At 44.2% G+C, this 52193-nt stretch carries 48 protein-coding genes and 2 tRNA genes; 28 read left to right on the top strand and 22 right to left on the bottom strand.

The genetic code is table 11. The features are described 5' to 3' along the window. Nucleotides 1-128 precede the first annotated feature (128 nt). Nucleotides 129-503 carry a 5-carboxymethyl-2-hydroxymuconate Delta-isomerase gene (locus AAEY79_RS12065; RefSeq protein ID WP_025651101.1) on the top strand — a complete coding sequence of 125 codons (375 nt, stop codon included), beginning with the start codon at nucleotides 129-131 and terminating at the stop codon, nucleotides 501-503. Between the two features lie 14 nt (nucleotides 504-517). On the opposite strand, the gene AAEY79_RS12060 is transcribed toward AAEY79_RS12065, so the two are convergent. After that, nucleotides 518-994, bottom strand: coding sequence for a hypothetical protein (locus tag AAEY79_RS12060; protein WP_352288485.1), 477 nt, complete (start codon nucleotides 992-994; stop codon nucleotides 518-520). A gap of 277 nt (nucleotides 995-1271) precedes the next feature. Beyond that, a complete protein-coding gene (locus AAEY79_RS12055) occupies nucleotides 1272-3092 on the bottom strand; it encodes an acyl-CoA dehydrogenase C-terminal domain-containing protein (RefSeq protein ID WP_025651099.1) in 1821 nt (606 codons plus the stop codon). Between the two features lie 418 nt (nucleotides 3093-3510). Here AAEY79_RS12055 and AAEY79_RS12050 point away from each other — a divergent pair, with 418 nt between their 5' ends. Further along, nucleotides 3511-4650, top strand: coding sequence for an FUSC family protein (locus AAEY79_RS12050; protein ID WP_201566279.1), 1140 nt, complete (start codon nucleotides 3511-3513; stop codon nucleotides 4648-4650). Between the two features lie 82 nt (nucleotides 4651-4732). Here the strand turns inward: AAEY79_RS12050 and aroE are convergent, their stop codons facing one another. Beyond that, on the bottom strand, nucleotides 4733-5593 hold the full coding sequence (gene aroE / locus AAEY79_RS12045) for a shikimate dehydrogenase (protein WP_101212186.1): 861 nt from the start codon (nucleotides 5591-5593) through the stop codon (nucleotides 4733-4735). 373 nt (nucleotides 5594-5966) lie between these two features. Here aroE and AAEY79_RS12040 point away from each other — a divergent pair, with 373 nt between their 5' ends. Beyond that, nucleotides 5967-6641, top strand: a complete 675-nt coding sequence (locus AAEY79_RS12040; RefSeq protein ID WP_101212174.1) for a hypothetical protein — start codon at nucleotides 5967-5969, stop codon at nucleotides 6639-6641. Between the two features lie 15 nt (nucleotides 6642-6656). Further along, nucleotides 6657-7646 (top strand): aminotransferase class IV, encoded by a 990-nt coding sequence (locus AAEY79_RS12035; RefSeq protein WP_352288482.1) that lies wholly within the window; start codon nucleotides 6657-6659, stop codon nucleotides 7644-7646. A gap of 18 nt (nucleotides 7647-7664) precedes the next feature. Here AAEY79_RS12035 and AAEY79_RS12030 read toward each other — a convergent pair whose 3' ends face one another. After that, complete coding sequence (locus tag AAEY79_RS12030; RefSeq protein ID WP_265088506.1) at nucleotides 7665-8336, bottom strand: site-specific DNA-methyltransferase; 672 nt, start codon at nucleotides 8334-8336, stop codon at nucleotides 7665-7667. 118 nt (nucleotides 8337-8454) lie between these two features. Beyond that, a complete protein-coding gene (locus tag AAEY79_RS12025; RefSeq protein ID WP_227502332.1) occupies nucleotides 8455-8628 on the bottom strand; it encodes a DpnD/PcfM family protein in 174 nt (57 codons plus the stop codon). Between the two features lie 195 nt (nucleotides 8629-8823). Here AAEY79_RS12025 and AAEY79_RS12020 point away from each other — a divergent pair, with 195 nt between their 5' ends. Continuing rightward, a complete protein-coding gene (locus AAEY79_RS12020) occupies nucleotides 8824-9348 on the top strand; it encodes a hypothetical protein (RefSeq protein ID WP_201582487.1) in 525 nt (174 codons plus the stop codon). Here AAEY79_RS12020 and AAEY79_RS12015 read toward each other — a convergent pair. Beyond that, nucleotides 9340-10104, bottom strand: a complete 765-nt coding sequence (locus AAEY79_RS12015) for a DpnI domain-containing protein (RefSeq protein ID WP_352288477.1) — start codon at nucleotides 10102-10104, stop codon at nucleotides 9340-9342. The two genes, AAEY79_RS12020 and AAEY79_RS12015, sit on opposite strands and share 9 nt — an antisense overlap. 169 nt (nucleotides 10105-10273) lie before the next feature. On the opposite strand from AAEY79_RS12015, the gene mltG reads away from it, so the two are divergent. Together mltG and tmk are read left to right on the top strand one after the other, a co-directional pair. After that, entirely contained in the window at nucleotides 10274-11569 is a 1296-nt protein-coding gene (gene mltG / locus AAEY79_RS12010) for an endolytic transglycosylase MltG (RefSeq protein ID WP_025651089.1), read from the top strand. Between the two features lie 133 nt (nucleotides 11570-11702). Further along, complete coding sequence (tmk, locus tag AAEY79_RS12005) at nucleotides 11703-12335, top strand: dTMP kinase (RefSeq protein ID WP_025651088.1); 633 nt, start codon at nucleotides 11703-11705, stop codon at nucleotides 12333-12335. Between the two features lie 148 nt (nucleotides 12336-12483). Here the strand turns inward: tmk and AAEY79_RS12000 are convergent, their stop codons facing one another. Further along, nucleotides 12484-14781 carry a sodium:proton antiporter gene (locus AAEY79_RS12000; RefSeq protein ID WP_025651087.1) on the bottom strand — a complete coding sequence of 766 codons (2298 nt, stop codon included), beginning with the start codon at nucleotides 14779-14781 and terminating at the stop codon, nucleotides 12484-12486. An 816-nt stretch (nucleotides 14782-15597) separates the two neighbouring features. On the opposite strand from AAEY79_RS12000, the gene AAEY79_RS11995 reads away from it, so the two are divergent. The 5 genes from AAEY79_RS11995 (at nucleotide 15598) to purC (ending at nucleotide 21137) form a co-directional block, all read left to right on the top strand. Then, complete coding sequence (locus tag AAEY79_RS11995; RefSeq protein ID WP_374189992.1) at nucleotides 15598-16962, top strand: Do family serine endopeptidase; 1365 nt, start codon at nucleotides 15598-15600, stop codon at nucleotides 16960-16962. Nucleotides 16963-17229: 267 nt separating this feature from the next. After that, nucleotides 17230-18438, top strand: coding sequence for a hypothetical protein (locus AAEY79_RS11990; RefSeq protein WP_025651085.1), 1209 nt, complete (start codon nucleotides 17230-17232; stop codon nucleotides 18436-18438). 487 nt (nucleotides 18439-18925) lie between these two features. Next, nucleotides 18926-19831: a 4-hydroxy-tetrahydrodipicolinate synthase gene (dapA, locus tag AAEY79_RS11985; protein WP_025651084.1), complete on the top strand. Its 906-nt coding sequence runs from the start codon at nucleotides 18926-18928 to the stop codon at nucleotides 19829-19831. A 131-nt stretch (nucleotides 19832-19962) separates the two neighbouring features. Beyond that, nucleotides 19963-20283 (top strand): hypothetical protein, encoded by a 321-nt coding sequence (locus tag AAEY79_RS11980; RefSeq protein WP_227502331.1) that lies wholly within the window; start codon nucleotides 19963-19965, stop codon nucleotides 20281-20283. A 140-nt stretch (nucleotides 20284-20423) separates the two neighbouring features. Next, entirely contained in the window at nucleotides 20424-21137 is a 714-nt protein-coding gene (gene purC, locus AAEY79_RS11975; RefSeq protein ID WP_025651082.1) for a phosphoribosylaminoimidazolesuccinocarboxamide synthase, read from the top strand. Nucleotides 21138-21371: 234 nt separating this feature from the next. On the opposite strand, the gene AAEY79_RS11970 is transcribed toward purC, so the two are convergent. Then, nucleotides 21372-21773, bottom strand: a complete 402-nt coding sequence (locus AAEY79_RS11970; protein ID WP_025651081.1) for a hypothetical protein — start codon at nucleotides 21771-21773, stop codon at nucleotides 21372-21374. A 438-nt stretch (nucleotides 21774-22211) separates the two neighbouring features. Between AAEY79_RS11970 and AAEY79_RS11965 the strand changes: the two genes are divergently transcribed. Together AAEY79_RS11965 and AAEY79_RS11960 are read left to right on the top strand one after the other, a co-directional pair. Beyond that, a complete protein-coding gene (locus AAEY79_RS11965; RefSeq protein WP_201577913.1) occupies nucleotides 22212-22844 on the top strand; it encodes a DNA-3-methyladenine glycosylase in 633 nt (210 codons plus the stop codon). A gap of 70 nt (nucleotides 22845-22914) precedes the next feature. Then, nucleotides 22915-23226, top strand: a complete 312-nt coding sequence (locus tag AAEY79_RS11960; protein ID WP_173239562.1) for an NGG1p interacting factor NIF3 — start codon at nucleotides 22915-22917, stop codon at nucleotides 23224-23226. Between the two features lie 34 nt (nucleotides 23227-23260). Here the strand turns inward: AAEY79_RS11960 and AAEY79_RS11955 are convergent, their stop codons facing one another. Both AAEY79_RS11955 and AAEY79_RS11950 read right to left on the bottom strand, forming a co-directional pair. Next, nucleotides 23261-23623, bottom strand: coding sequence for a hypothetical protein (locus AAEY79_RS11955; protein ID WP_201577915.1), 363 nt, complete (start codon nucleotides 23621-23623; stop codon nucleotides 23261-23263). A gap of 245 nt (nucleotides 23624-23868) precedes the next feature. Further along, on the bottom strand, nucleotides 23869-24357 hold the full coding sequence (locus AAEY79_RS11950) for a hypothetical protein (protein WP_201577917.1): 489 nt from the start codon (nucleotides 24355-24357) through the stop codon (nucleotides 23869-23871). A gap of 321 nt (nucleotides 24358-24678) precedes the next feature. Here AAEY79_RS11950 and AAEY79_RS11945 point away from each other — a divergent pair, with 321 nt between their 5' ends. Continuing rightward, nucleotides 24679-25386, top strand: a complete 708-nt coding sequence (locus tag AAEY79_RS11945; RefSeq protein WP_025651847.1) for a ZIP family metal transporter — start codon at nucleotides 24679-24681, stop codon at nucleotides 25384-25386. A gap of 552 nt (nucleotides 25387-25938) precedes the next feature. Here the strand turns inward: AAEY79_RS11945 and AAEY79_RS11940 are convergent. Both AAEY79_RS11940 and AAEY79_RS11935 read right to left on the bottom strand, forming a co-directional pair. Further along, complete coding sequence (locus AAEY79_RS11940; protein WP_101211315.1) at nucleotides 25939-26142, bottom strand: CsbD family protein; 204 nt, start codon at nucleotides 26140-26142, stop codon at nucleotides 25939-25941. 456 nt (nucleotides 26143-26598) lie between these two features. Continuing rightward, entirely contained in the window at nucleotides 26599-27828 is a 1230-nt protein-coding gene (locus tag AAEY79_RS11935) for an NADH:flavin oxidoreductase/NADH oxidase family protein (protein WP_201567074.1), read from the bottom strand. 288 nt (nucleotides 27829-28116) lie between these two features. Here AAEY79_RS11935 and AAEY79_RS11930 point away from each other — a divergent pair, with 288 nt between their 5' ends. Together AAEY79_RS11930 and AAEY79_RS11925 are read left to right on the top strand one after the other, a co-directional pair. After that, nucleotides 28117-28899, top strand: a complete 783-nt coding sequence (locus tag AAEY79_RS11930; RefSeq protein ID WP_025651850.1) for a TetR/AcrR family transcriptional regulator — start codon at nucleotides 28117-28119, stop codon at nucleotides 28897-28899. Nucleotides 28900-28984: 85 nt separating this feature from the next. After that, a complete protein-coding gene (locus AAEY79_RS11925) occupies nucleotides 28985-31183 on the top strand; it encodes a molybdopterin oxidoreductase family protein (protein ID WP_350588404.1) in 2199 nt (732 codons plus the stop codon). Nucleotides 31184-31239: 56 nt separating this feature from the next. Here the strand turns inward: AAEY79_RS11925 and AAEY79_RS11920 are convergent, their stop codons facing one another. Beyond that, nucleotides 31240-32565: a D-amino acid dehydrogenase gene (locus AAEY79_RS11920; RefSeq protein WP_350588405.1), complete on the bottom strand. Its 1326-nt coding sequence runs from the start codon at nucleotides 32563-32565 to the stop codon at nucleotides 31240-31242. A 64-nt stretch (nucleotides 32566-32629) separates the two neighbouring features. After that, nucleotides 32630-33382 (bottom strand): folate-binding protein YgfZ, encoded by a 753-nt coding sequence (locus tag AAEY79_RS11915; protein ID WP_201578136.1) that lies wholly within the window; start codon nucleotides 33380-33382, stop codon nucleotides 32630-32632. Between the two features lie 261 nt (nucleotides 33383-33643). Between AAEY79_RS11915 and AAEY79_RS11910 the strand changes: the two genes are divergently transcribed. The 3 genes from AAEY79_RS11910 to AAEY79_RS11900 all read left to right on the top strand — a co-directional run bounded on the left by AAEY79_RS11910 (nucleotide 33644) and on the right by AAEY79_RS11900 (nucleotide 37335). After that, complete coding sequence (locus AAEY79_RS11910; protein ID WP_307783209.1) at nucleotides 33644-33997, top strand: zinc ribbon domain-containing protein YjdM; 354 nt, start codon at nucleotides 33644-33646, stop codon at nucleotides 33995-33997. A 53-nt stretch (nucleotides 33998-34050) separates the two neighbouring features. Continuing rightward, nucleotides 34051-35352, top strand: coding sequence for a glutamate-1-semialdehyde 2,1-aminomutase (hemL, locus tag AAEY79_RS11905; RefSeq protein ID WP_201578135.1), 1302 nt, complete (start codon nucleotides 34051-34053; stop codon nucleotides 35350-35352). A gap of 228 nt (nucleotides 35353-35580) precedes the next feature. Continuing rightward, nucleotides 35581-37335, top strand: a complete 1755-nt coding sequence (locus AAEY79_RS11900; protein WP_350588406.1) for an AMP-binding protein — start codon at nucleotides 35581-35583, stop codon at nucleotides 37333-37335. Between the two features lie 89 nt (nucleotides 37336-37424). On the opposite strand, the gene AAEY79_RS11895 is transcribed toward AAEY79_RS11900, so the two are convergent. Then, a complete protein-coding gene (locus AAEY79_RS11895) occupies nucleotides 37425-37757 on the bottom strand; it encodes a DUF962 domain-containing protein (protein ID WP_227502370.1) in 333 nt (110 codons plus the stop codon). Between the two features lie 433 nt (nucleotides 37758-38190). Here AAEY79_RS11895 and ppx point away from each other — a divergent pair, with 433 nt between their 5' ends. The 3 genes from ppx (at nucleotide 38191) to tilS (ending at nucleotide 42662) form a co-directional block, all read left to right on the top strand. Beyond that, entirely contained in the window at nucleotides 38191-39717 is a 1527-nt protein-coding gene (ppx, locus tag AAEY79_RS11890) for an exopolyphosphatase (RefSeq protein WP_201567053.1), read from the top strand. A gap of 198 nt (nucleotides 39718-39915) precedes the next feature. Continuing rightward, nucleotides 39916-40719, top strand: coding sequence for an acetyl-CoA carboxylase carboxyltransferase subunit alpha (locus AAEY79_RS11885; RefSeq protein WP_173239550.1), 804 nt, complete (start codon nucleotides 39916-39918; stop codon nucleotides 40717-40719). A gap of 362 nt (nucleotides 40720-41081) precedes the next feature. Next, entirely contained in the window at nucleotides 41082-42662 is a 1581-nt protein-coding gene (gene tilS, locus AAEY79_RS11880; RefSeq protein WP_352288469.1) for a tRNA lysidine(34) synthetase TilS, read from the top strand. 33 nt (nucleotides 42663-42695) lie between these two features. Here the strand turns inward: tilS and AAEY79_RS11875 are convergent, their stop codons facing one another. Continuing rightward, a complete protein-coding gene (locus tag AAEY79_RS11875; protein ID WP_201567036.1) occupies nucleotides 42696-43193 on the bottom strand; it encodes an N-acetyltransferase in 498 nt (165 codons plus the stop codon). Nucleotides 43194-43420: 227 nt separating this feature from the next. Here AAEY79_RS11875 and proC point away from each other — a divergent pair, with 227 nt between their 5' ends. Next, on the top strand, nucleotides 43421-44254 hold the full coding sequence (gene proC / locus AAEY79_RS11870) for a pyrroline-5-carboxylate reductase (RefSeq protein ID WP_201578449.1): 834 nt from the start codon (nucleotides 43421-43423) through the stop codon (nucleotides 44252-44254). 165 nt (nucleotides 44255-44419) lie between these two features. Continuing rightward, nucleotides 44420-44989: a YggT family protein gene (locus tag AAEY79_RS11865; protein WP_201577339.1), complete on the top strand. Its 570-nt coding sequence runs from the start codon at nucleotides 44420-44422 to the stop codon at nucleotides 44987-44989. An 80-nt stretch (nucleotides 44990-45069) separates the two neighbouring features. Here AAEY79_RS11865 and AAEY79_RS11860 read toward each other — a convergent pair whose 3' ends face one another. Next, nucleotides 45070-45876 (bottom strand): hydroxymethylpyrimidine/phosphomethylpyrimidine kinase, encoded by an 807-nt coding sequence (locus tag AAEY79_RS11860; protein WP_201606540.1) that lies wholly within the window; start codon nucleotides 45874-45876, stop codon nucleotides 45070-45072. Nucleotides 45877-46230: 354 nt separating this feature from the next. Here AAEY79_RS11860 and AAEY79_RS11855 point away from each other — a divergent pair. The 3 genes from AAEY79_RS11855 to AAEY79_RS11845 all read left to right on the top strand — a co-directional run bounded on the left by AAEY79_RS11855 (nucleotide 46231) and on the right by AAEY79_RS11845 (nucleotide 47535). Beyond that, nucleotides 46231-46320: transfer RNA gene (locus AAEY79_RS11855), tRNA-Ser, on the top strand. A gap of 184 nt (nucleotides 46321-46504) precedes the next feature. Continuing rightward, a tRNA-Arg gene (locus tag AAEY79_RS11850) sits at nucleotides 46505-46581 on the top strand. 300 nt (nucleotides 46582-46881) lie between these two features. After that, nucleotides 46882-47535 carry an RDD family protein gene (locus tag AAEY79_RS11845; protein WP_201577334.1) on the top strand — a complete coding sequence of 218 codons (654 nt, stop codon included), beginning with the start codon at nucleotides 46882-46884 and terminating at the stop codon, nucleotides 47533-47535. 42 nt (nucleotides 47536-47577) lie between these two features. Here AAEY79_RS11845 and AAEY79_RS11840 read toward each other — a convergent pair whose 3' ends face one another. The 5 genes from AAEY79_RS11840 to AAEY79_RS11820 form a co-directional block, all read right to left on the bottom strand. Beyond that, nucleotides 47578-48555, bottom strand: coding sequence for a calcium/sodium antiporter (locus AAEY79_RS11840; protein WP_025651867.1), 978 nt, complete (start codon nucleotides 48553-48555; stop codon nucleotides 47578-47580). A gap of 169 nt (nucleotides 48556-48724) precedes the next feature. Further along, the gene (gene panD, locus AAEY79_RS11835; protein WP_025651868.1) at nucleotides 48725-49105 is read right to left on the bottom strand and encodes an aspartate 1-decarboxylase; all 381 of its coding nucleotides are present in this window, start codon (nucleotides 49103-49105) and stop codon (nucleotides 48725-48727) included. A gap of 159 nt (nucleotides 49106-49264) precedes the next feature. Then, the gene (pth, locus tag AAEY79_RS11830; RefSeq protein WP_101211331.1) at nucleotides 49265-49846 is read right to left on the bottom strand and encodes an aminoacyl-tRNA hydrolase; all 582 of its coding nucleotides are present in this window, start codon (nucleotides 49844-49846) and stop codon (nucleotides 49265-49267) included. 205 nt (nucleotides 49847-50051) lie between these two features. Further along, nucleotides 50052-50741, bottom strand: coding sequence for a 50S ribosomal protein L25/general stress protein Ctc (locus AAEY79_RS11825; RefSeq protein WP_025651870.1), 690 nt, complete (start codon nucleotides 50739-50741; stop codon nucleotides 50052-50054). Between the two features lie 322 nt (nucleotides 50742-51063). Continuing rightward, on the bottom strand, nucleotides 51064-52011 hold the full coding sequence (locus AAEY79_RS11820) for a ribose-phosphate pyrophosphokinase (protein WP_025651871.1): 948 nt from the start codon (nucleotides 52009-52011) through the stop codon (nucleotides 51064-51066). Between the last annotated feature and the right edge of the window lie 182 nt (nucleotides 52012-52193).

The raw sequence follows: 52193 nt of genomic DNA, 5'->3' as shown, positions 1-52193 counted from the left end.
TGTGCTTTGTACTCAACAAAAAACTTGGTAATCCGCCTCTTCAGTTTGATTTGCTTATTTCAAGTTGAGAGTGGGGTATTTTTAAGGTGCTTATATTTTTAAGGTAATTATATTCTAAGGATAGTCTCATGCCACATTTAACCATTCAAGTCACGCCCAATGTCAGTATCCCTCATGCAGAATCCTTACTTAAATCTTTGAACAAAGCGCTTTGGGATAGTGGACATTTTGGCAAGCCGACGGATATCAAAGCACGCATCATACCTATTGAGACATTTTTGGTGGGTGTTGAAGACGACGAACAGGCATATGGCTTTGTTTATGCGCATCTAAAAATCATGACCGGTCGTGATGAGGTCATACGCCATCAGCTTGCTGAGCTATTAACGGCTACCATAGAAGAGGTGTTAGATACCGAGCAATCAGAGCGCGTAGGCATACAAATCTGTGTTGAGGTGGAAGAAATCAGCGCGATTTATCATAAGAAAATGCTAGGTGACTAGGGCGTATTGAATACTTACAAATACTCGCACAGTGACTCGCTAGCATACTTAGGTAAGACAATCACTTCAACGCTATAACCTGCGGTGCGACCTTGAGTGGCCATCAGATTACGAGCAATGCGCAATCGATACGTGCCAGTGGCAGGCAAGCAGCCTTGATAAATGATACCGCCTTTGGTGCCATCTTGTGTGCCATTCGGCATATGCAGTACGCCGACATTGGCAGTCTCTGGGGTGCCGGTAAGGGGCGCAATATTAATAATGGCATATTGCCTGCTGCTGGCATCAAAGCGATACCAGCGCTCGTTTTCATTAGGCTTAAGCTGTCCCGTCACTGTACTACTAAGCGCGCCTTTGGCAAAACGAATCGGGGTGTCACTATTTTTAGCCAACGCACTGTGTGCGCTAACGCCTATTAATGTGGCACTAAGCAACAGCGTTTTTAGCACTTGCGCGGTTGTTAAAGTAGTTTTATTTTTAACCAAAAACATCGTACCTCCTAACTGACTTTGTTATTTATCTACTATAGTCAGTGAAAAGTAATATCGGCACCTCACGCACTGCTGATATCCATTTTTCTTGCTTGCTGTGCCTGCGCAGACAGAGGCGACAAAAAATTGATATCAGCAATACCATAGCCATTTTTAGCCCATTTAGATACAAGCGTTTGAAGTGAGGACACCCCCTAGTTAAGCATAAAAAAGCGCCTAATAAATAGGCGCTTTTTTTATTAATAATCAAGTAACTCGTACAGTCTTAGTCATGATTTTAGTCTAAGAAAGCAAAGTTTTCGATTTTCATGGCAGTCATGCTTTCGCTTGGTGCCACCATACCTTCGGCGTGGCCTGAGGTACGTGGTAGAATCTTATCAAAATAGAACTCAGCCGTTTGGATTTTAGCTTTGTAGAATTCTGGTGACTCAGTGCCGCCATTTTTTAGCTTGTCATAAGCGACAGCCGCCATACGCGCCCAGTGGTAACCCATCATGACATAGCCTGAGTACATCAAGAAATCTTCTGATGCGGCTGAGATGATTTCACGGTCTTTACGTGCCATTAGCATCAAGCGTACGGTTAGGGTGTTCCACTCAGCACAAAGCTTGGTCAATGCCCAAACGAATTTACGCATGTCTTTATCAAGTGCGTACTCGCCACACCATTTCATGATGCTTGAGGTGTAATCACGGATGATTTTACCTTTAGACTGCAAGATAACCTTACGACCTAACAAATCAAGTGCCTGTACGCCAGTGGTACCTTCGTACATAGTGGCAATACGTGCATCACGAGCGATCAGCTCCATGCCCCATTCTTTGATATAGCCGTGACCGCCATATATCTGCTGACCATGCTTGGCCGCTTCGATACCTAGCTCGGTTAAAAAGCCTTTTAGGATAGGCGTATAGAAGCCTAATTTGTCATCCCACTTTTCAAACTCAGCATCATCACCGTTGGCAACGCCTTGCGACATTTTGTCGGCATAACGCGCTGAGTGATAAATCATTGAGCGACCGCCTTCAGCAAAGGCTTTTTGCGTCAATAGCATACGACGAACGTCAGCGTGATGAATGATAGCATCGGCTACTTTTTCAGGATCTTTGGTCCCTGACAACGTACGCATTGAACGACGATCTTTCGCATACGGTAGGGCGTTTTGGAAAGACAGCTCAGTGTGTGCCAAACCTTGGATACCAGTACCGATACGGGCGGTGTTCATAAAGGTGAACATGGCTTTTAGGCCTTTGTTCGGCTCACCGATGAGATAACCTAACGCGCCGTCGAAGTTCAGTACACAAGTCGCTGATGAGCTGATACCCATTTTGTGCTCGATAGAGCCACAAGTAACGCCATTGCGCTCGCCTGCTTCGCCATCGGCATTTGGCAAGAATTTTGGTACGATAAATAATGAGATACCACGAGTGCCTTCTGGTGCATCTGGTAGGCGTGCTAAGACGATATGGACGATATTGTCAGTCAAGTCGTGCTCACCACTTGAGATGAAAATCTTAGTACCGCTAAGCTTGTAGCTACCGTCTTCTTGCGGAATCGCTTTTGACTTTACTTGTCCTAAATCGGTACCACACTGTGGCTCAGTCAAGCACATCGTACCTGCCCACGTGCCTTCAACCAATTTATGCAGGTACGTTTCTTTTTGCTCATCAGTACCGTACTGCATGATGGTATTGATACAACCTGTCGATAGGCCAGGATACATTGCCCACGGCCAGTTCGCCGTACCCATCATTTCAGACTTAATGAGGTTGATTGACATAGGCAAGTTCATACCGCCGTACTCTTCAGGGTACGAAATACCTTGCCAGCCGCCGTCTACAAACTGATCGTAAGCTTCTTTAAAGCCTTTAGGGGTAGTGACAACACCCTCTTCAAAATGACAGCCTTCTGCATCTGCTGGCTGGTACAAAGGGGCTAAGACATTTTCAGAGAAGTCAGCAAAGCTTTGCAAAATCATATCGACCGTTTCAGGATCAGCATTTGCGCCGTTGTCTAAATCTTTGTAATGCGTCTGAAAGTCGAAAACATCATTTATTAAAAACTTGATATCACGTAAAGGTGCTTTGTAAGTTAACATAGTTGGTCTCTTTGGTTGGTTCACTGTCATAGCACTAGGATTCAAACCTAAGTGTATTCAAGTGAATGTTTGCTTATTTTTTGTGGCAAATGAATGATCTTATGGAGGATCGATGGGACTTATGAATAAATTCTTGTCCGCTATAGGTATGGTCAAGCGTTACTTAATAAAAGTCAACTACTATGACGGTGATACGAGTATAAGACTTCTACAGCCACAAATATATAACGTATAACTAATATTCATAATTCGTAAAATTATACATTAAATTAAGTTATAAGTTAATAAAGTAATTTGTGAAGTAGTAGCACCCCGAATGATTTCTGTATAAACAGCCTGCAAAGTCATATAAAACAAGTAATGTCCCATGAATCGAAAAAATCTCGATGCAATGTCAGTAGAATAAGGAAAGCGATTTATGAGCGCATCAAAGCACAAGGCAGGTCTAGCATCTTGGTTAACAGCACTGTTTGCCTCTATTAAGGCTTTAATTGCAGGTGAGCTGGCGCATTTGTTAACGATTAACCGCAGTAAAAGACCTTGGCATATGCCGATTATTGCGGCCATTGCGATTAGCTTTCCAGTCTTTGTCGGTGCTTATTTTGATGCTTTATCCTCAGGTATCAAGGCCTCGTTGGGTGCGATGATTATCCTCAACTTACCATTGTCAGGCACGCTACCGTATCGTCTGGTGACGGTCATGGCGTGGGGCTTTGCCATGGTATTGAGCTTTGCGCTCGGACTTATCGCTCAGCAGATACCTGTGCTCAGACTGCCTATATTTGCGCTGCTTGCTTTTGCTATTATCATATTAGGTCGTTACTATCGGCAGCCGCCACCGGCAGGATTGTTTGTGATGATGGCGGGGGCGATTGCGTTATTTATTCCTGTGCCATTAGCGCAAGTACTGTCAGCAACAGGGCTGGTGATGTTGGGTAGTGGCATTTCGATGTTGTTGGCGCTGCTTTATAGTCTGTTTTTATTGGCCACGCGTCCTATAGTACCTGCGCCGATTTATATCTATGAGCCGGACATGATTAGCGACAGTCTCATTGTGGCTGGCTTTGTGAGCTTGGCGTTGGCAATCGCAATATTGCTAGAGATGCCCTATCCGTATTGGGCGGCTATAAGCTGCTTTATCATTATTCAGGGTATGCAGCTACGCACGATGTGGATCAAACAAGTGCATCGCTTACTCGGTACTTTGGTCGGAATGGCAGTCGCAGGTTGGATGCTGTCGTGGGGGCTATCGATATGGGGCGTTGCGATAGCCGTTCTGATGATGATGCTCTGTATCGAGTCGTTGGTCGATCGTCATTATGGCTTAGCAGTGATATTTATTACGCCATTAACGATATTTATCGCTGAATATGGCAGTGTGTCGCTGGTACAGCCCGTGGCCGAGGAAGTCATTCGTGTGCGCATGCTTGATACCACGATTGGCTGCGTCGTCGGTCTTAGCGGTGGTCTGGCGATTCATTCAAACCGTTTGCGCGTACCGTTACGCCAGATAGAAAACTGGATGCTGGCGCGTTTTGGTCAAACAACGAAACACTAAATCAACACCATAAATTCAAAGCATATGAGAGCGCTTTGTAATTCTGCTTTTCTTACAACAAGTCACTAAATGGTCGTGTAAGTCATTTGACGTTGAGGGCTTTAGTGGCTTGCACTACATCGATACTGTGACCCGTCCAACGCTCAAAACTTAAGGCGGCTTGACCGATAAGCATGCCGTAGCCGTCTGATATTTGCGCACCACGTGCCGCGAAATGCTCCAAGAACGGTAGCGTGCGACCGTACATCATGTCGTAAGCATAGTGACCGTGTAGGGTGTCGCTCAGTGGCAAAGTCTCACCTGATAGACCAATCGATGTGGCATTAATAATAATATCGAACTGTCCGCGCAGCTCGCTAGTGGTACAAGCGGTAATCTGCTGCTGACTAATAGAGGTACTGGCGGCGCTAAGCTCGCTGACTAAGTCACAGGCTTTGCTCACTGTGCGATTGGCAATTGTCAGGGTTCCGATACCTGCTTGAATCAGGGGTAGTATCACCCCGCGTGCCGCACCGCCCGCGCCAATGAGGGCAACGCGTGCACCCTCTAGCGGCCAACCCAAGCTACTGATATGATTGACCAATCCTTGCCCATCAGTATTGTCGCCGTATAGTGCCTCTGCTATTGGCGCGCCGCTTTTTAATAGCGCTTTATTGAGCAGAATCGTATTGACCGCACCAGCGACTTTGGCGTGCTCTGATAAGCCACCACGTGCCTGACAGCACGCATAAGCGACTTGTTTAAAAGGAACCGTCACGTTAGCACCCACACCGCCACCATGAAAAAACGCCTCAATAACCGCCATAAAACTGGCTGCCTCATCGGGACAATACTGGCGCTGATAGCTAATTTCAATCCCTGCCTGCGCGGCGAACTGGGTATGGATTGCAGGGGATTTGCTGTGGGCAATCGGATTGCCAATAACAATAAAGTGCTGGGTCATAAATAGTCCGCTGGCAGTAAGGGCATGGAGTGGTCAGATTGGTAAGCATTCAAACCCACTCATCATAAGGGATAACGTTATGTTTGACAAATGGAGCGGTTAAGGAATAAATACACGATTAAACACAGCGTTTTAAGACGTGAGGTCTTTAACAAATCTGTACTGTCTGGGAGCGGTATCCGTAACCTAAAGGGTAGTCAAGCGTTCAGCAGTTGGGTAAACTAGTGAGCATAAAAATCGATATCAATAGACGCCAGGAACTGCTAGGTTACAACCAAGCTTTTTAATAACAACATTCTTCATTATCAGTGGCACATCTGCCAGCTCGTTAATACTATTTTGAGACCAATCTAAAAGTGTGAGTAAATTGTCCATGTTGAATAATAACCTACAGACCTTGATGGTCAGTATGATAATGGCAGTTGGCGTGACGTTGAGTGGCTGTGATAGCACCAAAGAAGACGCCCAAAATCCAGAGGCCAGTGCGGCAAGCACTAGCGAACAGAGCGCTGCGGATACCTCTACGCAAACCACTCCGACCAAAACCGCCGACTTAGATGGTGCCACTGCTCAGCAAGGCATACCAGTAAAATATGAGGTTGCGTCGTGGAGCGCTGCCCCAGTAGACCCGCTTACGGTTGATGCGTTGGATGATATCAAGTCGACCTTTGGTAAAGTGGTCAGCACGGACGAAAACAGCCTAGACTACGCCAGTAATTCGGCCTCTAAGTATCGCTTTATGGATACCGATGCGCCTTATTTAGACCTTATCGACTCCGAAAAATATCTGGAGCTTGGTTGGTATTACGCCAATCCAACCGACTCAAAAAAAGAAAAAGAGCTGAGTCAAAACCATGCCAAAAAATCCTATATGCTAGCGCGTCAGCTGATGGGTGATGAGGGCGGAAAATTAATCGCTGATATGCTGGGCGGTCAAATTATTAAGAATAAAACCGTCGGTGGACAAAAAATAGAGCTGGCGAAATGTGAGTTTTACAGCTGTATGCTGGTGCTGAATAAAGCCGATGCGCAAACAGACAATAGCTAAACGGTGGCCGCCATTATGCCGCCGCCCAACAGCTGGCTACGTCTGCAACCTCTAAGCGCGGCGAGCGATGACGCAGCAGTAACAGCGCTAACCATGCCATTAGACAATCGCGGACTGGCATATGGTGATGGCTTTTTTACCACTATGGGCGTCATCGACGGGCGGATACTGTGGTCGGACTATCATCAGCAGCGTCTTGACTCTCATGCCAGTGCCTTGCATCTCGATATCGATAGCCGAACACTGTTAGCTACCTTGCATAGACAGGCCAAGCACTTGCAGCAAGGCATGCTTAAGCTTATCGTCACCCGCGCGGTGCAAGATGTCCGTGGTTATGGTTATACGCCAAGCACGTCCGGCAGTGCGTGTGAGATCTGGCTCAAGTCTTCCGCCATGCCTCTCGCCACTGCTGAGCAGATGTCTTTACCTGATGGGTGCTTAGTGCCTGTGCAACCAGTGGCTTCTGCCATTTGTTTGTCTTCTCAAATTGCTTGCTTACCGCCACCGCTGGCCGGACTCAAAAGCTTAAATCGCCTCGATACTGTGCTGGCAAGCGCCGAGCTGCAACGCATCAAAGCCCAAGAATTGACGTCCCATTCATTACAAACCAAGCATTTACCAGCCAATACAGAGCCAAATATTGGCGAAGGTCTGCTGCGTGATATGAGCGGGCAGTGGGTTGAAGGAACGATGAGTAATGTGTTCTATCAATTATCAGAATCGCCATTCGCAAAATCGTCCAATCCTTCACATCCTCAAAACAACGGCAACTATCTGAGCACTGGTCAATGGTACACGCCGTCGATGGCACAATCGGGCGTCGCTGGCGTGATGCGTCAAGTGCTTATCGATGGGCTATCCAGTACAGAGCAGCCAGCCATCATAAGACCATTACAAGATGAGGATTTGCCGCAGTTAAGCCAACTGTTCTTTTGCAATGCGTTACGTGGCATCATGCCGATGAGCAGTCTGACGTTATTGTCGGGTGAAGTGGTGGGGTTATAAAGTGAGTGAGTTACTATCTTATTTATTCAATAAACGATAAAAATGCTGTCTAAAAAAATCTTTCCTGCCTTCGTTTTGAAGATCTTCATATCGAGCTTGGCTCAATTTCAGATATTCAGTTTCTTGCTCGATACCAATAAAGCGCCTTCCTAGTACACTGCTTGCAATACCTGTTGTGGAAGAACCTGCAAAAGGATCGAGAACTAACGCATCTTTTTGGGTGGAAGCTAAAATAATTTGCGCTAGTAATGCCATAGGCTTTTGTGTTGGATGTTTACCACAAGATTTCTCCCATTTGGCAATAGCTGGCAAACGCCAAACATCTTTCATTTGCTTGTCATTATTTAATCGTTTCATCAAATCATAGTCGAAGTAATGCGGTATTTTAGGGTATTTTCTTGCCCAAATGATAAACTCTGTCGAATGAGTAAAAAAGCGGCAAGAAAAATTGGGTGGTGGATTGGTTTTCTCCCACGTAATGACATTGAGTATTTTGAAGCCTAACTCAGGTAGTATACGACCTAGAGTGAAAATATTATGATGTGTGCCACTGACCCATAAAGTTGCATTATCTGCCATTTTTTCACGGACAGTAGATAACCATTGATAGGTAAAATTATAAGCATCATTGTCACTGATGAGCTTGTCCCACTGACCTTTATTGACTGACTGGACTTTACCGTTTTTCACTGTTAGACCATTATTGAATGTACTGGTTAAGAGCCAGCGCTCTACTATTATCTATACGCTTATCCATTAAGGTTCACAAGTACTGAGAGCTACTTTATGTTTGAGCTAGCTACTCATTCTATTCTACGCCAAAGATAATAAATTCAGTATCAAGCATATCATCAGGTTCTAAAGTAATATTCTCGCTTCTATATTCTTCTCGCGCTTTTAGCAGAGCAGTTTCACCATCTTCTGCAACCACTTCTATAAGTGCACTCATCGTTTCGATTACTTCTATTTGATAAATATTCAAACCGTCTGTCCTTATCATAACTATTCTCAACAATTACAAGTTGTCATATTCAAAATCTATTTTTGTTATCTATACCAACTAGATTAGCAAAAGCGCTCAAAAGAAGTGATCGTCTTTTGTTACGCAGACTTGTGTCATAAAGCAAATCGATCAATGATCCTTTTTCAATAGAAATGATTAAAAGGACAATACTGCATGCATTCCATATATGAAAAAGTAAGGGTTCCAATACAAATCAGACGTTTAATGGTTTTTGATGAAATTTGTAGATTGGCCAAAGCTAAGCCTAATGAAATTGTGCATTTGTCGCCTTACACCCAACTGGCTTTTGGAGGTATGTTTGAGTATGCGCATACGCGAGAAGAAGTCATTGAGCAGGGTATTGACGTTATTGCTAATGATGAATTGGTGATGTGTGCATTGACGGTTAATCTAATTCCTTTCACCAAACCTGCACGCAACTCGGTACAGCTGTTATGGCAGTGGAATCGCTATGTGCGTAATCGATTGCATGCTTATATCGACTATCGTGGAGTGCATTTTTTCAAAATCAATGATGAAATTGATTGGGAGTATCCAGCGCATAAGTTTCATCAGCGTCTTGTGGCTACTGCGCGATTACCTTTATGGGACGATAGAGAGGAGTTAATCGCAGACGTCTACCGTGATAATAAAGGACAACCGAGGCCTGAGCGCTTTAATGAGAAACGTTTAATATAATTTTCGATAATGCCCACGACCGATAAATTCAACAATGCCTTTATCGCGCAACACTTGTAATTGCTGACGGATTTTATCTTTGATATGGTTGTTTTCAGGATGTTTGAGTTTTAATAAATCAGCAAACGCATAAACCTGATTGAGAGAGAAATTAGCATCTAATTTATCGATACATTGCCAAATATCTAACGTCCAACCACGTGTCTGCTGTGATTGCTGACGCAGAAACAAGGTTTTTTGAAATTGCTCGATGACATTATCGCGTGGTATGACTTGCTGGTCTTTGACCAAAAATACTTTTCCCGATTCAGGCACTTTACGCAAATCAATATTGCAGCCGACCCAACCAGCGCGTTTGGCAGTAACGGATAATGGTTTGCGCTTTATAATCATGTCCGGCTGAAAGAATTGTTTGGGAATGATTAAAAAGTTATTCACCCTATATTCTTGCGAGTAGGTCAGAAAGAAAAAGCTGGGATTATTATCGCTATTGATACGTTCAATCATGGTGTCATAAGCACCATCATTAATAATGTTGCTCAATTTTGCCTTTTTACTTTTTAGTTCATACTCCTCATGACAGTTTGCACAATAAAAATCAGCGACAGGTTGGTTATTAGTAAATTCAGCCAATGGTTGTGCATTACAATTAGGGCAATAGCTTTGGTTAGAAACCCAGTCTTCGCTGAGCACTCTAATGATTTGGCTTGGTGATTTATAGTTTGCAGCGAGATTTTTATTGAAATTAAGGTTCATAGCCCGTTTTCTTATTAAAGGAAATATTTGAAGGGATAAATAAGCACTATGAGTATTAAGCCATATAATTCACTCTAAACAGCACGTTAATCGATAAGCTAAGCAAATACCATTGAAAAGCGCACGGTTCAGTGCTAAATTCTAGCAAACTTCTGCCTCGCGAGTTGCCATGAGCACGCCCACACCTGAAACGCCTCCTGAACGTCCTAATGATACCCCATCCAATAAGCAAGCGGGAACTGTTGACGAGCGTGTTGCTAGCACGCCATCAGATGCTAGACCAGTCGTCGACGAGGCGGCAGTAGAGGACGTACCGGCAACAGATGTCTCGCTCATCAGCGGCAAGAGTAAACCGCGTAAATATAAAGCGGACAATCAGTCGTTCTTTATGCAGCGCGGTTATCAAGTCTTGCTCGTGCTTGGGCTGATTGCCGCGTTTTTCTTAGTGATGGTCTATCAGACGTTGTTTGGACGGATTGAGCAGCCGCAGCAAATGGTGACGATTGAGTCAGGTCAGACCTATTACGGCTTATTGCCGCAGTGGCAACAGCAGATTCCACTTTTTTCTGCCAGCATTGCCAAGCTCTATATCAAGTCGCAAGTGGACGCGCCATTACATGCCGGTATTTATCAATTACCAGAGAACCCAACCATCGCTGAGGCGCTGCAAGTGCTCGCGCAAGGGGCTAAAGCAGCGATGGTAAAAGTGCAAATTATCGAAGGCAAAACGTCTAAAGATCTATATCAAACGCTACGTGATAATAACACTATCAAAAAAGAAGTGCTGACAGTGAATGGCGCTAATGCTAGCAATGCTAGTATCGCGCAGGCTTTAGATTTGGCAGGTATATTGCCAGACAGCGTGACCAATAGTAACGACCCTATCGTCAATCATAATCTTGAGGGTTGGTTTGCGCCTGATACTTATTATTACGGCGAGGGCACCAGCGACAAGCAGGTATTGACAGATTTGTACAAGCGTCAGCAGCAGGCATTGACCAAAGCATGGGAAAATCGTGCGCCTGACCTGCCTTATAAGAGTCCTTATGAAGCGCTGGTTATGGCCTCTATTATCGAAAAAGAAACCAGCGTGGCAGAAGAGCGTCCTTTAGTCTCTGCGGTGTTTAAAAACCGCTTGGATAAAGGCATGCGCATGCAGACCGATCCGACCATTATCTATGGCATGGGCAGCCGCTATGATGGCAATATTCGCCGTAAAGACATCGACGAAAAGACCTCGTATAACACCTATCAAATTGATGGTTTGCCGCCCACACCGATAGCCTTGCCTTCTGCGGCTTCTATCGAAGCAACCTTACATCCGGCGGATAGCGATGCGTTGTATTTTGTGGCGACAGGCAACGGTGGGCACAAATTCACCAATAGCTTGGCTGAGCACAATCAGGCGGTAAAAGAATACCTGAGCGTGATGCGTGAAAAGCGCTCGCAAACGCCGCCGTCATAAGCCAGTATGTACCGAAGAGCCACGCCCATTCTCATCAATGACATAAGGTCATAGTATGTCAGCATCTATAGCAGCCAACTTAGCATACAGCAGCCCAGCTCAAGCCACGCCTGAGATTACAGATACCGCGCCCATGCAAGGGCGCTTTATTAGCTTTGAAGGTACCGAAGGCGTTGGCAAGACCACCGCTATCGAGCAGTTATGTGCGCGACTAGAGGCGCATGGTATCGACTATCTGCGTACCCGTGAGCCGGGTGGTAGCCCGTTTGCAGAGCAGTTGCGCGCTATTTTGCTAGACCCTGATACCAAAATTAATGATGATACTGAGCTGCTACTGATGTTTGCGGCGCGCTGTGACCATCTGCAACAAGTAATTTTGCCCGCATTACAGCGTGGTAAATGGGTGATATGCGATCGATTTACCGACTCTACCATTGCCTATCAGGGCTTTGGACGTGCGCATGGTGATGAGGCGGTACGAGCCAAAATTGACAGCCTTATCGGTCAGTTTGTTACCCAGTTGCCCGAGCTGACTCTATGGTTGGATTTGCCAGTATTAGAAGGCATGGCGCGGGCGGGTAAACGTAGCGCTGCCGATCGTTTTGAGCAGCAGGCGACGGCGTTTTTTACTCGGGTGCATAAAGGTTTCAGTGTCCTTGCTGGCGAGCAGCCTGAGCGTATCCAGCGTATCGACGCCTCAGGCAGTGCTGACGAAGTAAGTGTGCGAGTATGGCAAACGGTTGCGACACGATTTCATCTTAGCTAGAGCGTGTCTTCAATTTACTCGATAGTCATCTAAATGGGCTAAAAATGGCTAAATCTTGCCAAACATCGTCAAATAGCACCCTATAAAAAAGCCCTCATAATCATTATGAGGGCTTTTTATTTGCTCGTTAGCTTTTCAGACAATAGCGTTATGGTTTATCCGCAGCCTTTTTTGCCGCATCCTTTATCTTCGCATCACTATTGGTATTGTCATGATCTGAGTCAGGTAGGCGATTAGGGTCGAGCGCACCACTTTTCATCTTCGGCGCATTACCATTACCGTTTGTACCACTATTGCTAGTAGTCGGCTTAGCAGTCTTGGATGTTGCCGTTGAATTATCAGACATCACGCCTTTATTAGAGGGGCTGTTAAAAGACTCTTTAGCTTCTATGTCCTGATTTTCATTGGTTTCAGCCTTTGTGGTTTCCTTTACAGCATCACTCTTTGCTGCCGCCGCTTTGATACTGGCATTATTAGTGCTGTTAGAGGCACTCTTGTCACTGTCTTTATCAGTCGCGACGGCTAGCTCTTGTTCTGGCGTATCAGCAATCTCTTCCACCATCTCTTTTTCTTTACGCTTTTCAGGCGCTTTAGAGTTGGCTTCAAAGCTGGCATCTGCAGCAGCGCGTGCTTGCTCTTGCTTTGGCGTGACGTCTACTGGCTTTGGCTGTACCTCATCATCAACGACCAAAGAAATCAGCTTACGATCGCGCGGTACTGATCCTTCGAATTTGTCCGTGATGACGTGCAGCTTGCCTTCTTTATCTAGCGTATAGAGCGGCACGAATTGCTTATTGTCAGCTTTATACTGCTCAAAGCTATAGCTGTCCGTAATATTGGTGATTTTAATACGGGCTTTTCTGGACAGCATACTGGCAAGCTTGGTGTAGGTGACATCTTTGCCAAACAGCCACTGTGAATGGAAGTTACCTTGCTTATCGTCGCGCTCACTTTTAACTTTTTCGTCGCTGAACTTGAGGCGATAAAGCTTACGTTCACCGAACTCATGACGGTAATGAATCTCAGACAAGGTATTCATCTCTTTATCCATACTCATGGCAAATAAATGACCAATACCAATGAGGTCAAGATGATGGTCGGCGTGATCAGAGATGGGGTTGCCAAAATAGGTGCGCAGACCACTCATACGCGCGCGCGCGATATTGGTATAGTTATTATGAGCGACGATGACATCGAAGCCTTGCTCTTTTAATGAGGTGGCGACGAGCAGGGCAATTGGGTTGGAGCCGACGATCAGGATACCGTTGGTCTCAGGCTCACGGACACCAAGCAGGTTACCTACCATTTTTGCGCCCAAGCCCTGAATCATGACCGTACCAATAATAACCAAAAATACCAATGGCACTAGCAGTTCAACGCCTTGGATATCATATTCTTGCAAGCGAATCGCAAACAGAGATGAGATAGCGGCAGCGACGATACCGCGTGGTCCAATCCAGCTAATCATTAACTTTTCATTGGTCTTTAAGTTAGAGCCAATGGACGAGGCCCATACTGATAATGGACGCGCGATGAACATCACGATAGCCAGTAATACTAGACCCGCAAAACCAACCTGCAGTAGACTTTCAAGCTCAACACGAGCCGCAAGAATGATAAATAATACTGAAACTAATAAAATGGTTAACGATTCATTAAACTCTAAAATCGTATCGCGCGGGAATTTTGGCCAGTTGGCGAGGGCAACGCCTAATACGGTGACGGTCAGTAGACCCGACTCATGCTCTAAATGGTTTGAGACTGAAAATAATACCAAAACAAAGGCAAGGGTAAAGACATTGCGCAAAAACTCAGGAATCATATGCCGACGCATGAGGAACGCCAGTACCCAAGCACCCGCCATACCTAGCGCGGTTGCAAGTACCACGATTTTGGCAAACAGTAAGATACTACTGGCTTCGCCGCCTGAGATAATATACTCGTAGACCAATACCACGGCGATAGCGCCGATGGGGTCTATGATAATGCCTTCCCATTTCAGGATATTGGAGATGGTCTTGTTGGGTCGCACACTACGCAGTAGCGGCATAATTACCGTTGGCCCCGTCACACAGACCAGTGCACCGAACAGCAACGCAATCAGTGGATCGACATCGAACAATAGATAAGTCGACAGCGCCACGATAGCAATGGTGATCAGTACCCCGACTGATACCAGCATCTGCACGACCGAGCCGTGTTGTTTGATTTCATCGAACTCTAGCGTTAGCGAGCCTTCGAATAAAATAATCGCCACCCCCAAAGAGATAAACGGGAACATCAGCTCGCCCAACACCAAGTCAGGGTCGAATACGCCGAGCACTGGGCCAACGATAATACCAATAAGTAATAAAAATAAAATGGATGGTTGCTTTAAATACCAAGCCAACCATTGGGCGGCAATGCCAATCCCAACCACGCCGGATAATAATAGGGCGGTATCCATAAATTAATCCTTTTATAATCTTGTGATGCTGTATAGCTATTAAAATAGGTCATCGTTAGCCGTCAAAAACCTTTTGTAACGGCAAATTAATAATAACCATAGCCATCATGAATCATGGATGATATATATACTATATAGTAACAAAGACAAAAGTGTCTCAAGCTAAATACACCAATGCTAGAAACACAAAAGATGGAAAATAAAGGCGATAAAAGCCAAATTGCTTGGCGTTCTGTAAATAACACCTTATTATAGCTGACTATTGTTTTCTAAATAATTTATTAGGTTTGTTATCATATCATGATTTTATTTTATATATGTCAAGGGTCTGTCTGCCGTGATAGCCACGCGCCATCGTTCTGCGCTGACACACGAGTAGGTAACGGCACTATTAATATCAATATCAAAGATTACAAAAAATGAGAAGACAGTATGACGTCATATTAAACCGGCTTATATTTGCCATCATGGTCAGGCGCTACTACATAAACTCGCAGACAAGTAGTAAACTGACCAGCAGTCAGGACTATTCCTATAAATTTAGACAAGCTTGCTATCGTTGAATTCAAATAACCTTGATATAAGGGAGCTGAATGCAGGCTATACCTTAGTATGGTTAACGAGGATGACGATGTAGCGGGTTTATATGGATTTGGCTATATCTATTATGGCGATAATAGCGATAATATTGTTGCTAACAATAATAATCACTCATATGGAGACAATATGCCTATCAATATGTTTCAAGCACAATCTACTATTCGTATGCAGCGTTGGTTACAACGCAGTACTTTGGCACTGGCTATCGGCACGGTAATGGCGACAGGTATTAATGTAGCCACTATGTCTCAGGTACAAGCAGCGGTCACCACTGCTGACTTCTCTGACTTAGTACAGCAAGTGACGCCAGCGGTGGCACGAGTCAATGTCACCAAAACGGTCAGTGAAGATGAGCTTGCCAAAGCACAAACCGCCGAGCTGTTACGTCAGTTCTTCGGAGATCGCTTACGTATTCCGGATCAAGCAGCGACGCCTGCGATTGAACACGCTTATGGCACCGCTTTTTTTGTCACCACCGATGGTTATATGTTGACCAATCACCATGTGGTTGCTGGTGCAGACAAAATCACCGTGACCCTTAATGACAGAACAGAGCTGGATGTGACCTTGGTGGGTAGCGATGAGCGCTCAGATGTGGCGGTACTCAAAGTCACAGGCAACCAGTTCCCAGCCTTACCGATTGGTGATTCAGACAGTCTAAAGGTAGGTGAGCCGGTATTGGCGATAGGGTCGCCCTTTGGTTTTGATTATTCGGCATCCGCAGGTATCGTCAGTGCCAAGTCTCGCAGCTTTTCACGTGAGACCAGCGTGCCTTTTATCCAAACTGATGTGGCATTAAATCCGGGTAACTCAGGCGGGCCATTATTTAATCAGCGCGGCGAAGTCATCGGTATCAACTCACGTATCTTTAGTGGTACGGGCGGTTATATGGGCTTGTCGTTCTCAATTCCTATTGATGCGGCGATGGATATCTACGAGCAGCTCAAAACCAATGGCGAAGTCGCACGTGCCTATATGGGTATTTATCCTCAAGACATCGATCGTAATTTAGCGGAAGCGTATAATTTAGCGCGTCCACAGGGCGCACTACTTACCCGCGTCTCACCAGACTCGCCTGCCCAAAAATCAGGTCTACAAGCAGGCGACATCATTTTGCAATACAATAATGTGCAGATTATGCGTGCTGCAGATTTATTGAACCTGATCAATCGAGCGCGACCCAATGATCCGTTCAGCGCCCAGATTCAGCGTGATGGCAAGCAAATGCTCGTAAAAGGCAAGCTCACTTATGCGCCAAATGATGTCAGGGCACAAAGCGGCTCTCAGCAAGATGATGAGGTGCAATTAGGCTTACGTCTGCGCAATTTGACCCCAGATGAGCAAGCAGAGCTGGCAGTGGACAATAAAACAGGGATATTGGTCACGACCGTTGACCCGACAGGCTTAGCCGCGCGCTCGGGCATTTTGGCGGGAGATATTATTACTAATTTTCACCAAAAGCCTATTGCCAAGGTCACTGATTTTTCTAGTGCTATCTCCTCACTTCCCAAAAAGGGTGTGGTAACGATTGAAGTCATGCGCCAAGGCATCCCTGGTATTATTGGCCTGCGTATTGAATAGTTATCATATAGTCAATCGACTATGCTTAAATGACGTATCTCGATAAGCATTGATAATTATACTTGTCTATCATAGAGCTCGACCTCTATAATGGCTGATTTTTTTATCGATTGGTTTTGATGAGTTGCTGTTGCTCAATTTAACGGTGAGCAAGTCACATTGATTTGGACGTTAATTTGGACATTGGTTTGATTGACCAACATTGATTTGATTGCGCGCCCAACGGCACAAACGACTATTCATACCTTTATATATAGCTAGGTAATTATGACTGACCACGCTTTTTATACGCTTAGCATCACTATAGCAGCAGCCTTGCTAGCGTATATCATATTGTGGTCAGGATTACAGACATTCAATGCCAATCCCACAAAACGCTTTTGGCGTATTTGGTCAAAGTTGTTGCTATATTACGCTGCCTATACCATGCCTTTTTGGGCACTGTTATTGATTATTGGGCGAGTACAACAAGTGACACCCATGCTGGCACAATTGTCACCGAATGCCGTGTTGATGGCTGTCATTGCCATGGGTCTGTATTTTTATACGGTGGTTGTGCAGCCCAATCGTTTGCGTTTGCAGCATCATGCTGTTGATTTGGGCTTAACAACTCCGCTTACGGTGGCGGTATTAGCCGATTTGCGCATTGGTTTATATAGTGGCAAGCCGCGTCATATCAGCAAGCTGGTCGCTACCATCAATGCCTTGTCAGCAGATGCGGTATTGATCACAGGTGATTGGCTCTATTATCCAAGCGCCGATTTGGTCGGGCAGTTGATGCTATTTAAAGGGGTAAATAAGCCCGTTTATACGGTCATGAGTACCTCGGATTTGCGTTATCAGTCGATCAATACTACCAAGCAAGGTCAGCCATTGTTAGAAGACACCTTGGCCAATGCTTTTGACGTACTGGATATCAACTATATCGGGCAGCAATGTACGTCGTTGCCGCTTAAATGTGCTCGAACTGGCAACGGTCGATTGATAGCAAATCAAGCAAGTTATATAAAAGGCCACCCAGATACCAGCACGCAAAAATATCTACAGGACAATCCAGTCGTGGCCATACTTTGCGGCTGGCAAGATATCCCGAAACAATTGAACGATGACGACACTTTGAATGTGCCTAATAAAGCTGTGCTGAGTGCTGAAATTGAGCAGGCAACTAAGCCTGTCATTATTCTTGCGTCACGATTTGATAGTATTAGCGACTTACCAAAATCGTTGCAACCCCGACCTTTATTGATTACCGGTGCGGCCAAAGCAATACAGAAAAACATATTAACGGCGCAAAAAAAGCAAGACATTCGTCGTATAGGTAAGCAGTCGTCATTGTTGGATAACAGTCGCATGGGTAAGCAGCGCGGCCTATACCAGCATGGTAGCGCGCAGATATTTGTCAGTAGTGGAGTGGGCACCCGAGGGTTACCTTTTCGCTGGTATCGTCCGACCATCGATGTGTTGACGATTCGTTAAAATAATTCAAAAGCATTTATCCCGCTTGCATAATTACGCTAAACTAACTATTTATCAATGTTCAATAAGCCCTAAACAGTAAGCCTTAAATAATAAGGTCTATAAGTAGCCGCCCTTGTGTCTATGTTGCATAACATTAGCGCTAAACAGCGCTTGGAATAGCGCGCAAATAGATAGGGTATATCTGGACTGAGCATTAATTGACTGATAGCGGTTAAATCAAAATATGCTACACTAGTAGGCGTTTTTATTATGATTGATAGATAGCATCGGCAATGGACAAAAATAATGTCCATGCGGATAGATATACACATGATTCTATAATGAGAATGTCACTATCATCTGTATATAAATGCCCAGTATGAACATCATGCAATAGCTACCATTGATCTGGTTATTAATGTAAAAATAGACATTGGCGATTGCAAACGATGGATCATGTGACAGCTTGAATAAAGCTAGGACAATACAACAGTAAGGCACAGTTATGAGCACAGCATATGACGAGATTAAAACCCGACTACAAGGCTCTATGGTGGCCTTGGTAACGCCCATGCATCCTGACGGCACGGTCGATTATAAACGTCTGGCCGACCTCATAGACTGGCAGATCGAGCAGGGCACCCATTGCCTCGTTGCCGTGGGCACCACTGGCGAATCAGCGACTTTGTCGATGCAAGAGCATAGCGATGTGATTCGCTACTTTGTGCAGCACGTCAAAGGCCGTGTACCAGTGATAGCGGGTACAGGCGCGAATAATACGACTGAAGCCATCAAGCTCACCCAAGATGCGGCAGATGCTGGTGCAGACTGTGCATTATTGGTCGCTCCTTACTACAATAAGCCGCCACAAGAAGGCTTGTATCAGCATTATAAAGCGATTGCCCAAGCCGTAAAGATCCCGCAGATGCTCTATAACGTACCAGGGCGTACTGTAGTTGATATCGCGCAGAATACGGTTGAGCGTTTGGCTGATATCGATAATATCGTGGCGATTAAAGACGCGACCGGCTCAGTTGCTCGTGGTGAGCAGTTGATTAAAGCGGTTGGCGACCGTATCGTTGTTCTATCTGGCGATGATGGTACGGCGCTTGATTTGATGCAGATGGGTGCCAAAGGTAATATTTCGGTAACGGCTAACGTCGCGCCAAAAGCGATGAGCGAAACGTTTTCGGCAGCGCTACGCGGCGACCTTGATACCGCCAATAAAGCGCATGATGTGATTAAACACTTACACCGTGATTTGTTTATTGAATCTAGTCCCATTCCAGCAAAATATGCGTTACATAAGATGGGTATGATAGATACTGGTATTCGTCTGCCGTTGGTATGGTTGGCAGAACAACATCATGCCACCATTGATGAAGCGTTGGTTCGTGCGAATTTACGATAAGTATTGACGATTGAATGGTTAAACACTAAGCCCTACATTATTATTAATGATTTAGGGCTTAGTGAGGCACTTAACGGTAACGATAAGTCAGTCGCCCAAATAAGCAAAAATTGCTAACTCAGAGAGATAATATGATGAAAGTATCATCAAGCCCTACCAAAACATTTCCTGCTATGATGGTTTTGATATTGGGTAGCACCTTAGTATTAAGTGGCTGTCAAATGACCAAAGGTTTTCTTGGTAAGCGCGATAATGGCAGCTTAGAATATCAAGAAAGCAAAAAGCTTGCGCCTCTAGAGCTACCGGTTGCTCAGGAGCCAGCACCTTTTGTACCGTTATACGCCACCCCAAATGCAGGTGCCAATACACTCACCTTACAGAACGAAGCGGGTAAGCAGTATCAATTACCTAAGCCGCAACGCGCTGTTGCCGTGAGCGAGTCATCAAACTAAACACTGTGTTTCCCTATTTATACCGCTGACTTTTTACTATGGTTATTCATGATCTAATAGATTAATGAATGACGTCGTACAGAGTCCAGCGGTCGCTGCGCGTTTTTACCACATAAGCTTGAACGAACAGGAACTCCATAATGCAAAAGCAACAACTGCTATATAAAGGCAAAGCCAAATCTGTCTATGAAACAGAAGACAACGATCTTTTGATTTTACACTTCCGTGATGACACCTCGGCGCTCGATGGTAAGCGTATCGAACAGTTAGCACGTAAGGGCGTGGTTAATAACCGCTTTAATGCTTTTATTATGCAAAAATTGGCTGACGCTGGTATTGAAACACATTTTGAAAAGCAGCTATCTGAAGACGAAGTATTGGTCAAGCGCCTAGATATGATTCCCGTTGAGTGCGTCGTACGTAACTTTGCAGCGGGCAGTTTGGTGCGCCGTTTAGGCCTAGAAGAAGGGCAAGCATTGACGCCGCCTACTTATGAGCTGTTTTATAAAGATGATGCGCTTGGCGATCCGATGGTTAATGAGTCACTATCGATTTCTCTTGGGTGGGCAACTCAAGCACAGCTTGCGAGCATGGAAGCGCTGACGCATCAAGTCAATGAGGTGCTAACAGCACTGTTTGCAGTTGGCGATTTAATACTGGTCGATTTCAAATTAGAGTTTGGTGTATTCCACGACCGTATCGTTTTGGGTGATGAGTTCTCACCAGATGGCTGCCGTATTTGGGACAAAAACACCAAGAAGAAATTGGATAAAGACCGTTTCCGTCAATCATTAGGCGATGTTATCGAAGCTTACGAAGAAGTGGCCAACCGTATTGGTGTGCCACTTAGCTAAGTCGTAAATGTCTAGCGCAAAACAAAAAAAACTGAGCCATGTGCTCAGTTTTTTTATGGCATTATATGAATGATGGTTCCCTAGTGAGGACTTAAACCTTCGGCTGTAGGCTAATGGTATCAACGTTTCAAATCGCTGAAATAGTCACAGTGTACCTCATGGTGTGTACTTACCATACATATTCTATCGTGATTGATGCGCTATATAGGTATCGAACTGTTTGGCTTTGCTTACTCAAAATTTTTCACTAATCTTATTTATAGCGTTTTTTCTGATGAACGATTCATCATCATTGGTTAACTTCAATAGCAAGTCTTTTGGTATGTTTTTATTATAGACGAGTCTATTTCTGACAGAGGCGTCTTTATCATCTGCCAATACCTCAAATATTTCTCTAGTTATTTTGTTTTTCATAGCAATATTCCCTCTAACGGTAGGACTGTCATCGTACGTCAACGTTTCAAGAACTTCTATTGGAACTGTTTTATTTAGAGCTACCCACTCGCGCATAGTTGGGTAGTGACGTATTATTTCAAACCACGTTTCCAATGCTGCACACTCGTTAATCGCTCTTCCATAATCTTGGGTGTGGTCACTTGTTCTGAGTAAGAGAAACTCTTCAGCTGATGTAATCATTAAAACTTACCTTCTGTAGCTCTTTCCAAATTATAAATTTATCACAAATCCTTCGTTACTGTGTTTAGTTAAGAACTCATAAAAACTGTTAAAGGTATACCCCAACGGAACCAGTTATTTTGCCCCTCAAACCTATTAACAAACCACTTAAAATAGACTAGATTTGTGGAACTACTCAAAACAGACTGCGATTTTTATCTGTTTATCAATAATACTTAATGACGAAATCCTCTTTATCCATAAGTATTGATACTTACCACGCACTATTAATATTAGCCTTCCGACCACAGATTTATAGTCTAACTCGTATAAAAAATCAAACATAGCGCCAACATTGTCTTCAATATCTTATCTTACTTTTATGCTAATTTATTAATACTTGTTTATTAATATTTGGTCATGTCAATTAGATGATAAAAATAAGAAAAGGTTTTGCTAATGTCTACTGCTTCATCAACTGTTTTAGACCCTAGTTGGTTTACTCGACCAACCTGTGTGGTCGCCGCTGATTTGATTGGCAAAGTACTGTGTAGAAAGTTAACGGATACCGATGGCACAGTGAAAATCTTGCGCATGCGTATCTCAGAAACCGAAGCCTATATCGGTAAGGACGACCCTGCTTGTCATTCGCATGCGGGTAGCCGAACGGCTCGTACTGAAATTATGTATGCGCAAGGCGGCATGTTTTATGTCTATCTGACTTACGGTGTGCATCATATGCTCAATCTGGTCAGCGGTGGAGAAGAGTCTCCTGAGTCGGTATTAATACGGGCTGGATTTTTGACCGACGATAGTGATCGTTTGATGGAAGAACAGCTTCTGAGCACGAATAAGCAACTTACTCATCCAACCCAGATGGCAGGTCCTGGCAAATTAACGAAGCGCTTACAAATTGATCGCGCGTTAAATGGCAAATCTATCAGTGTGGAGTCAGCAGTTTGGCTCGAAGATGATGGCTGTCAGCCACCGGTATCGCTGCGTCCTCGTATCGGCATTGACTACGCTGGCGATGCCAAAAACTGGCTATTGCGCTATATCTGGAGCGACCATCCTTCACTGTCAAAAAAATAAAACGATGGCTACTCTCTGATGGTAATAGAGCTGCTCTTTCATACTAATAGATAAAACAAAGGGTAACACTATGTACAAATTGACAGTTTTTGTTCCCGAAGCAGCATTAGAGCCAGTTAAGTCTGCTTTGTTTGCAGCAGGCGCTGGTACGATTGGCAATTACGAGTGCTGCTGCTGGCAAGTACAAGGGGTGGGGCAGTTTATGCCGCTGGCAGGCAGTGATCCGCATATTGGCGCGCAAGATAAGCTCGAAAAAGTTGATGAGTGGCGAGTTGAGATGGTGGTTGCTACTGCTAATATTGCTCAAGTCATTGAAGCACTAAAGCAGGCGCACCCTTATGAGACGCCTGCCTATGATGTCATCGAAGTGCTAGACTTTTGAGCTTTAAAGGTAGGTTATTAGCAGTGGTTTAGGCTTATTTTATCTTAATTACTTGATAGCCTGGATAGCCAAGTTCTATTTTATAATCTTTACTACCACGTGTGGCCTTTACCTTTATTTTGCTATCGCCTCTTTTATATTTGACGTCTTTGACACGGTAGCCCATATTACTGACTTTATTGGCGGCTCGTTGTTCGATAGCTGGTTGATAAAGCTCTTTATCAACGTTTTTGATAGCTTTTTTATGCTTCTTATAGACTTTACTGTCTTTATAAACGTCCTCGTAAAGGTCGCCGTACGCATTGTAGCCGGGGGCAGTGACGCAACCTGTCGTTATCATTAACGCTGTGACCATAGCGGTGGCAATGGTTGGCTTTAGTAGGGTTGTGATATTCATAATATCCTCTTATCAAGTTCAAGTTTTTTGACAGTGTTATAAAAAATGGCCAAACAAACCAAGGGCTGGCTTATTTGACCGTAGGCATCAATCGGTTGACGATGCCACAATGTTACTTTTAGACGCACTAAAGCAGACTTGGCATTACTTTTCCATAAACTGCGATACATTGTCTGAAATCTATCAATTGAACCTATGCAAATTTAACTGGATTACTGTTTTCACTGACATTGGCTTTATCAGTATCACCAGTTGTTTTTATATTTGTCTTTGTTTTTATACTTATTGTTCTTTTTGTATTTACCTTTATTTTTATACTTACCTTTTTTATCATAGTCGTGCTTATCGTAATCACGGTCGTTATCATACCTGTCATCGTCGCGTTTTTTCGACCAGTCTTGCCTGTTTGAGCTGATAAGCCTTAAATCAGGGTAGGTATACTTGAGCTCGTAGGCTTGATTGTTCTTTTTGGCATAGGCTGTGAGCAATCGATTACCGCGATAACGGTCAGATCTGATGTCCGTGACCTGATACCCTTTACGACGTAAATCGTTGCGCAGCTGTTGGCTAACGCGGTTATAGTTAGCATTGCTGTAACCCTTATCACCGCGATAGACGGACTGATTGTCATAGCCTGGACCAACGACGGTACAACCGACCATCGTGCCTAGCAAGGTAAGCGAAAGGCCTGCAGACATCGCTGTCTTCAATGAAAATAGCTGCAAAATCTTCATGATAAAATCTCCTACGATATTTTTGGATTAATAATTACCGGATTGCTTTTCACATCTAACAGCGTCATGTGGTTGATGTCTATGTCACTTGGTAGCCTTTATAAATGCAGAAGTAATAATTGCATGACTAACTGACTTTCTTATTTATCTGATGGCTAGAAATATTTTCTTACATTATCTATGATAAGACACAAAACTTGATGTTAAGTGTCATTTGCGTTAATAAGTTGTAATTGCCCGTTTAATGATATATCGCTTAATTGATCACTTAGCTAACAAAGCAGCATATCTCTGAATGGTAGCGATGAAAAGGAACCATAAATGCTATTCAAGCTTATTTTGTTTTCAGCTTTTGCAGGTATAACCGTGTTTATAGGCGGTTTATTGGCCAATGTTTTTGACCACCATGTCACAGACAGCCCAGTCAAATATGAATTTATTCATACCTCGATGTCGTTCGGTGCGGGTATTATTTTATCGGCATTGGCATTCGTTTTATTGCCAAAGGGTATGGAGGTATTGAGTGTTTGGGGTGTCACAGGCTCATTTTTATCAGGGGCCATCCTGTTTATGCTGCTGGATCGTAAGTTGGCTGAATCGAATAGTCAGCAGGCAACCTTACTCGCTATGATGATGGACTTTGTACCGGAGTCCATCGCGCTAGGAGCGGTATTCGCGATTGAACCGCAGCTGTCGCTATTATTAGCATTGTTTATTGGTCTGCAAAACCTTCCAGAGTCATTCAATGCCTTTCGTGATATGGTGCAGAGCGGTTTTAGTGTTAAAAGGACGTTGACCATCTTTTTTGGACTCAGTTTTTTTGGCGTTATATCTGCGCTGATCGGGCATTTTTTATTGAGCGAGCATCCTAATCTTACCGCCCATCTTATGATTTTTGCGAGTGGGGGTATTTTATATCTACTTATCCAAGATATCATTCCTGCCAGTAAGCTGGATAAGAGTTATCTGACCTCGCTTGGGGCAACGCTCGGCTTTTTGGTCGGTATTTTTGGGGAAATGCTGATTTGAAAATAGCAATAAAATCGTTATCAGGTTCTCGTGTAAGCATATGCTTACACACAATGACGTTTACGCGACTTAACATCGGAGTGAGAATTAGGCATTATACATACACGGCATAAGGGAATGTAACTCAAGGATTGAGTTGACCGCATTAAGGATAATGATTCGTTTACTAGCGTCAGGATGATAATAGTGAACGAAGAAAGGATACATAACCTTTGCTAGTAGCATTATTAATGCTAATAACGGTAGTAAACAGGGCAGGATGCCCGATATCGCAACACACTGAACGTTATGCAAGGATGCATAGATTACAGTCGTGATAGGTAACATGGATGGTTAACAATAAAACCGCATAACAATCAATTGCTATGCGGTTTTATCGTGTCTAGAGCTTAAGAGTTTTTTATTCAACCTTTTTTAGATACGTTATTGAGTAGTGTATAAAGCGTTAAATGGCTGCTAACAAAAAAACCGCATAAGATTTATGCGGTTTTTTGACTTATTAGATCATCGAATTAAATCATCAATAGCATTGTTCGCTATTTGACTGATAACTTAGTATTTGTTTTCGCGACGCCAGTCATCTACTTCACGTTCAGCATCTTCTTTTGCATGGCCATAACGCTCTTGTACACGACCGACCAGCTTATCGCGGCTACCTTCGATATGGGTTAAATCATCATCAGTCAGATCAGCCCATTTTTGTTTTACTGAGCCTTTCACTTGGTTCCATTCGCCTTTTAGAGTATGTTCGTTCATTGTTATATTCCTTTTTTGATTATTTGTTTATCAAGACATTTATCCCATCTGGCCTTTCTTAACATTTTATTCAGTAGCTTTTTTCTAATGACCGTTTTACTTGATAAGCTCTTGTTTAATAAGAACTCGTCGAGTCGTTATAAAAAATTTATAAAAACAAGCTAGCTGATGTATCTAATATAGGCGTCAAGAATTCGGCTGTCTGTATGCGCAATGTTTAGAGTGTTACTTCATGATAGCAATCTGCATGGCTATGTTATGGAGACCATCTTTGTGTAATAAAGCAGGGGTTTTATCAGTGCAATAGGTAAATGAATTAAGAAAGGGTTTATTGAAAAATAAAAATGAGCGTGCTTTCTCAATAACGCGAACCCTATATTCGTATAGGCAAATAAAAAACAGGCGCTATTAATAAAATGGCGTCTGCTTTTTACTGTGGTTATTAATCGATTTAGGCTACTTAGCCAAATAATCTTGATAACGTTTTGTTAATTTCTTTAAGCGTATGCGGTCGCTAATTAACGAAAATAGTGGCGAGGCATTGGTCTTAGGTGTTTTTCCTTGCCCCATGCGTTGTAGCTGACGCTTAATGACCGCCATGGTGGCGATAGCGCTCAAGGTTTTGTCTTTCCAGCGTACGGCTGGGTCGTGCGCACTTAGTTGCTCATTGTGTTGCCAATCATTGGGCAAAGATGGGTTCATGGCGAGCGCAGTGCCCATGCCGACGATATCGATACCTTGAGCCAATACGGATTCTGCTACCGCTAAACGCCTGACCCCACCAGTAGTCATCATCGGCATGCTGGCCACTTGTGCAATCTCGGCGGCGAACGCTAAAAAGTAGGCTTCTCGCTGTAAGGTTCTACCATCTGCCGTTGTACCTTGCATCGCCGGACTCTCATAGCTGCCACCCGACAGTTCAACCAAATCAACACCAAGCCCGCGCATCGCTAAAACAACAGCTTTGGCATCATCAGCATCAAAGCCACCACGTTGAAAATCAGCCGAATTTAATTTGACTGATACCGCAAAGCTAGGGGCGACTTGGGCACGGACGGCTTTAATCACCGAAATTAATAAGCGCATACGATTCTCGATTGAACCGCCAAATTCATCAGTGCGCTTATTGGTCAACGGCGATAAAAACTGTGATATCAAGTAACCATGAGCCCCGTGAATTTGCACACCATCGAAGCCCGCTTGTTCAGCTTTGGCAGCGGTATCGACGAAGCGTTGAACCAGCTGCTCAATATCCTCGTGGGTCATGGCACAAGGCTTGCCAAACAGATGAGAGTGCTTTCCTAAATCAAGGGAAACGTCAGAAGGTGACAACACATCGCCTCCCATAGCTGCATAGACTTGGCGACCCGGATGATTGATTTGCATCCAAATGTGGCTATGGTTCTTTTTAACCGTTTGCGCCCATGCTTGAAAGGGTGCTAAATCACTGTCTTTCTCTAATACGATGCCACCAGGTCCCGTCATTGCTCGGCCATCAACCATAACATTACCAGTAATCAGTAACCCAGTACCGCCTTCCGCCCAGCGTTGGTATAGGCGCAAAATAGTAGGACCGGGGATTTGCCCTTTATCTGCCATGTTTTCTTCCATAGCGGCTTTGGCTAAGCGGTTTGGCAGCACAGCGCCACATGGCAAGGTAAAAGGAGAGAAAACGGCTGATGTCATAATAAATCCTAAGTATCGTCAATTCTATATAAGTCGATTCTATATAAATGGCGTGCAGTGTCAGGCTTGCTCAGTCTGTTATTGCTAAGACTTAGCGAGCCTTTCTTGTATCCAACTTATCTTGAAACGACTGCATGTGGTTTTGGGGAGGTTTTTATAACCCTCTTTTTCTAAAAACTTTGTACTAAAAATTTAAGCTATAGACTTATAGTTTAAATGACTATAGTCTTATAGTCGATGTAGTAATTATTCCCGTAAGTCATTTTAAAATATAAATCGAGGTCAACATTGAAGGCAAATGCTAAAACAGACTTCATCAGTGCAGATGACAGTGCAACAACTGAAACAAAGCGTGAGCTGGCAAAAGCCAAGACACGACGCGCGCTCCTAAAAAGTGCCTTGCAGCTCTATCGTGTGGAAGGTGCTTGTGGCATGAGTATGAATAAAGTGGCCAAGGGCGCAGGCATCGCGCAGCCGAGTTTTTACAATCATTTTGCGAGCTTAGAGGCGCTGCAACAAGAGCTGGGTGCTCAGCTTAAGGAGAACTATTTATCGCCCATGCGTATGGCGTGGATTGATATGCTAAAGGATTATCCTAGATTAACTAAAGCGCAGTTCAATGAGCGTTGTCAGCACTGCTTAAATATGATTTTTGATGCAGCATTTCAGAATATTGCTTTATTTCAGCGTTTGCTCGAAGACCGTCTGCGCTTTGCCCCAAGTATAAAAGAGCAAGATTTATTGAATGAATGTTTATTAACTAGCGATTCAAAAAATCCAGCCCAAGAAAATAACAGCCTATTGGATAAGGGTTTAGGCAATTTAATGACCGAAATACAAGAAGAGTGGACGGCAATATTTATAAAAGGATTGTCCTTATCTGGATGTTCTTTTGAACGCTCGGAAGTCAATCTTTGTGTCGATATCGCCGCCGCTCAAGTCCATGAATTAATAGTTGGCTGTCATCAGCAGCGTTATAGCAGACAGCAAGCTATCTCGATGTTAAGCACAAATTTCGATGCGCTTTTTAGTCAATTCTTTACCACAGAATGGCAAGAAATGAGCGGCTAATCATCAAGGCAGTCCAATTTATAAAAAGATTTAAACGGAATTTACATAGCAAAAACGCGGATAAAAAATAATAGGGAGCACGACGATGAGTAATGAGCCAACCAAAAACAATGAGCAAACCCATTTTAGAACTTGTAACCTATGCGAGGCGATGTGCGGTATCGTCATCAAACACGATGGCGATAAGGTGCTATCGATTAAAGGCGATAAAGATGACCCTTTTTCGCAAGGTTATATTTGCCCGAAAGCGACGGCTTTGCAAGATTTGCATGAAGATCCTGATCGCTTGCGTCAACCCGTTGAGAGAACGGCGAATGGCTGGAAGGAAATCAGCTGGCCTGAAGCGCTAGATAAAGTAGCAGCGGGCGTCCAAACGGTACAAAAAAAATATGGTAAAAATGCGCTCGGTATCTATCTGGGCAACCCCAACGTGCATAACCTAGGCGGGATGTTGACCGTTAAGCACTTATTAACCAGTATAAAGACGCGCAGTCGTTTTTCTGCCACCTCAATCGACCAATTACCGCATCATATCGTCTGCATGCATCTCTTTGGTCATATGCTGCGCATCCCAGTACCCGATGTCAATCGTACCCAGTATATGCTGATTATTGGCGGCAATCCGCTGGCATCTAACGGCAGTATTATGACTGCCCCCAATATGCGCCAGAAGCTAAAAGATATCAAAGCCCGTGATGGCAAGGTGGTGGTGATTGATCCAAGGCGCACAGAAACGGCAGATATTGCTAGCGAGCACCATTTTATTCGTCCAGCGACCGATGTCTTATTACTGCTAGCAATGCTCAACGAAATCTATCTACAAGGCTATGCGGATAAGGCACAGATTGATAATAGGGCGGCGGCTCTAACGCCAGAAATTTCACGACTCGCAGACTTTGCTAAAACCTATACCGCAGAGTCAGTTGCTGATATTACTGGTATTACGGCACCTGAAATCAAACGCCTCGTCAAAGAGTTTTGTGAAGCGGAAAGCTCAGTCTGCTATGGCCGTATGGGCATATCGGTGCAAGAGTTCGGCTTATTAAGTCAGTATCTGTCTATGATAATCAATATCGTCAGCGGTCGCTTAGATGAAGTGGGTGGTTTGATGTTCCCTAATCCGGCGGTCGATCTGGTGAATAACTCTGGCCCCGGCTATTTAGGTAAGCGCCACAGTCGCGTCAGCAATTTGCCTGATTTTAATGGCGATTACCCCGTGGTTGCGATGGCAGATGAGATGCTCGTGGAAGGCGAAGGACAGCTAAAAGGCTTTATCACTGTCGCAGGCAACCCGGTGCTCAGCACTCCGAACGGTGAAAAACTAGATGAAGCTTTAGCAAAGTTGGACTTTATGGTTTCATTTGATTATTTCGTGACAGAAACCAGTCGCCACGCCAATATTATTTTGCCACCCGTATCACCGCTAGAGCGTGATCATTATGACGTCACCTTTAATGGTTTTGCGGTGCACAACGTCGCTAAATACTCTCCAGCGTTATTTGCTAAGCAAAAAAATGCCAAACACGATTGGCAAATCTACCTAGAATTAGCAGAGCGACTGGATAAAAAAGCCCCTCTGGCGACCAAAGTTGAGCGTCGATTGGTAAAGACGTTAGGACCAAAAATAATACTCGATCAAGGCTTAAAGCGTGGGCCTTATTACCATATGAGTTTGAGGAAACTAAAGAAACATCCCCATGGTATGGATCTTGGGCCACTAAAAACGATGCTGCCGCAAGCGTTAAAACATAAAGACCAGCAGATTCATCTTAACGTTGATTTTTATCAGGCGGATCTAGAGCGTGTACAAGATATGATGGAGCAATATAATGATAAACAGATTCTATTGATTGGTCGTCGCCATGTGCGTAGCAACAACTCGTGGCTACACAATAGCCATCGTTTGGTCAAAGGCAAACCACGCTGTACCCTGATGCTGCATCCTGAAACAGCGGAAAACTATGGTATTAAAGATGGTCAAGAGGTGAAAGTTACCTCACGCGTTGGTCACGTGACGATCGTCGCAGAAGTGACGGATGAGCTGATGCCGGGCGTGGTTAGTATTCCTCATGGTTGGGGTCATGGGCGCAAAGGCGTGAAGCAGAAAATCGCGCAAGCGCATGCTGGCGTTAGTGTTAACGACTTGACGGACGATACGTTAATCGATCAGCTAAGTGGTAATGCAGCGGTCAATGGTGTACCAGTACAGCTAGAAGCAATCGAGCTAGAAGGGGTTGATTTGAACACGACTGATGCTAAGGTTGAATCTACTAGTGCGGCATAAAATAACTTTAAAAATTTTAGTTTAAATGAAGAAGGTACTTATATTAGTGCCTTTTTTTATACTTTTAGACCAATAAAATCAAAATCTACCTGCGGCGTCTCGCCTTGCATCAATAAGCTAATAGCCTTTGCAGAACCGCAAGCATGAGTCCAACCAAGCGTGCCATGCCCCGTATTTAGCCATAGATTATCAAAAGTCGCGTGCGTATTATGACTGCCATGCCGCACTTGACCGCTATGCGCGCGCCCAATTAATGGCACATTAGAAGGGGTCATCGGTCGTAGCCCCGTCCAATATTGCACAGAATTGGCAATGATACCTTTCGGGAATAGTTGCTGCACACGGCGAGTAATCGCTTCACAGCGGGTACTATTTAAGTCCAAATTATAGCCGTTAAATTCAGCCGTTCCTGCGACGCGTAATTTATCGCCAAGGCGTGAGGTTACTAACTTAAACTCGTCATCAATGAGGCTGACAAAGGGAGCGAGATGCGGGGCGCGAGGATTGATTTGATAAGTGGCTGAGTAGCCTTTGGCTGGAAATATGGGTGCGTGTATTCCCAAAGGTTTTAGTAATGACACGCTATAGCTACCGAGGGCTAGCACATGGCTATCAGCACTAAAAGTTTGCGCGTTTTCACCCTTGGGACGAATGATAATACTATGGATATGTGGACTGTTAGAGTTGGCGTCTGCGTTTAACGCCAACACTTCCGTATCATATAAGAATTGCACGCCAGCATCGGCGCAACGCTCAGCTAGACGCTGAGTAAATAAGTGCGCGTTACCCGATTCATCATGGCTGGTATAGGTTGCGCCCGTGAGCTTATGGGCAATAGGGTAAAGTGCTGGCTCCAAACTGACCGCGTTATTAATGTCGATGACATGGCGCTCACAGCCCAGCGCTTGCATACGCTCTGTTGGCGCAATAGCAGCGTCAAACTCTGCTTGGTTGGTATAAAAATGCATGATGCCGCGCGTTTGCTGCTCATAATTGATACCGATGTCAGCACGTAGTTGCTGCAAAGCATCGCGTGAATACAGACCCAAACGCACCATTTGTACCAGATTGGCATCGGCTCGTTCAGCACGACATTCTTGCAAAAATTGCATGGCCCATTTGAGCTGTGCCTTATCAGCACGCAAGCGATAGAGCAATGGTGCGTCCTCGCGAAACAGCCATTTAAGCGCCTTCATTGGTGTGGCAGGATTCGCCCAAGGGGTCGCATGCGAAACCGATATCTGCCCACCATTGGCAAAGGAGGTTTGCATACCGGCGGCTGGCTCACGCTCAATGACGGTCACATCGTAGCCTGCTTGGCAAAGATACCAGGCGCTGGTTACGCCCACCACACCCGCTCCGAGTACCGCAATATGGGTCATAGATTGCTCTGCTGCGTTTTTAGTAAAAGTGCTTTAAATAGTGCTTACTGTTTTGGGTTTTGGGTTACTTTTGGCGCGCCACATCCGCTTGTAGTGCTGGCGGTAAGTCTAATATCGTAAGCTCGCTATCGGCCAAATGCTCAGGACGGGCAACCACTAATGCCTCAAAGCCTTCGGCAGTGGCAATCGCATTGACTATCTGAATTTTCTCTAGCTTGTCACCTGCTGCTGGGACATCACCTGAGCCTTTTACATAATGTAAAAATGCTTTGGGTGCCGCTTTAAAATAGATGCGAGCGATGACTTCCTGACCTAGATAGCAGCCTTTATCGTAGTCCATACCACCGCGCTGATGCAGACGCAGCTCTTGCGGCTGAAACTCGCCTTGTGTTGCTGCCACGATCCAATAGTTACCGTTTTCGATACTGTGCTGCATCCAAGCTTGAGTATCTTCAGCAGTATTATGCTCATCCTTATGACTAAAGGTCGGCTCATCGCCAATCACGCAAGGATAAATTGGCGTTGGCGCGCTGGTCTCAAACTTGAAAAAAGCACCGTATTTTTTTAAATGTGCTTGGAAGGATTCAACACAATCGGCACTAACGACCACATCAAATTGATTTTCGTCTTGTTTTTTTATCCAAAGACCAAAATCAATACGCCCTTTAATATTACTAAGCGCTGTGGGCTGGTAGCTGAGGCCGATTTTGGTTACATCAGTGGTGATTTGACCCTGTAAGAATTTTTCGGCATCCTCGCCCTGTAAGGTTAATTGTGCAAACTGCGGCAAAGCCGATACATTTGAAGACTGAGTCATTGTTACTATCCTTATAATGGAATTTTATTCTAAATATTTAGGTGTTAAAACTATATGAGGCTAAGAAGAGTACCACAAAAAACCCTGTGATAAAAAACGTCCTATCCAATCGCTAAGTTAAGGTATAAATAGGGCTGAGCACCCCATTTTCAAGTGCACAAATTGGTTAAAAGTAGCGAGTTACGATACAATGTGATATCTAGGCTGAGGTCTATGCTGGGTCTAGAATAAACCTAAATGATGATGGCTGCCGAGGAAATTATGAGCTTACCCAATTGCCCAAAATGTGATGCTGAATATACGTATGAAGATGGCGCGTTACTGGTATGTCCCATGTGCGCTCATGAATGGACGGCAGCGGAGACAGATGCAGCAACGGCAGATGAGCAAGATGCAGTTATTCGCGATGCAGTCGGCAATGAGCTACAAGATGGCGACGCCGTTACCGTGATTAAAGACCTAAAAGTCAAAGGTTCTTCAACAGTTATAAAAGTGGGTACCAAAGCAAAAAGCATTCGTCTATTGCCAGATGCTACTGACGGCCATGATATTGACTGTAAACTTGATGGCTACGGTCCAATGAAGCTTAAGTCTTCGGTCGTTAAAAAGGCTTAAACAACTTTAATAAAAAAATGAATTTACTGTTAATAAAATAATAGAGAATAACTATGAGCACTAAAAACGAACAGCTATTTGCGCAAGCACGCAAACACATTCCAGGTGGCGTCAACTCGCCAGTCCGTGCCTTTGCAGGAGTAGGTGGTACACCTATCTTTATGCACCGTGCTAACGGCAGCAAAATCTATGATACCGAAGACAATGCTTACATCGATTATGTTGGCTCTTGGGGTCCAATGATTTTGGGTCATGCGCATCCAAAAGTAATTGATGCAGTCAAAAAAGCGGCTGATGATGGTTTAAGCTTCGGTACCCCAACACCGTTTGAGACCACCGTTGCAGATAAAATTTGTGAAATCGTCCCGAGCGTTGAGATGATTCGTATGACCAGCTCAGGCACAGAAGCGACCATGAGTGCCATTCGTCTAGCACGTGGTTATACCCAGCGCGACAAAATCGTCAAATTTGAAGGTTGTTACCATGGACATTCAGACAGCTTATTGGTAAAAGCAGGCTCAGGTATGCTTGATATCGGTGAGCCAACGTCAAAAGGCGTGCCAGCAGACTTCGCTAAGCACACGATTACGATTCCTTATAATGACCCACAAGCGATTAAAGACTGCTTTGAAAAATGGGGTGATGAAATTGCCTGCGTTATCTTGGAGCCGATCGCTGGCAATATGAATATGGTCATTCCGAGCCAAGAGTTTCATGATACCTTGCGTGCAGAGTGTACTGCCAACGGTTCAGTGCTTATCTTTGATGAAGTTATGACGGGCTTTCGTGTTGGACTTGGCGGTGCACAAGCGCATTTCGGTATCGACCCTGACCTAACTTGCTTTGGTAAAATTATCGGTGCAGGCTTGCCCGTTGGCGCTTTCGGTGGTAAAAAAGACATTATGTCGTGTATTGCGCCACTCGGCGGTGTCTATCAAGCCGGCACATTATCAGGCAACCCACTGGCGATGCGTGCCGGTATTGCTATGTTTGAAGACTTAACGACAGACGGGTTTTATGATGAATTAGCAGCGAAAGTAGACCATCTAGTTGATGGTTTCCAAGCAGCTGCGGACAAACATGGCATTAATATGCGTACCAATAAATTGGGCGGCATGTTTGGCATGTTCTTTGTCAAAGACAGTGCAACCGAAACGCCAAAGAATTTTGATGATGTGACAGAGTGCGATATGACCGTGTTTAATACTTTCTTTCACGGTATGCTCGATCGCGGTATTTATCTGGCACCCTCTGCTTATGAGGCGGGCTTTATGTCTATCAAGCATAGCGATGCAGACATCGAGGCATCAATCAAAGCTGCCGATGAGATATTTGCAGAAATGGCCAACGCATAATCTAAATATTCATCATCGTAAAAACTAAGTTTTAAACTTTTAAAATAAAAACCAGCCAATGTGCTGGTTTTTTTATGGCTAGGGTATGTCCTGACTCTGGATGGAAGTGACTAAATAGGCTAAAAATGGCGGGCATGCAGAAGAAGCCATGATTGCCCATCTATAAAACAGACAATAAGTTGTGCTATTCTGAGGCTAATGATAATGACTGAGCAAGGACGCGACCTAATGAGTAATAGCTTTGAAAATAACTCGCCTAGCGCCACGGTTCCTCCATTGTGGCAAGCCGCCTATGAGCAATATGGACTAAAAAATAACTTGGATGTGTTAGAAGGTAAGCACAATCTGCTGGATTTACTACAACCAAAAATTGAGCAGCATAGTGAGTCGGTGGCTTTTAGTATGGGAACAGCCACAGTAACCTTTGCCCAACTAGATATTGCTAGCCGCCGTTTTGCTGCCTTTCTACAAGCAGAAAATATCGAAAAAGGGGCACGAATTGCCGTACAGCTGCCAAATATATTGCAGTACGCGGTGGCATTGCTCGGTTGTCTACGGGCAGGCGCGGTATTGGTCAATGTCAATCCGATGTATACCCATTATGAATTGGCGCATCAGCTGACTGACTCTCAAGCCTGCGGATTGATCGTCCTTGATGGGATGACAGCCGCTTACGATCAGCTCGATGAAGAGGTAAAAGCGCAATTATCCTTGGTCGTACATTGTTCCGTAGACCCCAATGCCGAACCTGCCGATAACGATATCGCCTTACTGACGCGCATCGACCAGACAGCAAACATAACTAATAGCCAAGCAAACAGTGTTCGCACAACCACAGACGATAGCGCTACAAACAATACTTCAGTACATAGTGTCAGCTTTGCCCACATTATGAGTGCATGCCACGCTGAGCAATATAAGCCCGTTACTATCACGCGCGAAGATTTAGCCTTGTTACAGTATACGGGTGGCACGACTGGCAAGCCAAAAGGCGCGATGCTCACACACTATAATGTGATGGCTAATGTCTGTCAGTGTTATGCGATGTTTGGCAGTGCGATTGAAACAGGTCGCAGTGAGCAGATTAAAATACTCAATCCGCTACCGCTGTACCATATTTTCTCATTCACCGTTTGTGGTCTGCTCGGCATCTATGGTGGTTGGGAAGACATACTGGTCACCAACCCGCGTGATATTGATGGGCTGGTCAAGACCATCGAGCAGCATCGTCCGCATGTCATTCCGTCGGTCAATACCTTATTCATTGGGATGCTGCATCATCCAAAATTTGCTAGCCTTGATTTTAGTCGCTTGGCCTTATCTATCGGGGGCGGCACCGCGATTATCAAAGCAGTGTCTGATCAATGGCAACAAGGCACTGGCATGATTATCAACGAAGGTTATGGCATGTCGGAGACCGCGCCAGTTATCTCTTTTAACCCACCAGGTATAGATGGTTTTAATGGTAGCGTCGGTCTACCGCTCGCTATGATGGATATCAAAATCATAGACGACAATGGCTCAGCATGTGCTATCGGAACGCCGGGAGAAGTCGGTATCAAAGGGCCACAAGTAATGCAGGGTTATTGGCGCCAAGACAATAGCGATACCTTTACTAATGATGGCTACTTTAAATCAGGTGATATTGGGCTACTGAATAAACAAGGCTTTTTGACCCTCGTTGATCGTAAGAAAGACATGATATTGGTGTCAGGCTTTAACGTGTATCCTAACGAAGTAGAAGCAGCGTTGACTGAGCATCCAAAAGTGCTCGAGGTGGCGGTCATCGGAATTGAAGATGCGCATAGCGGTGAAGTACCCAAAGCTTTTGTAGTAAAAAAAGATTCGAGCTTAACGGCTGAGGAGCTGGCAGCCTTTGCCAGTGAACGTCTGACTGGCTATAAACGCCCGCAGTCATACGAGTTTATCGATGAGTTGCCTAAGACCGCAGTCGGTAAAATATTGCGTAAATCCTTACGCTAAATCAGCATTTTATTAAAGCTAAAAAACTGGATTGCTATTTTGGCAGTCCAGTTTTTTATGTTTTATCTATATTAATCATAAACTTAGCTTTATCGTGCTTTATCAAATTTGCGATCTTTTAAACTTACATTACCACGTAGCACGTCGCTATACATACGAAAATCGCTGGCAAAGCTTTTTAGCGGAAATTTAAAAGAGGCGGGCTTGTTTTTCTCAAAAAAGAAATGCCCGACCCAAGCACAAGCGTAGCCTGCAGCGATGCCTTTGAGTAATGGTTTTGGCGAACGGGTTTTGACCGACTTTGCCAAGCCTAATAAGCCAAAACTACTGCCTGCAAAATGCAGTCGTCGGCATGCCATATTTTGATGTTCATCCAAATAAAAATCATAAAAGTTTGGCTTCGTTGGACTGACCGTCTTCATGATGTCCTTTTTGGCCGTGCCGATAGTAGCAGCGTCGGTATATTTCGTAGTGTTTTGTGTGGCAACTTGATTCATTTTTAGCTTCCTTGCTAATCGTCTATCGAAAACAGGCATTAGGGCAAATCATTGAGAGATTTTTTAATTCATTAAAACTTATGCTTGATAAGTAAGTGTTTGTTCTTTATTACAATATTCATGATTTTTAATGTAGCAAATCGCCATTAGTAACACAAGCGTCAAGTGTGGGCTACTTGTCTGTGTTGTCATCGGGTACTAGCCAAGGTTGCGTCTTACTTGCCACTATTTGGCATAAATGCTTTAATGGCAAAACTCGCTGTGTTTCGCTCAGTGAGCTGTGTTTTTTATCTATCCGTTTTCTTATTTTTCAGCAAATATCCTATCCTTTTTATCTAACACGGTAACGATATATCCTATGCCTAATGACTACCTAGCAAACCCACCGATCGCCGATGATGAAATGATGGCAGCCATTGATATTGGTTCCAACAGCTTTCATTTAGCCATTGCCCGTCTTGACCACGGTGAGGTGCGAAAAGTGGTTTCGATGTCCGAAAAGGTGCAGTTGGCAGCAGGATTGGATGAGAATAATATATTGGGCGCGGCGGCTGAACAGCGAGGACTTGAATGTCTAAGTCGGTTTGTTGCGCGTCTTGATTCAGTACCACCTGAGCGTATTCGTGTGGTGGCGACCAATGCCTTGCGCCAAGCTAAGAATGCCAATGACTTTATCACTCGGGCCAATAAAATCTTACCCAAGCCGATCGAAATCATCGCTGGACGAGAAGAGGCGCGTCTAATTTATTTGGGCGTCTCGCACACCAACGCCAGTAGCGATAAGCGTTTGGTCATCGATATCGGCGGTGGCTCGACCGAGTTCATCATTGGTCAAGAGTTCGATCCGCTATTGACCGAAAGTTTACAGATGGGCTGTGTTGCCTTTACCAAAAAATATTTTGATGATGGGCAAATTACCAAAGAAGCGTTTAACAATGCGATATCAGGCGCGCGCAAAGAAGTATTAGCGATTAATGGTCGCTACCAAAAAACCGGTTGGAGTAGTGTGGTTGGCTCTAGTGGCACGATTAAGGCGGTGCGTAACGTCCTCGTCTCTAAAGGCTGGGCGGATGAGCAAGAACGCATTACTTATAAAGGCGTCAAAAAACTAGAAAAATTATTGATTAAGATTGGCAATGTCAATGACATCGAATTAGAAGGCGTCAAGGAGCATCGTAAAGCCGTCTTCCCCGCAGGCGTGGCGGTGCTACGGGCGGTGATGAAGGTGCTGGGCATTGAGACCATTGTTTACTCAGATGGCGCGCTACGCGAAGGCGTTATGTATGACATGTTGGGGCGCTTTGCCAGTGAAGACGTGCGTGACCGTAGTGTGCTGGCACTTATTAAACGCTACTCAGGCGATAAAAAACAAGCCAAACAAGTAGTAAGAACCAGTCGCAATTTGTTTGAACAGGTGAAGGCGAAGCTATCACTCAGTAGCGACGATGGCGATTTGCTCAGGCGGGCAGCGTTTTTGCATGAAATAGGCCTAGCCATTAGCCATAGTAGCTACCACAAGCACAGCGCGTATTTACTTGAACATTCTGATATTCCTGGGTTTTCACAAGTAGATCAAAAGCGTATGGCGCAGCTGATGCTCAATCATCGCCGCAAGCTCAAATCGGATATGTTAGAGCAGACTGGTACTATTGGCGGTGATTCGCTGGTGTATTTATGCTTATTGTTACGGTTAGCCGTACTCGCGCATCACAGCCGTAGCGATAACGAACTACCAACGTTGCAGCTTCAAGTCGTTGATACCAAATGTTGGCAAATCACAGTGACGGATAACAATGAGCATTATGCGTTCTTATTATCAGATTTACATAATGAGGTCGAGCAGTTTGCCAAGTGGGGCGTGACACTAAGCGTGGTCGAGGCATAAGTGCTGAGCGCTAGCATTGAGTCGTTACTATTGTGATGAGTAAGCTACAGATTAACGTAACAAAAGCGGCTTTGTCAGTAATGTCATGGCATTTAAGATGTGCTACTATAGCTTCTATTGAGTTTACAACTGTACTTTTATTATCTATAAACCGATAACGATGCTATTGTTAAATATAATTATTAAAGGGAAAGGTCTATGAGCACTGTCTGGGATAGTGTGCAGCTTGCACGGCACGCCAAGCGTCCATTATTTATGGACTATGTTAATCAGCTGTTTACCGAATTTGATGAATTGCATGGCGATCGTGCGTTTGCCGATGACAAAGCGATTCTGGGTGGCCTTGCGCGCTTTGACGGTATGCCAGTGATGGTTATCGGTCAGCATCGAGGTCGCAGCACGCGCGAGCGTATCGCCCATAACTTTGGTATGGCCAATCCTGAAGGCTATCGCAAAGTCATTCGCTTGGTAAAGATGGCGGAACGTTTTAATATTCCGGTGATGACCTTTGTTGATACCCAAGGCGCCTATCCGGGTATTGGTGCCGAAGAGCGCGGGCAGGCGCAAGCCATTGCTGAGAGTATTGCGGTTTTTTCTAGCCTAAAAGTGCCGATTATCGTGACCATTATCGGTGAAGGTGGCTCAGGTGGCGCGTTAGCGATTGGCGTTGGGGATAAGGTCAATATGCTACAGAATAGCATTTACTCAGTTATTTCTCCGGAAGGCTGTGCCTCTATCCTGTGGAAAACAGCCGAAAAAGCGCAAGATGCCAGTGAAGCCTTAAAATTAAATGCCATTAATCTCTATCAAATGGGCTTAATTGATGCAGTGATTGATGAAGGCGAGGGCGCTCATATTCAGCCACAACCAGTCATGACGGCTTTGAAAGCACTCATTGCTGAGCAGTTAGATGAGATCAAGGATTTGGATGCGCAGGAGCGTTGCGAGCTGCGTTATGAGAAGCTAAAAACCTTTAACTCAGAAGTAATGTTGCCTGCTTAATAGGTTGGCATTGTGCTTTTTTAGATTGGGCTTGTTTAGAGTAAGGTCAATTTATTATTGAGCACCTATTCAGTATTTAACGCTCAGCTTTTGATATTAGATAGTTATCCTTAATGTTAAAACAAAAAATGCTAAAATAAAAACGTGTCATTTTATGGCGCGTTTTTTTGTGCCAACAAACTTCTGCATTAATAATGTATATATAGTCAGTGAAAAGTAATATCGAACCATGATGCACTGCTGATATTAATTTTTCTTGCTTGCCGTGCCTGCGCAGACAGAGGCTACAAAAATTGATATCAGCAATACCGTCGCGTTTTTAGGATATCTTGACTATAGCAACTCAATAAATAAGATGAATTATGACCAGCAGCGCAATCCTCCAATATACTATTGAGCCAATAGCTGAGCTGCCAATTGATACTCATTTGGCTGAGGCGTTATTAACCAGTTTGGCTGAATATAGCGAACGGCTACACGGTCGCCGACTTTGGCTGGCTTGTAGTGGTGGTCGCGATTCCTTGGCACTTGCGGCGTTATGTGTGCAGCTCTATCGACACGGTAAATTGCCATTTTTGCCGCAATTACTGCATGTTAATCATGGTCTACAAGTGGACAGTGGCATCTGGGCGAAGCATGTGGCGAAATGGGCGGAGGCTCAAGAGATACCTTGTCGGATTTTATCAGCGCAAGTAGACGGTCATGATGAGCAAGCCGCTAGGCAAGCGCGCTATGACGTTATGCGAGCGCAACTCAATCAAGACGATGTGTTGCTATTAGCGCATCATGCCGATGACCAAGCAGAAACGGTACTGATGCGGTTGATTCAAGGCGCTGGGGTGAATGGCTTGTCGGGTATGCAGCCATGGCATCTACAGACGCAAGGTAGGCGGCGAAATATATTGTGGCGACCTTGGCTGACCGTCCAGCGTACCAGTATTAGTGCCTATGCTCAGCGTCTGAAATTGCCCTATATCGACGACCCGACCAATGACGCTGGCGACAATGTACGTAGCGGATTACGTCGAGACGTTATGCCAGTATTAGCAAAATATAACCCCAACGTCATTGATAACATTGCTCGTAGTGCGCAGCTACTAAGTGACGCGCAAGCGACGGTCAGCGCTCAAGCAGAACAAGACATGCAGCAAACGGCTATTACCTCGTTACAACTGCCACCTGCACAGCGAGTGCTAGATATCGACGAGCTGCAGAAACTACCACTTTACCGGCAGCGCCAATTACTGCACTGTTGGCTAGCTCAAGATGAGCCATTACCGCCGGCTAAGCAGTTAGTTGATGAGGTACTAAACCTAGCTGAGCGCAATGATAACGATCACCAAACCATTCTTTTTTGGCAAGGTCGCCAGCAGTCTTATAGCATTCGGCGCTACCGCCAGCAGCTTTATCGGCTGAGCAATGAGTGGCTGACATGGCTGAATATGCCGCTTGATGAACAAACTCAACCGTTAGCGCCAGCCAATTTATCTAGCAATATTAGCACTGGCGTATTTGATGATAATTTGGTATCGATTTGTTTACGAACGAGTGCTGATTTTACATGGCAGTTGCAGATATTACCTCAGGTATTGGCACAGTTATTAGACAATACAAAAGGTGAGCATGCGTTACAGACAGTAGTGAAGCCAGTATTTAATATAAGAGCATTAGATCGCAAGCAGCGTGTGCAAACGGCATTGGCGTCGCGTCCGCAATCCGGTAAAAAGCTGTATCAAACCTTGGGTATCCCTTCATGGATGCGTGAGAGTTTAATGGTTATTAGTGCAGTGTGCACTTATGATGAAGAATTGCCATTATTGCTAGTATCACCGTTTGAAAGTTGGGTGTTAGGGACTGATAAGTCATCAACAGCCATTAGAAATGATAGTAGTATTTTAGACAGTGCTATCGGAAGTGTTCTAAGTGTAAATAATTTTTTGTGATAAATTTTACTCATTCTGAGTTAAGAAGTTAGATTATTTTTTTCTTACCATTTTGATATCTGTGATTTTAGTACCTTCGTAGCATTCTTCACTATTATCTCCAGTATAGACAAAACCGAATTTTTTATAAAAATCGATAGCTGCTGTATTAGATTCTAGTACCCATAAATAAAAGTGGGTATTGATATTAGACTCTAAGATGTCTTGCAACGACGTCTTCATTAACTCAGTTCCTATACCTAGCCTCTGATATTCTGGTAAAACATACAAAGTCGTAATTTCATAGCTATTATTTTTATTAAAATATCCAATAAATCCTAAGCTTTTATGGTTAGTATCATGTGCTACCCACACAACGACATCGTGATGAACGATTAACGCTCGCCACATTTCTGTTTTTTCGAATAGGTTGTTTTTGTTGCTAATATAAGACTCTGGTAGCAAACCTAAGTAGGCGGCACCCCAACTCTCAAAGTGCATGTTAGCAATATCTGTAAAGTCGTCTAGATTGCCTCTACGCACAAAATACATCGTTTACTCCAAAAAACTTAAAAATAGTTTGAAAATGACATTTCTCAATTTACTAACTAAGCTATGAAAGAGTCTGTGATAATTTAGTAGTTGAATAGGATTTTAGGCTAATAATGAGCTCGGGAATTTATCAAACGGTCGTAGTAGCAGTATGGTAAACTGAGTGTCATTTTAAATACCATTATGTTACTTTGATTGCCTTTGAAATTTTTGAGTAGGAGACACACATGTCAGTATTAGATAATAAGAAAATCAGTTTTGTCGGTGGCGGAAATATGGCGCAGGCCTTGATTAGCGGTCTTGTAAGCTGCGGCATCAAGCCCAGTCTGATTACCGTGGCTGATCCTAGCGGCGACGCGCGCGAGCAACTAGCCGCTAAGGGATTAAACACTGTAGATCCAACCGCTAATCCAACCGCCGCTATTACCGATGCTGATATTGTCGTACTGGCAGTAAAACCGCAAGTGATGAAACCAGTCGTCAGCGCTTTTGCAGATGTATTGGACAAGCAGCTAGTGATTTCGGTGGCAGCTGGCTTGTCGACGGATATTTTGTCTGGCATGCTAGGCGGCTATCGCAATATCGTGCGCGCAATGCCAAATACACCTGCCATGATTCAGATGGGGGCGACGGGCCTTTATGGTACGGATGATATCTCTACTGAACAAAAGCAATTAGCCACTGCAGTAATGGAAGCCTCTGGTCTGGTCATGTGGGTTGATGACGAAGAGCATATGCACGCGGTCACCGCTGTCTCAGGGTCAGCTCCGGCGTATGTGTTTTACTTCATAGAGTCGATGATCGATGGTGCTGTCGCTTTAGGTTTAGATAAAGAGCAAGCGTCAGCGCTCGCGATGCAAACTATGCTAGGCGCTGCAAAAATGGCAAAAGATAGTGATGACACGCCAAGTGAGTTACGTCGCAAAGTGACTTCACCGAATGGCACTACGCAAGCGGCGATAGAATCCATGCAAGCGAACGACATCGGTCGCCAAATCGCTGAGGCTATGAAAGCCTGCTCGGATCGAAGTCAAGCGCTTAGCGAAGAGATGAGTGAGTAAACCTTTATATTGATAACGGTATTTAGGCATGTTATCGAGAAATACGCTGGTGAGTTTATCGCATCAGCCTGACACCGATAATAAGCCGTATGACCCTATCATGCGTTTAATATGGACCAACGTCATCCTAAAATCTGTTAATAATGGCACATTGAGTAGCGCTTCATGAATAACCTATTACCGCATATTTTTGATCTAGTTACTACCTTTGCGATGTTACTAATCTTTATTCGCTTTATGTTGCAGTTCGCAGGTATGGATGAAAGTGAACCTATGATTGCGCCGGCTTATAGAGCTACCCGTATCGTAGATGTCTTTGGGCGTATCTTTCCCACGTTAGGGGGAGGACGCATTAGTATCGCTGCTATCGTGCTGATGTTTCTGATACGTTTGATAGACATATCAGGCAAGGCGGCTCTAGCGCAAAAAGGAATAGCACCGATTCCGCTGTTTTTTGTGGGTTCGTTGAGTCTGGTTGAAGACTTTTTGCGTATGTGTCGCTACTTAGTCATTGGCTCTATTATCGTCAGCTGGATAGTGGTGTTTACTCAGTCAGCGCACCCCATCATTGGAATTATTATGCAGCTAGCTGAACCAATATTGGCACCGTTTCGTCGTATCATACCGAACATAGGCATGCTTGATTTATCACCCATTGCAGCTTTTATTGTATTCATCGTCATAGAAAAAGGTTTACAAGAATTCATGCAAAGTTTCCTACCGGTGCTTGGTTAAATGAATCGCTGTGAATAAAATAAAGAATTGTATTCAAAAAGACGCTCTATTAATACAGAGCGTCTTTTTTTATTTATCGTTTATAGATTATTCTGAAAGTCTATAAAACGGTTGGGTATCAGTTGGGCTTCTGCATTCTCAGGGTGCGGTGCATCGGCGGCGCGCAAGGTTTGAGTAATCCAGTTATCGGCTGCCTTGACGGCATCAATGAGCGCGTCGCCTATTGCTAGACGTCCAGCGATAAAGCTAGCCAGCGAGCAGCCAGAGCCATGGAATTCGCCTTCTAAGCGCGGTAAGGTGCTTTGATGCACCATCTCACCTTCTATATACAGATACTGCTCGATATCACCGCTATTAAAGTCGTGTGAGGTTTTGACCAATATCGCATGAGATCCTTGTGCGCATAGTTTTTGCGCACCAATATGCAAGTCTTGCTCGCCGCTCAGAGCGCGTAACTCATGAGTATTAGGCGTAATTAAAGTGGCATAGGGCAGTAGCTGTTTGAAAGCTGCTACTAAAGTTGCCTCATCGCCCAAACTACCGCCACTATTAGCAACCAATACTGGATCAAGTACAAAAGGGGTGTTTTTTTTAATAACTTTATTAGTGAATAATCTAGTCATCATTTTTATATTATCAGTAGTGCCGAGCATGCCCGATTTGATAACCTTTACTGGCAAGTCTTCGAGTACTGCCATCGCTTGATTTCTGACTAGTTCAGCGCTACAAGCCTCAAAGCCGAAGACCTGCTGCGAGTTTTGGATGGTGACCGCCGTGCAAGCAATCGCCGCATGAGCGCCTGCTTGACCAATGGCTTCGATATCTGCTTGTAGTCCAGCACCGCCAGAGGGATCTAATCCTGAAAAACACAATACCACTGGTCGCATAACCCTTCCTTTTATTGCTAAGATGAATAACAAATACTATAGCCATCCGCCACCAAAAAAGCCATAGCAGCTTCAGATGTCGCGCTATGCTATGTCTGTTAAAACTATTTATTAGATACACCGTTTTTTTACGAATAGTAAGGCTGGCCGCCTAAAAAAGCGTAGAAAACCTGTTTAATAGCTCTAAAATTCATAATTATGGCAAAAGCGTGATTAAAACTGTAGACAGTGCTTGCAATTCGTTTTGGCTTTGCTATAATACTCGCCCACGACATAAGACGTATTGTTAGCATCGATACTGTGTTTAAAGAAGTGTTTTTTTAAAAATACTTTGATAAGTGTCTTAAATCGTTAGGTGAAGTGGGTGAGTGGCTGAAACCAGTTCCCTGCTAAGGAACCATACGTGTAAGCGTATCGAGGGTTCGAATCCCTCCTTCACCGCCATTTATTCAGTTGTTAGTAGAGTAATAACGCAGAGATTGGCGTTGATTGTTTTTTTAGTATTTGGTTCAAAAATAATTTGAATTTAACTAATAAAGATATTGACACAAGCGATATTATCTATATAATAACCAACCTAATTTGCTGTAATTGTTGTTAACAATGCAGTAAATGATGTGCAAAGTACGCGCTTGTAGCTCAGTTGGATAGAGCACTTGGCTACGAACTAAGGGGTCGGGAGTTCGAATCTCTCCAAGCGCACCATTTGCATACTAGTTTATTTTTTCATGTAATAAGTAAGCTAACAGAAAATCTAAATCAATCGCCTGTCTTATGACAATTTGGCGATTTTTTTATGTATGTAGCTTTTATCTCTATAGTTTTTATCTCTATAGCTTCTATAAGTCTTCTATTTATAAAACGACTGTCTTACTTGCCATCTTCCTTCTACATTTGAATAGACAGTCTTTTGCATCTGACGTCTTCTCGCATCATAATGTACGATAGGCGCTTGAATTACGGTACAATGAGCGCTCTATTTTTCGCTTGTTATGGGCTTGTATCATGTCAAAAACGTCGTCAAAAGCGGCTACTAAAGCCAAATTATCACCAAAAACCTCAAAGCCTCATATCTCTGAAGCCGAAGAACCGACGATTGCCAAACCTGGTACGCGTATGGCGGCTATTCTTTATGACGGTATGTTGGTTCTAGCGTTGTTATTTTTGGTAGGCACCATACTGACGGTGATTGGCACATTATTGACTATGGACACCGGCACGCAATCACAAGAGGCCAAATCACTGCCGACATGGTATCAAAACTTTATTATGACGCCGTCTTTTATACTGACGTTAGTGGGATTCTATGGTTTGTTTTGGCGTCGTAGTGGTCAAACGCTAGGGATGCAAACGTGGCGTCTAAAGACGGTCAACAATAGTGGTCATTTGCTGACATGGGGGCAGTCTTTTAAGCGTATTTTAGCGGCTAGTCTTATGCCGCTTATATTTGGCATTATTGGTAGCGTCATCGGTGGCACGCGCGCTATTTTATTAACCAGTGCTTTATTGGGCTTCGTCTTTAATTATGCCTTTTGCCTGTTTAATCGTCGCGGACTCGCGGTACAAGATATGCTATCGAATACCATTACCTTAAAAATGCCAAAAACCGAGAATGAAAGTTTATGGCGGGTCATTAGAAACCGCAAGCAAGGAAAATAAACCGCACTATCATCACCATAGTCTGTCAACACACGTTAAGCGTTACATGTTGGCTGTCTGCATCAGCCATAAAGTATAGCCGACGAAAAACATGACTAAGGTCGCGCCAGATATACGACCAAATGGACGCTTGCTCATAAAGGCAAAGACGCACAGTACCACGAGTAATAGAGTGATCAAGCCCATCGCTAAAATATCACGCGACAAGATAATCGGATTGGCAGTGATAGGGGCGATGAGAGCGGCCAGACCAACGACGCCTAAGGTATTAAAGATATTAGAGCCAATAATATTGCCCAGCGCCATGTCATGCTCACCTTTACGCGCTGCTGATAAGCTGGCAACCAGTTCGGGCAATGAGGTACCAACTGCCACGATGGTTAAGCCAATAATCAGCTCGCTCAAGCCCCAAAATGTTGCCAACTCTACTGCACCCCAGACGATGGCTTGCGAGCTTGCTACCAGCATTGACAGACCAATGAATAAACTACCCAAACCCCGCATTAAACTCGGTGCACTATGATCAGCATCGATGACCTCTTTAGTCTCATCTGCGTTATCTGAATTGCCGTCGCGTAAGCTCAGTACGATTTGAACCCCTAAGACAATGACCAGCATTGCCAATAGCACTAGCCCGTCATTTAAGCTCAGCAGCCCGTCACGTAGCTGCCATGCTGCCAATGCGGTAATCGCTACCAGTATCGGCAAATCGCGCCTGATGATGCCTTTATGAATGATGATGGGGCTAATCAGTACCGTTGCCCCCAATACCAAGGCTATATTGATAATATTTGAACCATAAGCGTTACCTAGCGCCAGCTCGGGACTGCCTTCCAAGGCAGCAAGTAACGACACTACCATCTCAGGTGCCGACGTGCCCAATCCTAAAATAATCACCCCAATCAAAAAACTTGGCACGCGTAACTTTATAGCCAGAGCAGTTGCCCCATCAATAAAAATATCGGCACTCCATACCAAAATGGCTAAACCGATTAATACTGCAATAACTGCCAACCACATTAGTAGGTTTCCTTGTGACTCGTAAATGGATAAAAAAACATAAAAAAAGCTGAATCCTATATAGATTCAGCTTCCTTATCGAACACAATTTTTTATAAACTTAACAGCAGCGTCTCGCCGTTAACAACTAAGCTACCACAGCTAAGTTACAAAACGAAAGTTACTACAACTAAGCCACTTGTACTGGAATGATATTCGCTGTGTCTTTGACCGTATTGTCTTCGTTGCAATAGACCAGTTTTGGCTGATAAGTTTCGGCTTCCACTTCATCAAAATGCGCATAGGCACAGATAATGACGATGTCACCTAAGTCGGCCATATGAGCGGCGGCACCATTTAACGAAATAATACCAGAGCCTGCTTCAGCACGGATAGCATAGGTGCGAAAGCGCTTGCCATTGGTCACATTATAGATATCGATAGATTCGTTTTCACGTAGACCAGCCAGATCTAGTAAATCACCATCGATACCACACGAGCCTTCATAATGAAGCTCGGCATGGGTAACACGGGCACGGTGTAACTTGCATTTAAGCATATTAAGTAGCATAGGTTGCTTCCTTAGCGTAACTGATATTAATGAGCGTGACTGCTATTAAAAACTATCATTAGAAAAATGAGATATCAACTGACTTATTAATCAACCAAATCAAGAGGTTAATGGGGACAATATCGCCAAAATAAAAGGCGCTGTTATTCATTCGACCTATTATTCTGGACCTTTGAAACTATTAATCTGAGAGCGAGCTTTTTCAATATCACCACTTAACAGCAGGGGCAAAGCTTCAAACGCGGCGCTCAAGGCGCTATCAATGGCAATTTGCTCATCGGGGGAAGCTTTTGATAGGACGTGTCCGCTGACTTTAGACTTGTGTCCCGGATGCCCAATACCCACGCGCAGGCGATGAAAGTCGTTGCCAATATGCGGCGTGATATCGCGCAAACCGTTATGACCACCATGTCCGCCATCGGTTTTGAGCTTGATGCTGCCCGCTGGAATATCGAGCTCATCATGGGCAATCAGCAACTCATCATTTTGGATGCCATAAAAGTTGACCATAGGCACCACTGACTGACCGGATTTATTCATAAAGGTCAGTGGCATCAATAGCCGCACGTCATGCCCATGAATTTGTCCGCGTCCTGTTACCCCGTGGAATTTTTTGTCAGGGGCGAGCGTGATGTTGAACTGCTGCGCCAAATGATGGACGAACCAAAACCCTGCATTATGACGCGTAAACATATACTGCTGACCGGGATTACCAAGACCGACAATAAGTTTTATGGCCATAAAAACCCCTTTCTTAGCTGTAATAAATGAGTGATAAGGTTTGAAAAGTAAGACGACTCTATAATATTTAGGCTACACAATAGTTGTCCTACTTTTCAAACCTTACTTACAAAAACAGCAGGAGATATTTATCACCTGCTGCTTTCTAACTAAACAAACCTTTATCTACGTAGCATACGATAAGTCACTACATAGCGATTGTTTACTATTCGTCGTCTTTCTTGTCTTCAGTTTCGCCTTCAGCATCTTGCTCAGTGGCTGGAACGTCAGCTGCATCCACTTCTTCAGCGTCTTCGTCAACTTCTTCAACCGTTGGTGGCTGCATGTTAACGATCGTGCGATCATGACCGTCTTCTAGTTCAAGTTCATGAATAACAACACCTTCAGGAAGTTTGATGTCTGATAAACGGAACAAATCACCGATTTCCATACCAGATACGTCTACTTCTAGGTATTCAGGTAGCTGTGATGGTAGGCAGATGATTTCGATATCAGATACTAGCGTTGATAGTACACCAGCAGCAGCAGTACCCGGCGCATCTTCACGACCAGTGAAATGCACAGGAACATTCATGTGGATTTTTTGACCTTTCACAATACGCTGGAAGTCAGCATGCATTGGGAAGCCTTTAGCTGGATGGCGCTGCAAGTCTTTGATAACGGCTTGATGCTCTTCGCCGTCAACATTGATGGTCAAAATGTGCGAGAAGAAGGCTTCGAATTCAAGTGATTTTACCAACTCGTTAAGCTTGATAGAGATCGCTGTTGGCTCTTCGTTACCACCATAGATGATAGCAGGCACAAGATTCTGCTTACGTAGGCGGCGGCTCGCACCTTTACCTTGTAGTTCAGCAGCACGATCAATGGCGTTTAGTTCAAAATGATTAATGCTCATGGATATAATCCTATAGAGAGTATGTGAAGTATCTACCAGTAATAACAGACTTGCGACCAGTCTATCACTGGATAATCAATACTTTAGAAAGTATCAATCATGTCGCTAAGTATAAAAATACCTAAAAATAATAAAGATTAGCTAATGATGAATACAGGCGCGCATTATACGTGATTCTTTAACAATAATAAAGACCTACGTGAAATGGCTATTTAAAGTGAATATACAATAAACAACGAAAAGTGATTAAAAAAAACGCCAAGTCATAAAACTTGGCGTTTTTTTAACAGATTTTTTAGTAACGGACAATCTTAAGCGTTACCTAAGCGTCAAACATCGCACTGATAGATTCTTCGTTATTGATACGGCGCAAGCTCTCAGCCAGCATCGGGGCGATACTTACTTGACGAATTTTGCTACAAGCTTTGGCGGCGTCAGATAAAGGAATCGTATCAGTGACCACAATCTCATCCAATGCAGATTCATTGATGTTTTTTAGCGCATTACCCGATAAGACTGGGTGGGTAATGTAAGCCAATACGCGGCGTGCACCATTTGCTTTCAATGCTTCAGCAGCTTTGCATAATGTGCCTGCAGTATCGACCATATCATCAACGATGACGCAATCACGGTCGCGAACATCACCGATAATGTGCATCACTTGTGATTCGTTGGCACGCGCACGGCGCTTATCGATGATGGCTAAGTCAGTATCACCTAGTTGTTTGGCCATAGCACGGGCACGAACGACACCACCGACGTCAGGAGAGACGACCATGATATTGTCATAATCTTGCTTTTTGAGGTCGTTTAGCAGCACAGGCGTGCCGTAAATGTTATCGACTGGGATATCAAAGAAACCTTGAATTTGATCTGAGTGCAAATCAACGGTCATGACGCGATCGATACTGACGATGTTTAGCATGTCAGCGACGACTTTGGCCGAGATAGGAACACGCGCTGAACGCGGACGACGGTCTTGACGGGCATAACCAAAGTAGGGCATGACAGCGGTGATACGGCCAGCACTAGAGCGACGCAAGGCATCGGCCATCATCATGATTTCCATCAAGTTGTCGTTGGTCGGTGCACAAGTAGGCTGCATGATAAACACGTCTTTACCGCGCACGTGCTCTTTGATTTCCACCGCAATTTCGCCATCAGAAAAACGCGTGATGTCAGCTTTACCAAGAGGGATGTGTAGGTGGTCGGCGACGGTTTTCGCTAATTCAGGATGGGCGTTGCCCGTAAAAATTGCCAAATAAGGCATGACTGAAGTCCTATTGATTAAATCAAGCAGCGACCGCTAAGCAGTGTCTAACTGCCCAAATATAGAAAAGAGTGATGAAAAATATTGAAGACTACTATTACAGTAAAAAATGGCAGGGGTAGCTGGACTCGAACCAACGGATGTCAGGATCAAAACCTGATGCCTTACCAACTTGGCTATAC

This window comes from Psychrobacter sp. GW64-MNA-CIBAN-0177 (assembly GCF_040309585.1).
Lineage (GTDB): Bacteria > Pseudomonadota > Gammaproteobacteria > Pseudomonadales > Moraxellaceae > Psychrobacter > Psychrobacter okhotskensis.
The sequence above is the reverse complement of the archived record's forward strand: the minus strand, read 5'-3'. Positions and strand labels throughout refer to the sequence as shown.

Bases quoted from the DNA above. Each gene is read 5' to 3' on its own strand.
- AAEY79_RS12065 (WP_025651101.1), top strand. From the start codon at position 129: ATGCCACATTTAACCATTCAAGTCACGCCCAATGTCAGTATCCCTCAT.
- AAEY79_RS12060 (WP_352288485.1), bottom strand. From the start codon at position 994: ATGTTTTTGGTTAAAAATAAAACTACTTTAACAACCGCGCAAGTGCTA.
- AAEY79_RS12055 (WP_025651099.1), bottom strand. From the start codon at position 3,092: ATGTTAACTTACAAAGCACCTTTACGTGATATCAAGTTTTTAATAAAT.
- AAEY79_RS12050 (WP_201566279.1), top strand. From the start codon at position 3,511: ATGAGCGCATCAAAGCACAAGGCAGGTCTAGCATCTTGGTTAACAGCA.
- aroE (WP_101212186.1), bottom strand. From the start codon at position 5,593: ATGACCCAGCACTTTATTGTTATTGGCAATCCGATTGCCCACAGCAAA.
- AAEY79_RS12040 (WP_101212174.1), top strand. From the start codon at position 5,967: ATGTTGAATAATAACCTACAGACCTTGATGGTCAGTATGATAATGGCA.
- AAEY79_RS12035 (WP_352288482.1), top strand. From the start codon at position 6,657: ATGCCGCCGCCCAACAGCTGGCTACGTCTGCAACCTCTAAGCGCGGCG.
- AAEY79_RS12020 (WP_201582487.1), top strand. From the start codon at position 8,824: ATGCATTCCATATATGAAAAAGTAAGGGTTCCAATACAAATCAGACGT.
- AAEY79_RS12015 (WP_352288477.1), bottom strand. From the start codon at position 10,104: ATGAACCTTAATTTCAATAAAAATCTCGCTGCAAACTATAAATCACCA.
- mltG (WP_025651089.1), top strand. From the start codon at position 10,274: ATGAGCACGCCCACACCTGAAACGCCTCCTGAACGTCCTAATGATACC.
- tmk (WP_025651088.1), top strand. From the start codon at position 11,703: ATGCAAGGGCGCTTTATTAGCTTTGAAGGTACCGAAGGCGTTGGCAAG.
- AAEY79_RS12000 (WP_025651087.1), bottom strand. From the start codon at position 14,781: ATGGATACCGCCCTATTATTATCCGGCGTGGTTGGGATTGGCATTGCC.
- AAEY79_RS11995 (WP_374189992.1), top strand. From the start codon at position 15,598: ATGGCGACAGGTATTAATGTAGCCACTATGTCTCAGGTACAAGCAGCG.
- AAEY79_RS11990 (WP_025651085.1), top strand. From the start codon at position 17,230: ATGACTGACCACGCTTTTTATACGCTTAGCATCACTATAGCAGCAGCC.
- dapA (WP_025651084.1), top strand. From the start codon at position 18,926: ATGAGCACAGCATATGACGAGATTAAAACCCGACTACAAGGCTCTATG.
- AAEY79_RS11980 (WP_227502331.1), top strand. From the start codon at position 19,963: ATGATGAAAGTATCATCAAGCCCTACCAAAACATTTCCTGCTATGATG.
- purC (WP_025651082.1), top strand. From the start codon at position 20,424: ATGCAAAAGCAACAACTGCTATATAAAGGCAAAGCCAAATCTGTCTAT.
- AAEY79_RS11970 (WP_025651081.1), bottom strand. From the start codon at position 21,773: ATGATTACATCAGCTGAAGAGTTTCTCTTACTCAGAACAAGTGACCAC.
- AAEY79_RS11965 (WP_201577913.1), top strand. From the start codon at position 22,212: ATGTCTACTGCTTCATCAACTGTTTTAGACCCTAGTTGGTTTACTCGA.
- AAEY79_RS11960 (WP_173239562.1), top strand. From the start codon at position 22,915: ATGTACAAATTGACAGTTTTTGTTCCCGAAGCAGCATTAGAGCCAGTT.
- AAEY79_RS11955 (WP_201577915.1), bottom strand. From the start codon at position 23,623: ATGAATATCACAACCCTACTAAAGCCAACCATTGCCACCGCTATGGTC.
- AAEY79_RS11950 (WP_201577917.1), bottom strand. From the start codon at position 24,357: ATGAAGATTTTGCAGCTATTTTCATTGAAGACAGCGATGTCTGCAGGC.
- AAEY79_RS11945 (WP_025651847.1), top strand. From the start codon at position 24,679: ATGCTATTCAAGCTTATTTTGTTTTCAGCTTTTGCAGGTATAACCGTG.
- AAEY79_RS11940 (WP_101211315.1), bottom strand. From the start codon at position 26,142: ATGAACGAACATACTCTAAAAGGCGAATGGAACCAAGTGAAAGGCTCA.
- AAEY79_RS11935 (WP_201567074.1), bottom strand. From the start codon at position 27,828: ATGACATCAGCCGTTTTCTCTCCTTTTACCTTGCCATGTGGCGCTGTG.
- AAEY79_RS11925 (WP_350588404.1), top strand. From the start codon at position 28,985: ATGAGTAATGAGCCAACCAAAAACAATGAGCAAACCCATTTTAGAACT.
- AAEY79_RS11920 (WP_350588405.1), bottom strand. From the start codon at position 32,565: ATGACCCATATTGCGGTACTCGGAGCGGGTGTGGTGGGCGTAACCAGC.
- AAEY79_RS11915 (WP_201578136.1), bottom strand. From the start codon at position 33,382: ATGACTCAGTCTTCAAATGTATCGGCTTTGCCGCAGTTTGCACAATTA.
- AAEY79_RS11910 (WP_307783209.1), top strand. From the start codon at position 33,644: ATGAGCTTACCCAATTGCCCAAAATGTGATGCTGAATATACGTATGAA.
- hemL (WP_201578135.1), top strand. From the start codon at position 34,051: ATGAGCACTAAAAACGAACAGCTATTTGCGCAAGCACGCAAACACATT.
- AAEY79_RS11900 (WP_350588406.1), top strand. From the start codon at position 35,581: ATGAGTAATAGCTTTGAAAATAACTCGCCTAGCGCCACGGTTCCTCCA.
- AAEY79_RS11895 (WP_227502370.1), bottom strand. From the start codon at position 37,757: ATGAAGACGGTCAGTCCAACGAAGCCAAACTTTTATGATTTTTATTTG.
- ppx (WP_201567053.1), top strand. From the start codon at position 38,191: ATGCCTAATGACTACCTAGCAAACCCACCGATCGCCGATGATGAAATG.
- AAEY79_RS11885 (WP_173239550.1), top strand. From the start codon at position 39,916: ATGAGCACTGTCTGGGATAGTGTGCAGCTTGCACGGCACGCCAAGCGT.
- tilS (WP_352288469.1), top strand. From the start codon at position 41,082: ATGACCAGCAGCGCAATCCTCCAATATACTATTGAGCCAATAGCTGAG.
- AAEY79_RS11875 (WP_201567036.1), bottom strand. From the start codon at position 43,193: ATGTATTTTGTGCGTAGAGGCAATCTAGACGACTTTACAGATATTGCT.
- proC (WP_201578449.1), top strand. From the start codon at position 43,421: ATGTCAGTATTAGATAATAAGAAAATCAGTTTTGTCGGTGGCGGAAAT.
- AAEY79_RS11865 (WP_201577339.1), top strand. From the start codon at position 44,420: ATGAATAACCTATTACCGCATATTTTTGATCTAGTTACTACCTTTGCG.
- AAEY79_RS11860 (WP_201606540.1), bottom strand. From the start codon at position 45,876: ATGCGACCAGTGGTATTGTGTTTTTCAGGATTAGATCCCTCTGGCGGT.
- AAEY79_RS11845 (WP_201577334.1), top strand. From the start codon at position 46,882: ATGTCAAAAACGTCGTCAAAAGCGGCTACTAAAGCCAAATTATCACCA.
- AAEY79_RS11840 (WP_025651867.1), bottom strand. From the start codon at position 48,555: ATGTGGTTGGCAGTTATTGCAGTATTAATCGGTTTAGCCATTTTGGTA.
- panD (WP_025651868.1), bottom strand. From the start codon at position 49,105: ATGCTACTTAATATGCTTAAATGCAAGTTACACCGTGCCCGTGTTACC.
- pth (WP_101211331.1), bottom strand. From the start codon at position 49,846: ATGGCCATAAAACTTATTGTCGGTCTTGGTAATCCCGGTCAGCAGTAT.
- AAEY79_RS11825 (WP_025651870.1), bottom strand. From the start codon at position 50,741: ATGAGCATTAATCATTTTGAACTAAACGCCATTGATCGTGCTGCTGAA.
- AAEY79_RS11820 (WP_025651871.1), bottom strand. From the start codon at position 52,011: ATGCCTTATTTGGCAATTTTTACGGGCAACGCCCATCCTGAATTAGCG.